Source organism: Desulfobacterium sp. N47, assembly GCF_051233685.1.
In the GTDB taxonomy this organism is placed as follows: Bacteria; Desulfobacterota; Desulfobacteria; order Desulfobacterales; family RPRI01; genus RPRI01.
The window spans coordinates 1-45896 of sequence record NZ_JBAMMY010000242.1 but is presented as its reverse complement, the minus strand read 5'-3'; the positions used below and the strand labels follow the sequence as shown (position 1 = coordinate 45896).

General features: G+C 38.5%; 48 protein-coding genes, 2 tRNA genes and 2 pseudogenes. 36 read left to right on the top strand and 16 right to left on the bottom strand.

Annotated elements, in window-relative coordinates; translation table 11 throughout:
- Positions 1–334: 334 nt before the first annotated feature.
- From VXK47_RS15830 to VXK47_RS15820, 3 genes are all read left to right on the top strand, one after another.
- Positions 335–3208: an Eco57I restriction-modification methylase domain-containing protein gene (locus VXK47_RS15830; protein WP_435549753.1), complete on the top strand. Its 2874-nt coding sequence runs from the start codon at positions 335–337 to the stop codon at positions 3206–3208.
- 554 nt (positions 3209–3762) lie between these two features.
- Positions 3763–4377 carry a hypothetical protein gene (locus VXK47_RS15825; protein ID WP_435549752.1) on the top strand — a complete coding sequence of 205 codons (615 nt, stop codon included), beginning with the start codon at positions 3763–3765 and terminating at the stop codon, positions 4375–4377.
- Positions 4378–4459: 82 nt separating this feature from the next.
- Positions 4460–5560 carry a hypothetical protein gene (locus tag VXK47_RS15820; RefSeq protein ID WP_435549751.1) on the top strand — a complete coding sequence of 367 codons (1101 nt, stop codon included), beginning with the start codon at positions 4460–4462 and terminating at the stop codon, positions 5558–5560.
- 206 nt (positions 5561–5766) lie between these two features.
- Here the strand turns inward: VXK47_RS15820 and VXK47_RS15815 are convergent, their stop codons facing one another.
- From VXK47_RS15815 to VXK47_RS15805, 3 genes are read right to left on the bottom strand one after another with little or no spacing between them, the layout of a single operon-like run.
- Positions 5767–6177: a LexA family protein gene (locus tag VXK47_RS15815; protein WP_435549750.1), complete on the bottom strand. Its 411-nt coding sequence runs from the start codon at positions 6175–6177 to the stop codon at positions 5767–5769.
- Between the two features lie 44 nt (positions 6178–6221).
- Positions 6222–6293, bottom strand: a complete 72-nt coding sequence (locus VXK47_RS15810; RefSeq protein WP_435549755.1) for a hypothetical protein — start codon at positions 6291–6293, stop codon at positions 6222–6224.
- 49 nt (positions 6294–6342) lie between these two features.
- A complete protein-coding gene (locus VXK47_RS15805) occupies positions 6343–6507 on the bottom strand; it encodes an HU family DNA-binding protein (RefSeq protein WP_435549749.1) in 165 nt (54 codons plus the stop codon).
- A gap of 486 nt (positions 6508–6993) precedes the next feature.
- Between VXK47_RS15805 and VXK47_RS15800 the strand changes: the two genes are divergently transcribed.
- On the top strand, positions 6994–7509 hold the full coding sequence (locus tag VXK47_RS15800) for a hypothetical protein (protein ID WP_435549748.1): 516 nt from the start codon (positions 6994–6996) through the stop codon (positions 7507–7509).
- A gap of 228 nt (positions 7510–7737) precedes the next feature.
- Here the strand turns inward: VXK47_RS15800 and VXK47_RS15795 are convergent, their stop codons facing one another.
- Entirely contained in the window at positions 7738–7977 is a 240-nt protein-coding gene (locus tag VXK47_RS15795) for a phospholipase D-like domain-containing protein (protein WP_435549747.1), read from the bottom strand.
- Entirely contained in the window at positions 7943–8290 is a 348-nt protein-coding gene (locus VXK47_RS15790) for a phospholipase D-like domain-containing protein (protein ID WP_435549746.1), read from the bottom strand. The genes VXK47_RS15795 and VXK47_RS15790 overlap by 35 nt, the downstream gene beginning before the upstream one ends.
- Before the next feature lie 123 nt (positions 8291–8413).
- Between VXK47_RS15790 and VXK47_RS15785 the strand changes: the two genes are divergently transcribed.
- From VXK47_RS15785 to VXK47_RS15695, 19 genes are all read left to right on the top strand, one after another.
- Positions 8414–8566 carry a hypothetical protein gene (locus VXK47_RS15785; RefSeq protein WP_435549745.1) on the top strand — a complete coding sequence of 51 codons (153 nt, stop codon included), beginning with the start codon at positions 8414–8416 and terminating at the stop codon, positions 8564–8566.
- A 358-nt stretch (positions 8567–8924) separates the two neighbouring features.
- Positions 8925–9146 (top strand): hypothetical protein, encoded by a 222-nt coding sequence (locus VXK47_RS15780; protein WP_435549744.1) that lies wholly within the window; start codon positions 8925–8927, stop codon positions 9144–9146.
- An 81-nt stretch (positions 9147–9227) separates the two neighbouring features.
- Positions 9228–9788, top strand: a complete 561-nt coding sequence (locus tag VXK47_RS15775; RefSeq protein WP_435549743.1) for a JAB domain-containing protein — start codon at positions 9228–9230, stop codon at positions 9786–9788.
- A gap of 78 nt (positions 9789–9866) precedes the next feature.
- Complete coding sequence (locus VXK47_RS15770; RefSeq protein WP_435549742.1) at positions 9867–10094, top strand: hypothetical protein; 228 nt, start codon at positions 9867–9869, stop codon at positions 10092–10094.
- A gap of 209 nt (positions 10095–10303) precedes the next feature.
- The gene (locus VXK47_RS15765; RefSeq protein WP_435549741.1) at positions 10304–11116 is read left to right on the top strand and encodes a hypothetical protein; all 813 of its coding nucleotides are present in this window, start codon (positions 10304–10306) and stop codon (positions 11114–11116) included.
- A gap of 76 nt (positions 11117–11192) precedes the next feature.
- A complete protein-coding gene (locus VXK47_RS15760) occupies positions 11193–11357 on the top strand; it encodes a hypothetical protein (protein ID WP_435549740.1) in 165 nt (54 codons plus the stop codon).
- Positions 11354–12157 (top strand): ArdC-like ssDNA-binding domain-containing protein, encoded by an 804-nt coding sequence (locus tag VXK47_RS15755; protein ID WP_435549739.1) that lies wholly within the window; start codon positions 11354–11356, stop codon positions 12155–12157. Before VXK47_RS15760 ends, VXK47_RS15755 begins: the two co-directional genes overlap by 4 nt.
- Positions 12158–12238: 81 nt before the next feature.
- Complete coding sequence (locus tag VXK47_RS15750; protein ID WP_435549738.1) at positions 12239–12430, top strand: hypothetical protein; 192 nt, start codon at positions 12239–12241, stop codon at positions 12428–12430.
- Positions 12431–12450: 20 nt separating this feature from the next.
- Positions 12451–12705, top strand: a complete 255-nt coding sequence (locus VXK47_RS15745; RefSeq protein WP_435549737.1) for a hypothetical protein — start codon at positions 12451–12453, stop codon at positions 12703–12705.
- 228 nt (positions 12706–12933) lie between these two features.
- A complete protein-coding gene (locus VXK47_RS15740) occupies positions 12934–13194 on the top strand; it encodes a MerR family transcriptional regulator (protein WP_435549736.1) in 261 nt (86 codons plus the stop codon).
- 147 nt (positions 13195–13341) lie between these two features.
- A complete protein-coding gene (locus VXK47_RS15735) occupies positions 13342–14190 on the top strand; it encodes a hypothetical protein (RefSeq protein ID WP_435549735.1) in 849 nt (282 codons plus the stop codon).
- A gap of 1006 nt (positions 14191–15196) precedes the next feature.
- Positions 15197–15856 (top strand): hypothetical protein, encoded by a 660-nt coding sequence (locus tag VXK47_RS15730; RefSeq protein ID WP_435549734.1) that lies wholly within the window; start codon positions 15197–15199, stop codon positions 15854–15856.
- Positions 15857–15921: 65 nt separating this feature from the next.
- The gene (locus VXK47_RS15725) at positions 15922–16128 is read left to right on the top strand and encodes a DNA-binding protein (RefSeq protein WP_435549733.1); all 207 of its coding nucleotides are present in this window, start codon (positions 15922–15924) and stop codon (positions 16126–16128) included.
- Positions 16129–16241: 113 nt separating this feature from the next.
- Positions 16242–18002 (top strand): hypothetical protein, encoded by a 1761-nt coding sequence (locus tag VXK47_RS15720; protein ID WP_435549732.1) that lies wholly within the window; start codon positions 16242–16244, stop codon positions 18000–18002.
- A complete protein-coding gene (locus tag VXK47_RS15715; RefSeq protein ID WP_435549731.1) occupies positions 17999–19330 on the top strand; it encodes a DNA methyltransferase in 1332 nt (443 codons plus the stop codon). The genes VXK47_RS15720 and VXK47_RS15715 overlap by 4 nt, the downstream gene beginning before the upstream one ends.
- 182 nt (positions 19331–19512) lie before the next feature.
- Positions 19513–20004, top strand: coding sequence for a hypothetical protein (locus tag VXK47_RS15710; RefSeq protein ID WP_435549730.1), 492 nt, complete (start codon positions 19513–19515; stop codon positions 20002–20004).
- Positions 20005–20457: 453 nt separating this feature from the next.
- Positions 20458–20808, top strand: a complete 351-nt coding sequence (locus tag VXK47_RS15705) for a hypothetical protein (protein WP_435549729.1) — start codon at positions 20458–20460, stop codon at positions 20806–20808.
- Positions 20809–20989: 181 nt separating this feature from the next.
- Positions 20990–21166, top strand: a complete 177-nt coding sequence (locus VXK47_RS15700; protein WP_435549728.1) for a hypothetical protein — start codon at positions 20990–20992, stop codon at positions 21164–21166.
- Entirely contained in the window at positions 21163–22749 is a 1587-nt protein-coding gene (locus VXK47_RS15695; RefSeq protein WP_435549754.1) for a recombinase family protein, read from the top strand. Before VXK47_RS15700 ends, VXK47_RS15695 begins: the two co-directional genes overlap by 4 nt.
- On the opposite strand, the gene VXK47_RS15690 is transcribed toward VXK47_RS15695, so the two are convergent.
- The 4 genes from VXK47_RS15690 to VXK47_RS15675 all read right to left on the bottom strand — a co-directional run bounded on the left by VXK47_RS15690 (position 22709) and on the right by VXK47_RS15675 (position 24819).
- Positions 22709–22786: transfer RNA gene (locus tag VXK47_RS15690), tRNA-Glu, on the bottom strand. The genes VXK47_RS15695 and VXK47_RS15690 overlap by 41 nt on opposite strands.
- Positions 22787–22867: 81 nt before the next feature.
- Positions 22868–22943 (bottom strand) — tRNA-Lys (locus tag VXK47_RS15685).
- Positions 22944–23155: 212 nt separating this feature from the next.
- Positions 23156–24100 carry a glycosyltransferase family 2 protein gene (locus tag VXK47_RS15680; protein WP_435549727.1) on the bottom strand — a complete coding sequence of 315 codons (945 nt, stop codon included), beginning with the start codon at positions 24098–24100 and terminating at the stop codon, positions 23156–23158.
- 5 nt (positions 24101–24105) lie between these two features.
- The gene (locus tag VXK47_RS15675) at positions 24106–24819 is read right to left on the bottom strand and encodes a class I SAM-dependent methyltransferase (RefSeq protein ID WP_435549726.1); all 714 of its coding nucleotides are present in this window, start codon (positions 24817–24819) and stop codon (positions 24106–24108) included.
- Between the two features lie 686 nt (positions 24820–25505).
- Between VXK47_RS15675 and VXK47_RS15670 the strand changes: the two genes are divergently transcribed.
- The 7 genes from VXK47_RS15670 to VXK47_RS15640 all read left to right on the top strand — a co-directional run bounded on the left by VXK47_RS15670 (position 25506) and on the right by VXK47_RS15640 (position 32144).
- Entirely contained in the window at positions 25506–26288 is a 783-nt protein-coding gene (locus VXK47_RS15670) for an electron transfer flavoprotein subunit beta/FixA family protein (protein ID WP_435549725.1), read from the top strand.
- An 81-nt stretch (positions 26289–26369) separates the two neighbouring features.
- Complete coding sequence (locus VXK47_RS15665; protein ID WP_435549724.1) at positions 26370–27338, top strand: electron transfer flavoprotein subunit alpha/FixB family protein; 969 nt, start codon at positions 26370–26372, stop codon at positions 27336–27338.
- A gap of 134 nt (positions 27339–27472) precedes the next feature.
- Positions 27473–28801, top strand: coding sequence for a 30S ribosomal protein S12 methylthiotransferase RimO (gene rimO, locus VXK47_RS15660; RefSeq protein WP_435549723.1), 1329 nt, complete (start codon positions 27473–27475; stop codon positions 28799–28801).
- Complete coding sequence (locus VXK47_RS15655; protein WP_435549722.1) at positions 28798–29778, top strand: polyprenyl synthetase family protein; 981 nt, start codon at positions 28798–28800, stop codon at positions 29776–29778. The genes rimO and VXK47_RS15655 overlap by 4 nt, the downstream gene beginning before the upstream one ends.
- A 73-nt stretch (positions 29779–29851) precedes the next feature.
- Positions 29852–30409: a CDP-alcohol phosphatidyltransferase family protein gene (locus tag VXK47_RS15650; RefSeq protein WP_435549721.1), complete on the top strand. Its 558-nt coding sequence runs from the start codon at positions 29852–29854 to the stop codon at positions 30407–30409.
- A 32-nt stretch (positions 30410–30441) separates the two neighbouring features.
- Positions 30442–31395 carry a sensor histidine kinase gene (locus VXK47_RS15645; RefSeq protein ID WP_435549720.1) on the top strand — a complete coding sequence of 318 codons (954 nt, stop codon included), beginning with the start codon at positions 30442–30444 and terminating at the stop codon, positions 31393–31395.
- A gap of 14 nt (positions 31396–31409) precedes the next feature.
- Entirely contained in the window at positions 31410–32144 is a 735-nt protein-coding gene (locus tag VXK47_RS15640) for a response regulator transcription factor (protein WP_435549719.1), read from the top strand.
- Positions 32145–32162: 18 nt separating this feature from the next.
- Here VXK47_RS15640 and VXK47_RS15635 read toward each other — a convergent pair whose 3' ends face one another.
- The 5 genes from VXK47_RS15635 to VXK47_RS15615 all read right to left on the bottom strand — a co-directional run bounded on the left by VXK47_RS15635 (position 32163) and on the right by VXK47_RS15615 (position 39303).
- Positions 32163–35108: a CHASE2 domain-containing protein gene (locus VXK47_RS15635; RefSeq protein ID WP_435549718.1), complete on the bottom strand. Its 2946-nt coding sequence runs from the start codon at positions 35106–35108 to the stop codon at positions 32163–32165.
- Positions 35108–35710 carry an OmpA family protein gene (locus tag VXK47_RS15630; RefSeq protein ID WP_435549717.1) on the bottom strand — a complete coding sequence of 201 codons (603 nt, stop codon included), beginning with the start codon at positions 35708–35710 and terminating at the stop codon, positions 35108–35110. Before VXK47_RS15630 ends, VXK47_RS15635 begins: the two co-directional genes overlap by 1 nt.
- Before the next feature lie 86 nt (positions 35711–35796).
- Positions 35797–36255, bottom strand: coding sequence for a FecR family protein (locus tag VXK47_RS15625; protein ID WP_435549716.1), 459 nt, complete (start codon positions 36253–36255; stop codon positions 35797–35799).
- A gap of 335 nt (positions 36256–36590) precedes the next feature.
- The gene (locus VXK47_RS15620) at positions 36591–37667 is read right to left on the bottom strand and encodes an NAD(P)H-dependent flavin oxidoreductase (RefSeq protein ID WP_435549715.1); all 1077 of its coding nucleotides are present in this window, start codon (positions 37665–37667) and stop codon (positions 36591–36593) included.
- 307 nt (positions 37668–37974) lie between these two features.
- Positions 37975–39303 (bottom strand): radical SAM protein, encoded by a 1329-nt coding sequence (locus VXK47_RS15615; RefSeq protein ID WP_435549714.1) that lies wholly within the window; start codon positions 39301–39303, stop codon positions 37975–37977.
- Between the two features lie 256 nt (positions 39304–39559).
- Here VXK47_RS15615 and VXK47_RS15610 point away from each other — a divergent pair, with 256 nt between their 5' ends.
- The 5 genes from VXK47_RS15610 (at position 39560) to VXK47_RS15590 (ending at position 44190) form a co-directional block, all read left to right on the top strand.
- Positions 39560–39946 (top strand): hypothetical protein, encoded by a 387-nt coding sequence (locus VXK47_RS15610; protein WP_435549713.1) that lies wholly within the window; start codon positions 39560–39562, stop codon positions 39944–39946.
- Positions 39947–40555: 609 nt separating this feature from the next.
- Positions 40556–41638, top strand: coding sequence for a hypothetical protein (locus VXK47_RS15605; protein ID WP_435549712.1), 1083 nt, complete (start codon positions 40556–40558; stop codon positions 41636–41638).
- Between the two features lie 86 nt (positions 41639–41724).
- Complete coding sequence (locus VXK47_RS15600) at positions 41725–42573, top strand: AAA family ATPase (protein WP_435549711.1); 849 nt, start codon at positions 41725–41727, stop codon at positions 42571–42573.
- A gap of 13 nt (positions 42574–42586) precedes the next feature.
- The gene (locus VXK47_RS15595) at positions 42587–43777 is read left to right on the top strand and encodes a vWA domain-containing protein (protein WP_435549710.1); all 1191 of its coding nucleotides are present in this window, start codon (positions 42587–42589) and stop codon (positions 43775–43777) included.
- An 83-nt stretch (positions 43778–43860) separates the two neighbouring features.
- Positions 43861–44190 carry a winged helix-turn-helix domain-containing protein gene (locus VXK47_RS15590; RefSeq protein ID WP_435549709.1) on the top strand — a complete coding sequence of 110 codons (330 nt, stop codon included), beginning with the start codon at positions 43861–43863 and terminating at the stop codon, positions 44188–44190.
- 145 nt (positions 44191–44335) lie between these two features.
- On the opposite strand, the gene VXK47_RS15585 is transcribed toward VXK47_RS15590, so the two are convergent.
- Both VXK47_RS15585 and VXK47_RS15580 read right to left on the bottom strand, forming a co-directional pair.
- Positions 44336–44836, bottom strand: coding sequence for a methylmalonyl-CoA mutase family protein (locus VXK47_RS15585; protein WP_435549708.1), 501 nt, complete (start codon positions 44834–44836; stop codon positions 44336–44338).
- A pseudogene (locus VXK47_RS15580) lies at positions 44820–45277 on the bottom strand (methylmalonyl-CoA mutase family protein); the annotation flags it as partial. The gene VXK47_RS15585 and the pseudogene VXK47_RS15580, both read right to left, overlap by 17 nt.
- A 79-nt stretch (positions 45278–45356) precedes the next feature.
- Here VXK47_RS15580 and VXK47_RS15575 point away from each other — a divergent pair.
- Positions 45357–45896: pseudogene (locus VXK47_RS15575) on the top strand (ISAzo13-like element ISDssp3 family transposase); the annotation flags it as partial.

Sequence of the window (45896 nt, the reverse complement as noted above, 5' to 3'; positions counted from 1 at the left end):
AAAGTTGACGTAAGTGCTTGAAATACTTGGTATATAAATTGCAATGCATTTTACATGCCATCTTTTTATGTTTTGTGAAAAAATATCGCAAAATTTTAAAACCATGTTTGAACGGCTTCAAAAACAGTGAAACTTTAGTTTAGTATATAAACTTGATGAAAAGGAAATGGCAGCAAAACATGAACATAATGCCAAAAACGTGATCCGCCTGCTCACACGATTTTTGTTTGTATGGTTTATAAAAGAAAAAAAACTGATACCAGAAGAACTTTTCGATATTGACTATTTAAAAGACGAACTCCTGAATGATTTAAGCCCGGTGCGTGATGAAGTCTTGTTCAAAGAAGCAAATATCAAAAGTGTGTATTATAAGGCCATCTTGCAAAATCTTTTCTTTGCCTCCTTGAACTGTCCCATTGAACCGTCTGAAAATGGAGATAACCGCAAACGAGGATTTCGCTTAAAAGACAATTATGGTCAGCACAGGGATGCCAATTACTTAATGCGTTACAAAGATCAGTTCAAAAACCCTGAAAAGTTTTTAAATTTGATTAACGAGATTGTTCCTTTTTTAAACGGTGGCCTGTTTGAATGTCTGGATAATAAAACAGATAAAATATATATAGACGGATTTTCTGATAACCTAGCTAAACCACATCAACTGATTGTGCCTGATTTTCTGTTTTTTGGATTTGACAGGGAAGTTGATTTAAGTGGTGTTGTTGGCATCAACACTAATGCCTTCAAAAACGCCAATGTCAAAGGATTGATTCCTATCCTTGAATCATACAAATTTACGATTGCCGAAAATACCCCGATTGAAGAAGACGTAGCCCTTGACCCAGAGCTTTTGGGAAAAGTCTTTGAAAACCTGCTTGCCAGCTACAATCCTGAAACCAAAACAACTGCTCGCAAACAGACCGGCTCTTTTTATACACCCAGAGAAATTGTCAATTACATGGTGGACGAAAGTCTGATCGCCTACCTTAAGAACAGTTTTAACGATTGGGATATTGATGAGGAAAAACTGGATAAGCAGCTTCATGAACTGCTATCTTATGATGACATCAATCCTTGTGCAGAAAATGAAGATATGCAAAAACAAATCATACATGCCTTGGACAATTGTAAAATTCTGGACCCTGCGTGCGGCTCAGGAGCGTTTCCCATGGGGATATTGCAGAAAATGGTTCATATTCTGCAAAAAGTTGATCCTGAAAACGAATACTGGAAGGAACTGCAATTAAACAAGGCGCTGAAAGATACAGAAGGCGCTTTTGCCCTCACGGATAAAAAAGAGCGGGAACAGAAATTAATAGAAATCAACGAGGCCTTTGATGAAAAAATCAATGACCCTGATTATGCCAGGAAACTTTTTTTAGTCGAAGACTGCATTTATGGCGTAGATATTCAGCCCATTGCCACGCAGATTTCAAAGCTGCGTTTTTTTATTTCACTGGTTGTTGATCAGAAGGTGGATAAAGACAAACCTAACTTTGGCATCAGGGCATTACCCAATCTGGAAACCAAATTTGTTGCCGCCAATACCCTGATCGGCATTGATAAACCCAAAGATCAAATTACTCTTTTTGATAATCAGGAAATACAGAAACTGGAAATGGAAATGAAAAATATCAGACACCGACTGTTTTCAGCTAAATCACCGGCCACTAAAAGAAGGCTCAGAGATAAGGATAAAGAGATACGGGAAATAATAGGAAAACTGCTGGTCGAACATGGTTGGGGCAATGAAACTGCCAAACAACTTGCCGGTTGGGACCCGTATGATCAGAATGCGTCTTCGCCGTTTTTCGATCTGGAGTGGATGTTTGATATTAAGACTGGGTTTGATGTGGTTATTGGGAATCCACCTTATAAAATTGTCAAAAGTTCAAACACTGAACCAGTCCTTTTAAAAAAATACTTAAAATTTTACAGTGCTGATTTTAAAGTGAATATATACTCTCTTTTCCTTGAACACTCATTGAACCTTGGAAAGGATAGCACTTCTATACACTCTTATATAATACCAGATACTGCCCTCAATTTACCAGCATTCAAAAATTTGAGAGAACTATTGGCAACTAAAAATAGACTTATTTCAATATCCTACTATGATGAAAGAGTATTTGAAAATGCTGAAGTAGGAAAATCTGTTATACTTATCTATCGAAAGTCTGCACCAATCAGAAAAATTGAGTTTAGGCATTTTAGTAACTCAACCAGTTATGAAAATGTTGATCTGTTATTAGATAAGGTTCAAAAAGACATTTATTTTAGGTTAATTCTCAAGGAGGGAAACGCATCAAGCCAAGGATTTTCGATACTTGAATCAATGAACGATTCTCTTGACACATACTGTGAAGTTTATGATGGAATAAATCCAGGGAGTAAAGAGCTAAAGGAAACTTTTATCAATGCCAGAAAAGGTGAGAATTCTAAGAAGGTAATTGATGGTAAAGACTTTTCAAAATACTCAAAAATTAAGTGGTCTGGTTTTTATGTTCAATATGACCCTGAGTTAGTTGAAATTGAAAGAGAGAAATTAAAAAAACGGGGTATAGATTTTACAGCTAGAATAATTAAGAAAGTAAATTATTTTAAACTTGATAAAATAGTTACTCGACAAACTTCTGATACGATAATAGCGACTATTGACAGAAATGGATTTTACACAAAGAACAGCGTTCACTCAACATTAATAAAGCCAAAATTCAAAACTTTTATTTCTCTGGAGTATATCTGCGCACTATTAAATTCTAATCTGATTGATTGGTATTACCGAACTCAATCCATGGAGTCCGGGCGTTTATTTCCTCAAGTTAAGATTGATCGACTTAAACGGCTACCATGCCCCGATTTAGCTCAAATAGAGAAGTTTATGAGCTCTATAACAATGCTATCAACTCTTCAATTCTCGAATGAGAATTTGAATTTTATTAATGTAATTAACGCTCTTATTTTTGAACTCTACTTCCCGGAACACATGAAAGAGCACAACATTGATATCCTGCAATTTGTAGAAAAAGATATAGAAGAAGTGATGCAAGGCAGAGAATTTGGCCAGTTGACAGATGACCAGAAAGAAAAAGTAATCAACCAGCTTCACGACAAATGGACAGACCCCGAAAGCGAAATCGTCAAGCGCATTAATAGCTTTGCCGAAAAAAGCCCGGATATATTAAAACCGATTTTTGAAAGCAAATAAAACCGTCTTCATTATCCCATGCTTTCGTGTATATAGACGGTGATGAGAACGAGGCACCTAAGCGTTTCATTCCTATAAATTGAAGACATAACAATGGTTTTATATCTCCACTTGAGATATTTTCTGAAAATCACAGCCTTACCCAAACCTGTGATAGGAAGAATATCTTGGAGGTCCTTTCTTGCTTCCTGTAATCAATGAATCGATCATTTCTATAAAGCTAATAGATTTCAAACGGAAATCATGATAATAAAATACAAATGGCTTGCTAATAAATTTAGTTTCATTTTGAATAGCGCCAGTCCATAAATTTTAAAAAATGTATAGACGAACTTATTGATATGGTACATAAGAGCCAAAACCGGGCTTGACCCCATGTTCTTTACACTAGTATCCATATTTGCATATTAGTCCCTGAGTGGGATGTAAATAATTTTAACAAATACGGTAAGTTATTTTGTTGTTGGCTACAAGAAGGCCTTATGGTAGCCATCACAATATCCGTTCAGATAATAACTGGTTATGTGTAGGATAAAGATGGGAAGGCACACAAAATGATAGATATTGACGCAGTGGCAAAGTCAGATGTCATCACTAGATGGGGTATGCCAGAATCATTGCACCTTCCAATTGCCGCTAAGGATAAAGAATCTATAAGCAAGTATATAGGTAATATTGTAGCGGAATTATCAGCGCCGAATACAAATAATGCTTTTCTAGTTGAAGTGCCAGAGCCAACGTCAATCAATATTAAATTAGCTGTATGGAAATTGCCTGAATCAAAGGTGTTACATCAAGCATTACAAGTTTGGGTACATGTAGACTATAAAGGATACAGAAAGGCATATATAAAGGCATTCCCAGACGAGGATATTTCTTCGTTAATTTTAGATCATATTCAGAATAGAAAAATGGTAAAAGTCATGGGCTTTAATTATACTCGAATTATACCAATTACGAGAGGGGCAAATTCGAGTAGTGGTTCTCTCTCTGAACAATGGGGCATCAAGTATCATAGCACCCCGCAAATGCGGAAGATTAATAGTGAGAAAAGAAGTTTCATACAATACGCAGACCTATCGAGCCTCGTTAAAATGCTAAATATAAAAACAGGGGGTGGAGTTATGGATGCTGTAAATGAAGCCCAGAAACTATTACTTGAAGAATGAAAACGCATAACAAGATCAATACAGCCGATTGCTACGCTCCGGTTGATCTCTTCGTTATCTTTAATGTCGGTACCAATAAACAATGAAAAGACATAATGCAGATCAGAAAGGATTTCAATTATTAAAGATGCTGGATGATTTTGCACAGTCAGAAGGCATGTCAATCAATGACGAAATAATTTTTCAAAACTTTATTCAAAGTCTTTCAAAGAAAGTTAAAAGACACCGGGATAATCCAATTCGTATCTATGGTTTTCGTGTTGAGGCAATGTTTGCTCATATTGCGGCGGCGCTTGGTAAGTCGCAGCTTATAACAGAAGAAGACTCAGGTTCTTTTTTCAGTGTTGATGAAAATATCAGACGCCCAGACTTTCGGTTAATTACCAAAAGCGGCGAACAATTATTCATTGAGGTTAAAAACTTCCATCATAAGAATCCAATGGAGCCTTTCGTTGTTAAATCCACATATCTTGGAACCTTGAAAAGGTATGCAGATACATTCTCCCTCCCACTAAAATTTGCAATTTTTTGGTCACGATGGAATCTGTGGACCTTAATAGATGCTTCTAAATTCTCTTCAACTGGATCAGATTATACCATCACATTTTTCGATGCGATGAAACGGAATGAAATGATTCGTATAGGTGATCAAATGATTGGTACTGTGCCACCATTATCGTTAAGACTATATGCAGATACAAACAAGCCACGTTCTGTAGATAAAAATGGTCAGGTCCATTTTACTATCGGGGAAGCCTCTATTTTTGCTGGTGGACATGAGGTTGTAGATGAGTATGAAAAGAAATTGGCCTGGCTTTTTATGCTCCATGGTAGATGGGAAAGAGTAGATCAACCTGCTGAGATAACAAATGGGCTTTTGGAATATACTGATTTTTCAATCTCGCCAGAGAAATACGACAAGAAACAAGGTTTTGCAATGGTAGGGTTTCTCAGTGAATTAATCACATCAAATTACAAGCTTTTAACTTCGCCTGAAGGTGAAATATTACAACTCACACCCAAACAGCAACCAGACCAATTGAAAGTTCTCATTCCAAACGATTTTGCTGGAAACGTATTAAAATTATGGAGATTTATTATCCAGCCCAATTATGATGATTTGGCTACAAAAAAAGATAACAATGCAAATTCAGCCGACGCAAAAAACCACGCGGCTGATTAATGTGTACTTTCTTTCCTTTAGTAATAAACAGTTCCTAAAGAATCCAATAGCGTTTGTTAGTAGGTGCTATACGTAACAAAAAGATGAATGAAAACAGACCTCAGCTGTTTCTCGTTTTGAGATATTTTTTACATATCACAGTTAATCCCAAACCTGTGATAAGAAGAATATTCCAGTATGTTCCCTGCCATAAGAATTCTTTTTGATTAAACCGGATGAATTACTGTTGTAGCAACTCCCAATATTTCAATATTCATATCTTCAGATACCTCTACATGCCTGTATTCAGGGCTCTCAGACATCAGATATATCTTGCCCTTTATTTTACGAAACCTTCTTACCAGCATACCGCCTTCATGTAATGCTATTACAACCTTTTTGTCGCAGGGTTTAAGAGAGCGATCCACCATAAGCAGGTCACCATGGAATATTCCTGCTTTGATCATGGAATCATCTTTAATTTTAACAAAGAAAGTGGCTGCCGGGTGTTTAATGAGATGTTCGTTAAGATCAAGAGATTTTTCCTTGTAATCATCTGCAGGTGAAGGAAATCCAGCTTGTATATAGGACAGGAATAAGGGAATATCAAATTTTAATGCTTGCGATTGATGATACATAGAAGTTAATTCCATTTTTCGGACAAAGAATATATTTTCCGTCCTTATTTCCCATTCACTTTTTCCCTTAAAGTCTGAGAGCACCTGAATGTCACAACCCTTCTTGCATTAAGCATCATATCAGCACCATTCGCCGGATTTCGACCTCTTCGTTCCTTTTTAGAATTAGACACAGAATTTACCGAACCCGCTTATAAGAACATCATCACCTGATTCCAAGGAACCTCTTATTGTTTCAATGAAGGCATCGACTATCTGTAAGGACTTGTTTTTAGAAAACTCTAATTCTGACTGGATATTTTCAACGATATTAGCTTTTGTTAGTGCCATGAGAGACTCCTTTAAGAATAAAAGTATAGGAAAGGACGAAAACACCCTATTGAATAACCATAATATTTGTCAAGAATTAAGGATGCCTCAGAATTCATGATTGATTTGAATATAGTTATTTTTTCTGTGTCAGAAAAAACCGGCATAGATGATAAAAAGTGTTCCAGCCAGAAAAAATGAATAATCATTTATTCTGCTTTTGCCAATAGAGACTTGCTTCCTGAAGTCCGTAACCTGACAGCTGTCTTTGTTCTGCAAGGCTTCATTCAGTAATCAACACAAATGAAATCAACTGGATAAAATCCTGTGTTATATATAATACGTGTTAACAGATAATAAATAGCAATTACGGAATATCTCACTAAAAATTTGACAAAAACTCTATATTCCTTTACAAATTAATAGCTTTTCATACAGATTTTATTTCCGGCATCAAATAAAAACGTATTACGTATATTAATTGTTAGTTGCCAACATGAGGAATTTATGACCAACCATAATTTTGAACAATCTCTGTTGCGAGACGCACTCAGTGACGTGGCACGAAAGGAAAGGCGATCTCTCCTGGGAATATCCTTGTTTGGTATTACGCTATCAATTGGCGGCATGGTGCCTTCAAAAATTCCAAGTCTCGGTATAGAGTTTCAGCTTGCTGATCATCGAATACTGCTGCTTATTGTAGCTTTTATTGTTTTTTATTTCATCGTTGCATTTATAATTTACGCTGCTTCTGATTATCTATCCTGGAAACTTGAGATAAAGAGTTGGGCACTTGAAAAAGCAATTTCTGAAAACGAGGAAGTCTACCGCAATTATTGCCCTCAGCCTGGTACACCTGAAGAAGAGATTGAAAGAGACATGGGGAAATTGCACAAAAAGAATCGCCTCTACTTTAGACTGGTCGCTCCGACATCTATTATTCGTGCACTCTTTGACTTTGGGCTTCCGATTGCTGTCGGCGCATTTGCGCTATTTCTTCTTGTACGAGCTGCAGCTGGGTAATAGCATCTAACCACACAATTGTATCTGACGTGAAGGGTCGGTCGTCCTTTATGTTTGCATAGTTCTGTGTTTCCGTAGCTTTTAATTATGCCTTGTTACCCTTCACGCAGCACATTGTAAACGTTACTCTCTTTCAACCTGCCATTCTCAATTCTCGCAGCCACCCACCTCTGAGCAGTTGTAGGTGTTAGCATAAAATGTGATAACTACTGCATCCAACAATAATTATTAGTATCCTCTTCCTTGATAAACTTCGGAATGCTCTTTGTGCTTATACCAGTTCCCCGTATAAATCTTTGCTAAATCCTTATTTCTGATTATCAATAAATTTTCAGCATTCTTTTCTTCCGCAGCCTTCGTAAAATTAAAACTTCCTGTAATGACCGTCTCTTTATCTATAATCATAATCTTGTTGTGTGCTATGGCGTGTCTGTCATCTATGTAAGTGGGAATACCCGCATTGGCCAAGAAGGTAGCGGAAGTATATTTTGCCGTTCGTTGGCTCTTTATCGAGTATCGCTTCTACCTTTACTCCCCGTTTGTGAGCGTTTAATAAGGCTTTTGCGATAGGAGCTGACGTAAAAGAGTAGCCCTGCACTAGTATTTCAGATTTTGCCTTGTCTATCTGGCTGATGATCGCCTCTGTGCAACCACCTTTAGGGCTGAAATACACTTGTGTTGGAGTGTTGTTCAGGGTGAGGTCGGTAGCCTGTGATGTGGTTGAGAGAGGAGAAAAAAGAAAGAAGGCAATTACAACAATTAATAAAATCTGCTTTTTCATAGTTAGCACCGTAGATTTAGAATATTAAAGTCGAATATAAAGAACTTATCTTCATTTTACATGAAATTTGTTTACTTCAAATTGATTTTTAAAACAATAAATAAAATATAAAGGAGGTGTATCGTGGCAGATTTAATAATAAAGCTGATCGTTGGAATATTTGCGGTAATCTATTGTGCTGGAATTGCGATAATTTTTATTACAGATGTGATTTTTGCTATTTTCTGTGGCATTGTTGGATTTTTTGTATGCATAATTATCTGGTTATGCAGTTAGGCTCAAACAAATCTTAAGAATATGGCTTCCCCCATCTCGTTGTTCCGTTTTTACTTCAAACCCCGGATTAATAGTTCTTTATGCTGCTCATGATGGTCGGACCTTTAAACAGCCAAAAATTTATAGTGCCTACCACTCGTATAATTAAGATAGAAAGTGTCTCGCTTATTGTATTTTATGGCCGCCACCCCGTCTTTCCTCAAGTTCGCCGAACCAATCCATTAACTACAATTCAAAAAACAGCAATAAAGGGCGATTCGTCATTTCGGCAAATCGCCTTTCTGCATTGAAAGATGATCATTTGCCCCGATCCAACGGACTTTGTTAACCAACCATATTCAAGAAAGGAGATTTCCCCATGAGCGCATTGTTGCATGTAACTATCAAAGACATCGATAACTCAGGCTATGTCTGGGATGTTTTCTATTGCCCTGATTGCCTGGAAAAGATGTTGACGTCATCCACCTGGCTCGAAGTAATCCGGCAGGTGAAAGTAACACCGCAGTATCTGTCACATCTTTATCCACAGCTTGTCAATGAGCCTGTGTGCGACAAGTGCCATTCCGTATTTAAAAGATAACCAATCACAATTGAGAATAAAAAGGGCAGTTATCGGTATTTCGCCGGTAGCTGCCCTTTTTGCATCAGAAAGGAGACATTTATGAAAGAAAATAGCTTCAAGAAGTATTCAAAAAGAATGATACAGCAGAACATCTTTGAAGCCCCGGTCAACAGTTTTAATAACTCTAAGTTCATTTCAACCTATCGAGTATCTCTTGTCAAAGATGGAAGTGTTTCTTTTGAGCAGTGCTGTCTGTCCAATTCCGCACAGGCACGGCCAATCGTCCGCAAGCTGATAGAAGATTATGGCCAGTCAGACAGGGAGCAGTTCTGTGTGATTTTGCTAAATGCAAAGAATGGGATTATAGGTTTGAACATCGTTTCCACTGGTACTTTATCATCAGCGACGGTTCATCCCAGGGAAGTTCTTAAACCAGCCATAATAGCAAATTCAGCAGCAATGATACTCTGTCACAATCACCCAAGTAATGATCCCACGCCATCACAAGAAGACCTTGCCATAACCAGGATAATTGTTCAGGCAGCAAAGATCATCGGAATTCATGTGCATGAGCATTTGATTATCAACATGGAGAATGATCGGTATTACAGTTTTGCAGACAATGGACTTATCCAAAAGGCATACGATGAAATAGCCTGAAGCAAATAAACATAATCATTTATCAGGAGCCATTTTGCCCAAAGCCGGCAAATGGTTTTTTTTAAAGGAGGTGAAACTATGGCTTACACGCCGGAATTATCTATGCAGTCATCAACCCTCTTAAGACGAATCTCATGGGCGCTTGGGGTTCCAATGACAAAGGGCATTGAAATGGTGTTCGATTATCTGCCACAAATCCTGGATCGAAAGAAGGTCTGCGATGCCTGCCGAGACAAATCGAAATGTGCCGGGTGCGCTTTTAACAGTCACAGTCAAAATGAAAAGGAAATTACTATCCGGGAATAACCAGTAATCCAAAACCAACAATCCATAAAAGGCGTTGTCTTTTTGACAGCGCCTTTCTCATTTCTAAACCCAAACAAATCAAAAGGAGAACTTACTATGTTACATCAAAATCAAAATGGCAAACGGCGCAACAACACGGAAGTACTATTGCCGCCTGAATTCAACCAGGAAGGCGCAGAAGTGATTCCTATCATCAAGCCTGTTATCCGATGGATATGCCGACAGAGCGCTTCTCCGAGGCTCTCAAGCGACGAGAAGCCAACCGCAATGCTATTTTAAATTGGATCAGATCCAACCTTAAGTTAGGCATCGATTACGGCCAGATTCATGTCTTTGGAAAAGACAAGTGCCGTCTGGCAAAAGATGGGCGCGCTAACGAATGCATTGATCCGAGTCACTGGAGCAAACCATCACTATGGAAGCCCGGAGCTGAAAAAATCTGTGGCATGCTCGGACTTATCCCCAGGTTCCCCAATCTGAAAGAGTATGAAAGCTCCGCCATGCGCGGAGAAGATATCAAAGTAATCATTTTAAAGTGCGAGCTTCACACCGGAAGTGGATTTGTTGCAGGCGAAGGCACTGGAGCAAGGCGGATTGCCCAGGATAATGGAGACATCAACAAAAGCATCAAGATGACGGAGAAATCCGCGCACATTGACGCTACATTGCGAGTGGCAGGTCTTTCAGAACTCTTCACGCAGGACATCGACGACATTCCGCCAGGTAACGGCAGCCAGGCTCCCCCGTTCCAGTCACCGCAATCTCAATCGACTGGAAAGCCATCTTCACAGCAACCATCCAGACAGACCGGAGGCAATAACTATTCCAAAAATGGTCATGGTTCCGGTTACATCCAGATCACCGGTAATCAATATAACTACATCATGGACCTGATTGAGAAAGCAGGAATGAGCGAACAGGAACTGAACGAGCAGTGCGTTAAGACCTATGGTCGCGTGCTGGACTATATCAGCAAAGGCGATGCTTCCAAACTTATCGAATGGCTGTTGAAAATCCAGTAGCCCATCAATCCATTCAAACCTAAAAACCCTGGTTGCCTTATGGCAGCTGGGGTTTTCTATTTTAAGGAGAACTACAATGTCAGTCCAAATTGTTTGCGCATGGTGCAAAAAGCCTATGGGCATAAAGCCCGGTGATTCAGATCTGCCCATATCTCACGGCATATGCCCGGAATGTGCCAACAAGCTGAGATCCGAAACGAATACAAGCCAACACATTAATCGAAAGGAGAATGACAAATGAATACAAAAGTAAAAGAAGTTTTAACATCTGTCCTGGAAAGGTTCAGAGAAGGTAATGTCCCGGAGGCAGTTGCTTATTCGCTGTATCCAACTCCGGATATTCCAAGCGCCAAATGGTCACTTATAAACAGGATGCTGATGTTTTTTGGAGGCACAACCGATGCCAGAGGATACCGTCAATGGCAACAAGTAAATCGCTATGTAAAGAAAGGCAGTAATGCCCTTTATATACTGGTTCCCCTTATCAAAAAAGTGGAGGATAGCGGTGAAGAAAAGCAGACGCTCTATGGATTTGGATGCAAGCCGGTATTTCGTGTTGAAGATACGGACGGTGAGTCTCTGGAATATGAAAATATAGAGCTTCCTGATTTACCTTTGATAGACAGAGCCAGACAATGGGGTATTTCTGTCAGAGCCGTTCCGGGAAGATATCGCTTTAATGGTATTTATTTAACGGACAGAAAAGAGATAGCCTTGGCCACACCGGAAGAGAAAGTATTTTTTCATGAACTAAGCCATGCCGGTCATGAAAAAGTCAAAGGCAGATTGATAGACGGCCAGGATGCTTTGCAGGAAATCGTAGCTGAGTTTTGCGCAGCCGTTTTGTGTAAACTGGTTGGCAAGCAACAAAGTGACACATTGGGTAATTCGTACAGATACATTGAACGTTACGCTGAAAAAATTAAATTAAGCCCTTATAGTGCTTGCTTAAAGGTCATATCTGAAACGGAAAAGGTCTTAAATCTCATCTTAAATGGCAGTGCTGAAGACAAAGAAGATACAAACCAGATAGCTGCCTAAACAAACAATCAAAATTCATTCAACATACAGAGCTCTCAAGATCTACCCTTGAGGGCTCTTCGTATTTTACAGGAGGCTATTATGACAAAAGAACAAAAGAAAGCGTATCAGGAGCCGGAATTGCTCAGAGAAATTTTACAGACAACCCTGAAAGGTTTAAAATTCCGATTAGATTGCGGCCATTACGTATCATTTGGGCACTATCTCGGAAACAATATCACGATTTACAATGGTAAGAAATTTAAAATCATTTGTAGCCAGTGCGGATATTAAACACATAAATGGAGGAAGCTATGGACGATTATATTGATGACAGCTTTGATGATGGAGTTCCTTTTGAAGACAATACTGATGGCGATATAGGAAATGAATTCTTCCTAAATGAACATATGCGCGATGGTTCAAAAGATAGCCATACAATCGGCATCGGATGGGAGGATATTGCCATGTTTGGAACATTGTCCGAACAAATTGCCGAGGATGAAAAAGAGCGTTTAAGCATTGAGAAAGATATGACCATGGATGAAGATCAGGAAGACATATATTGAATTTATCTTATTTATGAAAAATGACCGTCCAGACCGTCCACATCGTCCAACTGCTTGTAATAACAATATAGAAATCTGGACGGTCTAAGATGGTATGGACGGTCTTTTCTGTAAACCGACCTTTTATTTCATAATCACAAGCAGAACATCCCTCCAATAGGAATAAACTAACCTCTGTATTAGCAAGGGGATAACATTCCCCTAATAAAACTGCCAAGGAGGTTAATTATGAACAAACAGACTTATTCAATTGGTGACGCCTCAAAGAAAACCGGTGTCAGCCTGAAGAAATTACGGAGCTGGGAGAGTAGATATATCCCGGAGCCGGAGCGTATTGTATGCGGTGAAAGGTCTTATCGGCGCTATACCCAGGACCAAATTTACCTCATCATCAAGATAAAAGAATATCAGGACATGGGATTTCTTCTACCCGTTGCGGTGAAAAAAGCCAATGAAGATATTTCAAGACAGGAACCAAAAGCAGAATAATATTTTTAGAAAATCCTGCAATCATGATTGAGCAGGAAACAATGTGTGTGGGTTAGGCAAGGGTCATTCCCTTGCTGAAAAGAGTGCCCCTCCACTCCACCCACACACACAAATTTTGAAAGCGAGGGGAGATAAGGAGGGGTTATTATGTTAGATTATGCAGTTAGTATTGAAGAAACTACAAAACAGATACAAGCGATGAAACAAAAAATTGAAAGTCGAAAGCAAGAATATGGCATTAATGAACTGTCAGTAGAACCTGAAACTTGGCCAGGAAATCATAGAAAGGATTGTGAAGAAAATAAAAGGAAAGATGAAGAATTAATAAAGTCTTGTTTGGCTGAGCGTAATGCAGAGATAGAAAAATATATACATAGCGATGAATATAAAGAAATACGCCGAAAAGAATTAGAGATATATGAAGAGAATGAAAGGAGAGCCACAAAGAATGAATTTGGTTTCGGCAAGATTGCCAGAAAACCAAAAATACAAGAGCCTAAAAAAAATAATACTCCGCAAAAGCTTTGTCTTGTTTCCGATAATACAATCCAGCGAAAGAAGCAATCAGGAGATGATTATTTTATGATGACGAAACGGGGTATCATTAGAAATAAAGAATATCGCAAAATTTTTAAAGGCCCTGGTACAGTCTATGCGTGGCTATGGGCAAATCTGGTTCGCAGTGAATGGATTGACACAAAAGGATATCCTATTAAAAAAAGGTATTATGAAAACGGCTATCTTGCTTATAGTTCCAGCTACCGTCAAATTGGAGAGGACTGTTTCTTGCACAAAAATAAAGTCAAAGAACATATAGATGCATTCAAAGAAGCCGGTATTATCAAAGTTGAGCATTTAACTCCGAATGGAAAGAAACGAGGTCAAAGTGTTTTTGTTTTGGGTGAATGGAAAAATATAAACGGAAAGATAGAAGAAACCTTTTACAAAGATGAAATATTTTCTCCGCGAGAGGATGGTCAAAATGTGCCCGTTTAAAATTGGTCAAATATTGCCCAACTTTTCGTTAAGTTGGTCAAATATTGCCCAACATTTTTCAAAGTTGGTCAAATACAGGGACATATAAGTAGATGAGTCTTAAAGAAGATGAGTCTTAAAGAAGATGAGTGAAAAACTCATCTTTTTTATTTTAAAAAAGCGGAAAGCTGGGACAGATATAATGGTATACTGAATGGCAGTAATCAGCTTCTTGTTAATGTAAGTTTTCCGTTCATTAAAATGCTTCCTGTGACAAGTCTATCAGAAAAGATGGCTTTATCAAGATTGATATGCCTGGCAGAATTCCGTAATTACAAGGCCGACTGAATTAGTGGAACCAGTTTATATCTTTTCTTGAAACCCGATCAAAATGCAGATTTCCGGAAAAACTAATGCTGGCACAAATATGATGGCATCCTGACCGGAAGAAATCAGTTTCTTGATAAAGGAGTTCTCCGGTCAAAAAATGCTTTCTGCAACAGCTCTATCAGATAACATGGCTTTATCAAAATTGATTATACCTCGGCAGGATTTCGCAAATACAGAGCTGGTTGATACAGCGCACAAGCAATGGATGTGCTCTCACAATTCATATCGGGTTTTAGACCGGGTCTTGTGTTTATGCGCTCATGAAGTGCTCAGAAGTGGTTTGTGAGAGGAGATGGAGCCTGGTTTCGTCTCCTCTAAGAAACCGGATATAGATGCTCATTTCTGGAAAAAACGGAAAGCTGGTTCAAATTGAACGGCTTACTGTCCGGCATTAAATTGAACTGAAACACTCCTCTATGCTTATAATGCTCTTTATCCTGCCTTTTATGTCAACCCTTCATAATAATAAAAATTCTTTGGCACATATATAATGGATGACCTGGACGATTAGGACGGTGCTTTTTGTAAAAAACATAACGACAAGTATAAATAATATATTTTATCTGAATAATTTAAATGAATCACTTGACATTTTAGTGTAGTGTATTATCTTTAACACAAGAAAAAGGAAACGGAAATGTCAGAAACAAAAAAAGAATTTTTGAAACGCAAAAAAACTGAAAAACATCGACAGGCGGAAAAGCAAGTCCGTGAAGCCTATTCAAGATGTATTGATGTTAAAGATGAAGATGGAGAAACTGTTAAATTGTTGGAAATCGACGGCAAACATATAGAATGGCGCATCCGTATGGAACCGGAGATTGAAGATATATTTTCTACTATTGACGTTTCAAAGGCACTCAATATACCGAGAGAAAGATTGCGGGATTGGATGGTTAGAGATTTCATTAAATCAAGCCTGCCATCAACAAGCAAAGGTACGATAGCCATTTTCACAAGAGATGATGTAAAATTAGTAATGTTATTTTTGAAGCTATTAGAAAGTGGCTTTAAGCGTGATATCGCTTCTAAGCATATCGAAATGCTTTACAACTCAAAAGCAATTAAGGCTGTATCGTATATTATCATCAGGCATACAATAAAAGATAATGAACCTGAGATAGAGATAGCGAGTATTGTAATGGGTGATAAACTTTCGTTGCAGATTAATTCTAAGGAAGAAATCTATTGTAATAAATTTCCTTTAATTAAAAATGGTGAATGGGAAGGAATTTATATCATCAATATGATAAATCTTGATAGAGAACTTGTAAAAGCTTTGTCCAGATTGGATTAATATTTTTTTGTTAATTAAATGTAGTAAATATTATATACATAACATTAAACAAGGAGGTGAATTAAATGATTGAAACTGACCGAGACCAGAACGCGCTTAATAAAAGGCTTCTGTCGATAAAAGAATTGGTCAGTGAAGTAGGTGCCACCGAGTGGTTTTGGCGAAGCCAGATATGGAACGGAAAACTTTCCTATGTTAAGACAGGCCACAAGATATTCGTTGATAGGAAAGATATAGAATTATTTATTACCAATAACAAACACAAGAATTAAGAAATAAAGAAACAGGAAACAGAAAGCACCTTCGGAAGTGCTTTCATATCTTCAAACAACAATTCTAACGAAAGTTAGGGAAGGAGGAAAAGTAATAAGGAGGGTCTAATAGTATGAATGAAGCATGTTTAAAGAAAAGAACCGAAGCAAAAAAGAAACATATTGTTGAAGATGCAATTACTACCAGTAATAAAAAGAATTCAAATATCCCACCAGAACAGAATAACAGTCTGTTTTTGACCACACAAAAACCAACTCAGGCTGACTTCATCATGGAAATGGCAAATAAAAATGCCAAATTTTTCCACACATCTGATTATCAATCATACGCTTTTATCGAGAATTGCGGCCACGAAGAAATATGGCCTCTGAATAGCGATGTCTTTGAGCGGTGGATTTATAGCCTTTTTTATAGAAACACCAAAAAGTCTCCGAGCCGGATAGCTTTCCAGAATGCAATAAAATCACTTGAATCTAAAGCCCTGTTTGACGGACCTGAAGAGAAAGTCTCTCTGAGATTTGGCGAAAAAGATGGCGCGATATATGTTGACCTTGCAAATAAGTCCTCAGACCAAGTTAAAATTACAAAAGACGGATGGGAGATTATATCTCTAAGTAAATCTCCTGTTAAATTCAGACGTATGAAAGGGATGCTCCAATTACCAGAGCCGAAACAGGGAAAATCGCTAGAAATATTGAAAAGCATGTTGAACATCGATAGCGAAGAAGACTTGATAATGATAGCTTCTTGGTTAATCGGCGCTATGCGACCATCTGGGCCATTTCCAATTCTTATTCTGCAAGGAGTTCAAGGTTCTTCCAAAAGCACAACTGCTCAGATGTTAAAGTGCTTAATCGACCCTTCTATGGTTCCAATTCGAACACTGCCAACATCCGACTGGGATTTAGCAATTTCTGCCGATGCTTCATGGCTGCTTAATTACGATAACCTGTCGAAGCTTACTCCAAAAATGTCTGATGCTTTTTGCAGAGTGGCTACTGGAGGAGGTTTTGGAATTCGTTCGCGGTATACTAACAGGTCTGAAGAACTTTTCTACTCAGTTCGCCCGATGATATTGAATGGAATTCCAGATTTAGCCGAAAGACACGACCTTGCCGACCGTTCTTTGTTTATTAACCTGCCAGCAATGCCAGCAGAAAAAAGAAAGCCGGAATCTGAACTTTGGCGAGAATTTTATGATGAACAGCCATATCTACTAGGAGCTCTTTTTAATGCTGTCTCAGTGGCGCTTAAAAATTATGACAATGTAAAGGTATCTAGTCTTCCAAGGATGGCCGACTTTGCCAAATGGGTAATTGCAGCCGAACCTGCCTTATCCTGGGGAGAAGGTAGTTTTATGAAGGCATATGATGAAAACCGAAAAAGAGCTATTGAAGCTGCTATTGAGTCAGACCATGTTGCAAGCGCGGTTATACGGCTAGTTAATGAAACAAAAAAGTGGAGCGGTACACCTACTGAACTTAAAACTGTGCTTGATATGTATGCACCGGAGCAAAACGGTTGGAAGGTAGACTGGCCAAAAGCTTCAAACGTTCTTTCAAACCGCTTGATGAGAGCCCAGAGCTTTCTTGAAACAAAAGGAATTAAGGTAGAACGAGGAAAATCAGGAAATCGAAATATAACAATTTCAATGTCAGAGCAATCGACCAGCCAGACTGGCCAGGAGAAAAAGAAAGCTAAATATGCAGCCAGACTGAAGGACAATCATGATGACATGGCCAGCTCTGGCAAGCGCTTACGCTATGAGATAGCTGCTGAAGCTGAAATTGCCTCGAAACAATTAGGGCTCGAAGATGAATGTGCAGACAATACTACCGCAACTAAGATTGAATATGAGGAGGTGGAAATATGATGAATGCAGTTAATTTTATGGAAGAATTGAAATCTAAAGATATTAATCTTTGCCTCAATGGCGAAAAACTAAATTGTAAAGGCCCGAAAGGAACGATTACTGCTGAAATCATAAATGAAATTCAACGTATGAAGCCGGAAATAGTGGATCTGTTGAAAAATATGACAACAGATGCCGGAGCTTTCGAACTCGACCTAAATACACTAAGCCTAGGGGATTGTCTTGAAGTGCTTAAGCAGATGTCTGACAACTCCGTTGATGTTATGATCACCGATCCGCCATATGGTATTAAATTCATGGGTAAGAATTGGGATAAGGCAATTCCATCGGTAGAAATTTGGAAGGAATGTCAGAGGGTACTTAAACCTGGTGCGTTCGCTTTCATTATGTGCGCCCCTCGGCAAGATTTGTTGTGCCGGATGACTGATAATCTTGAAAAGGCTGGATTGAAGACAGGTTTCACTCCGATTTACTGGACATATGCAAGTGGATTTCCAAAAGCGCATAATATTGGCAAGGCAATCTTTAAAAAGGCAGGAGCACAACAAGAAGTTGTCGAAACTTCAAAACGTTTAAATGGTTCTTATGGGGGATTCCAGCCTAAACCGGCTGTTGAAGTCATACTTGTTGTGATGAAGCCACTGGACCAGAAGTGCTATACGAAACAGGCGCTTTTAAATGGCAAAGGTATAACCTGGCTGAATGACTGCCGGGTACCCTATAATTGTGAGAAAGATAAGCCGTCAGCAGGAAACCGGACCTGTAATTTTGGTGAACAAGAGCCCAAATATAGAAGCAAGTCTAATCCAGAATGGAAAGCAGATGAGACCGGCAGATTTCCAGCAAACCTCTTGGTCAGCGATAATATTCTTGACGGTTCTTCACAGTATTATTCCCTGGACAAATGGTCAAATTTCCACTTGGAAGATTTACCTCAATCAGTTCAGGATACTTTCCCCTTTCTGGCCGTTTCTAAGCCCTCCAAAAAAGAAAAAGAAGCTGGCCTTGAAAGCCATGAAGATAAACAAATATGCGGAAGGGATATAGGACAGGATATGCGTAATAATCCATACAAGCTGCGGCCTGCACTCAGAAAAAACATTCATCCAACCGTAAAACCTTTAGCGCTAATGACTTATCTAATAAAAATGGGAAGCCGTAAAGGAGATGTTGTTCTGGACCCATTTATGGGTTCCGGGACTACCTGTATTGCTGCTTTATTAACGAACCGGCGAAGCATTGGTATAGAGAAAGAGGAAGAATATTTTTCTATCGCAAAAGAAAGGTGCAAAAGTGCTCTTATGTCAAATTACTGTTCACAAAATTAAGGTGGATTTGCGGAGTAAAGTAATTATGATGGAGTAGAAAGAAATAATTAGTAGAGGATGGATTTGTAATGAACAACGTTAGATTAGTTAAAACGAAGCCGGAAAAAGCTTTATATGGAGATAACCAGACCTGCTTCGGCAGGTCTATTGGACCCAGTAACTATAATTATTAGGAGGAAAAAATGGGATATACATTCAAGATTGGAAACGCAGTTCCAAAGATTTACGAAGAAAATGACTATATGTTTTTAAGATTTGAAGTTGAGCCAGTTGTTAGTGAAGATGCGCCAGCGTTCAAGGGTGATGAGGCTACAGGAAAAACTAACATTCGCAGACCAAGCTATATAAATTGGCATGAGTTCTGTAAAGAAACCGGAATATTAGATGTATTCTTTGACGACAGAGGGAATTTACGCTTTGGGAAGTATGGTTGTGTAATGCTACGGAAGTCAGATCACATAAAGGTTAAAGAAGCACTCGAACTGTGGCAGAAGACCGCAACCATTCCGCCGGGATTTGATGATAGCTTGACGTTCAACGAAGAAACACAACAATGGTATGAAGAGGGCGAACAGAAATACGACTACCAGCTCGCCCGTCTGATATGGTTGGAGTGGTGGATGGGCTGGGCACTCAAGAACTGCGAGACGCCTGCCATAGAATACATAGTATAAAGACAGCATAAGTTAACATAATAGAAAAATGAAGAATTAAACATAAAACCACGCAACGCCCATGATGTGTTCTGCTGCACAATTTAACAAGACGGGCGGAAAGGAGAGAAAAGCAGTTCTCAAGGAGGAATATGAGACAAGAAAAAGTAAAGAAGGAAATCACGCCGAGAATGTTGTCAGTTGATGAAACTGCCCGACATGGAAGGATATCGCTTTTCTTGGAGTGATATCAGAAGAGATTACTGAAGAACAAAGAAAAATAGATATGCTTCGAACACAATTCGAGGACGAAGACGATATACCATGAACATCAATATATTCCTTTCATACGCAACAAGAGTTGATATAACTATGTTTATAGAAAATAACTTTTTAATATTGACAAACACAAGTTAATGCTTATATTTATAGTGTTGAGAATATTTCGCAATCAAATCGAAAGGATTATGAAAAATGAAAAAGAACAAAGACACAAGCAATAAACCATTTCAGGTAATTATGGATGAACGAGCGCATCAAAACCTGAAAGAAAGAGCAAAACAATTAAATATGAGCAAGGGAGATTTCGTTCAGAATTTATATGCTTCATTAGAATATCGACTAGCGAGATACAGAGATAAAATAGGGTTCACAGCATCTGCCAGAAGTGATGAATTGGATGTTAAGTTGATAAAATTTATATTGTACAAAGATAAAATGGGATTAACACCGGAAGAAATTGAAATTAAATTAGATAAAATTAAAGGGGATTTTGAATATCTTAAGAATAGACCAGATATTACTATCGAAAACAATGAGTTCTAAAATTTTATAGTTTCATAGTTGCTTCTTTTGTATGTTGACATCATTTATATAGTCCGCCACAGGAGCTGTCGGAATAAGGCATAATAAGCCAGAGATTGTGACAACATAGAAGCAGAAAGGAAACACCGAGCGCAATCTCGTTAAACTACGCCCAGCGGAACTCGCTATTTCGACTGGGCAAATGAAAACAAAACACTACGATATAAAAATTATATCAGATTATGGTTCTCACGAGCAGGGAGATACCCTGGGTGAACTGTATTTTGACGACCTGCCCCAATCTATTCAAGAAAATATCATTGATTTGATTGCGTCAATAATAGAAAACAAGAACAATTCAAAAAAGGAGGTATCATGATTAAATCAGCAATATATGTTCGTTCCAGTAAGGACTTGCATAACGTATCCTGCGAAGCTCAGGAAAAAAAATTAAGAAAAACAGTCAGAGATAACGGCGAGGAAGTATATAATATATTTGTGGATAAGGCGTTATCATCAACTAGGGATGTCAGACCTCAGTTTGATGAAATGATAAGACTTGCCATGGGCAAAAACCCACCATTTACAAAAATTTACGCCTTAGATACTTCCAGATTTGGTAGAGACCACCATGAAATGCAAATGATTTTATATCAGTTAAGACGAAAACACGGGATTGATGTAATTTTTGACAACATGCCAAACACTGGAACCTATTTAGACCCTGCTTTCGAGGCAATTTTTCAAGCATTTGATTATATTCATTCACAACAGAGCAAAGCTAAAGGAGTTACCGGCATGAAACAAAATGTTATTAACGGGTATCGTGCCGGTGGGAGAGCGCCTTACGGATATAAATTAGAACATATAGAAATGGGAAAAAATAAGAATGGAGATATGATTAATAAAACAAAACTGGCTATTGACGATGAAACAGCACCTATTATTCAGGAATATCTTAAAAGACGCGTAAAATATGAGGACAGAAGGTCAATCCTCGAAGATTTTTATACTAGAGGAATAGCTTCCCCGACGGGAAATAGGATGTGGGCTATTGCCACCGCAAAGTCAATTGAGGATAATATCGATGTTTATCTTGGGCATACGGTCTTTAATAGACACAACGAACGGATTAAGGAACAGGGAAAGCCTAACGGATATTTGCACGGTGTGAAATTTAAGTCAAAAGACGAATGGATTATTACAAAAAATACTCATGAACCGATAATTACGGAAGAAATTGCTGATGCTATCTGTGATATGAAAAATAAAAGGGTCAGAGAAAGCAATGGAAGGGCAAAGCGTGTTTATCCGCTCTCTGGTGTAATTAAATGTTCAGAGTGTGGCACAAATTATGTTGGCGACGGAGGCGTTTATCGCTGTAATTCAAGGTCAAAACCTGGGATGAAATGCGACAACAATGATATTTCATCAAAAGCCGTAGAGGACGTTATATTTTCTTTTGCAAGTGAACAGATATTGAAATTTAAAAATGTAAAAGCTGTTATCGAGCAGGTCAAAAAACGTTTTCAGAATGGCAAATCGGATTTACGACCATTAGAAGAGGCTCTTACCAGAATTGAGAAGGAGCAACAGAGATTAACTGATTTATACAGAAAGGGGCTTGTTGAAGTTGAAGATATTGAAAAAGACATGATTTCAATCAAGGAACAAAAGAAGTCAATAATTGAAAAAATTCAAGAAGAGAAAGCCTCTCAAGGTGTATTTGATGTTTCTGACGATGAAATAAAAATAGTGATTGATAATCTTGGTCAAGAAATTAATAACGCCGACGCAAAAGTACAAAAAAAAGCATTTCAAGCACTATTCGAAGAGATTAGGATACATCAAAAAGAAGGGGAACCCTGGTCAAGAAAATTAGAACTAAAGACGGTTCATTTACCCATAACACGGGTAAACGTGGCGTCCCCAAGGGGATTTGAACCCCTGTCGCCGGCGTGAAAGGCCGGTGTCCTGGACCGGGCTAGACGATGGGGACATGATTAAATCAATTTATTGCTAACATTTACTCTAAACTTTTTATTTCAATAATTCAATCTAAATTTATGTTTAGTAGTAATGGTGGGCCGTGCGCGACTCGAACGCGCGACTCTCTGCTTAAAAGGCAGATACTCTACCGACTGAGTTAACGGCCCTTACAAAGAATCTTTCTCTATCATAAAATGTATGCTTGTCAATAAAAAAAACTGTATCTTCAAAACATCCTGATTAAAAATAAATAACTGAAAAATAATCTGTCATCTGCCAATGGCGGATAAGCCATGGACGGTAGCGAAGTCAGAACCATTGAACCTAAACAGTAAGCATATCACATTACTTTGCATCTGATACATTATGAACTTTTTTATTATATTTCTGCCTTTGGTGCAACAGGCAGGCCTAAAGATTCAGGCATTTGCCAATTTGGGCAGGTTTCTTTTCTTATCATAAAAGCTGAAAATAATTCTTTATACAGTCTTAAATCGGCAGGATTATATTTTATAGCTTTTTTATAAATTGATATTGAGGCTTTTCGCATATTTTCTTTTAAATAATATTTTGCAACTTTTCTGCAAGCATTGCTAAGCTTTTTATAAGCTATTTTTTTTGGTACAACATTTTTTCCGCCAAGAATATTATAGAATCTTTCCAGAACTAAAATTCGTGTTGGCTTAACTCCTACTTTAACGGAAAGATTATCATAATGCTCGCGTCTGATACCTCTGACATCAGGAACAAATATGAATTTTATTTTCAACGCCAGTCTCAAAAAGAAATCCGCATCTTCGTACGACTGTCTTAATTGTTCATCATATCTGCAATCGGAAAGAGCGGATCTTCTCATTACAGAAGATGATGTATGAACAAATCCTTCTTTAAAACAATCTATTACCAGATATCCTGATTTTTGAAAACCACCAGCGAAATCGCGTTTTTTCCTCCCGTCAGGAAGGATTATATCAAGTTCGCCATAAGCAAGACCGTATTCAGGGTTATTCTCTAAAGCAGCAGTCATCTTCTCAATAAAATCTTTGGGATATAGATCATCGTGATCAAGAAAAGCAATAAATTCACCATTTGCGCGCTCCAAACCGTAGTTCCTAGCTGCCGGAGTCCCGCCATTGTCTTTATAGAAGTATTTTATCCGCGAATCGCCGATTCGTTTGACGGCATTTGCCGTTTCATCGGTAGAGCCGTCATCTACAACTATTATTTCAAGATCTTTTTCTGTTTGATTTAATACGCTTTGAATGGTCTCACAAAGCATGTTGCATAAATTATATGTGGGAATTATGATAGAAACTTTAGCCATTAATGTTAACTTTTCAATTCTGCTTCAATAATAAACTGATAAACCGAACCCATAGGGCGGAGCTTCATTAAAAATTTTATCACAAGAGGTAAAGATTTCCACCCGTCTTTAAATTCGCTTTTCTTTAACTTAACTTTTTTGTAGCAGATATCTTTTATAGTTAAACCTGAATTTACAACGAGTTCTTTAGCTGATTCATATGTAAAGAAACGGATATGTGAATCATCCAATAAGCCTGTTTCGCGATAATGGAAACGATTCATCCAAAGATCTGCTAAAATTCCATTATAGCCTGCATTTGGTATGGATATAATGATCCTCCCGCCCGGATTAAGAAAAACGGCAGCTTTTTTTAAAACCTGCGATGGATACTTCAAATGCTCAAGGACATCCGCAAATAAAATATAATCAAATTTCTTCCCGTTATATTCTATTTCCCACTCATAATTTTCGATATCACCAAAAAGAGCGTTAACCGAGTATTGAGAGGCTAATTTTCCTGCTTTCGCATCTATCTCTACAATTGAAACCTCACATTTTAATTCTTCCGCCATAAATCGTGTCATATATCCTGTGGAGGCTCCGAATTCCAAAACTGACGAACCGGGAGATATTTTGTTTAAAAGCAGAGAAATTGTGGTTTTGTCTTTATTAAGAATTCGCTTCTTTGATTTCTCATAGGTGCGGTCGTATTTAAAATTAAGATTTTGCTCAGCCATAAAACCGCTTCCTAAGGTTTAAATTATTATAATAGTCCTAACACAACGGCCTTCTTCCGATCTGTCAGGATTTTAATCTTATATTGTATTTATATTGTGATTTTATTACATATGTAAACGAAAGATATATAGGAAGATTGTATAAGTGTGTCAATTAAATATTGATGAATTCAGAAAGTTTCATCATCAGACCAAGAGTTTTTAATCACCGGTCTTGGGTGGTGCCGGACAACTTGAACGCAAACTAAGAAGATGAACTTTATATGAAGCCGTCAAAATTTATTTGACAAGAATTGGATAGTAATATACTCAACTTATAATATTGTTGTTTCTTTTTTACCGCAACATCAGGCACATTCCCCGTGATTGCCGCGAGTTTAGCGGTCGGATAATGAAATGATGCGAATTTTCTTGTGCCATACGCATAACATCTTATGATTACAGAAAATACATCATATTAAATGCTTAAGCCTATTTGTGCGCTATGAAAACTTTTAATAACCCTTATTCGCCGTGCCTTTAAATTGTTTTTTTACGGTGGGAGGTGGGAGCTTTTCATACTGATAATGAAGGTGTCGGTTATCAAATTTTGGTCAGGCGATACCATGCTTAGGCATATGCTTGCTTTTGAAGAAGTCTTCAAGGCTTTTGTTTAACATAAAATTAAAGAAGGGAGGAATAAAAAATTGGAATTAATAGTATTATTAAAACAAGTGCCATCAACTGAATCCTTTGTGGGAATATCCGAAGACGGTAAATCGGTTAAGCTTGGTGATGCAAAACTGGTAGTAAACCCTTATGATGAATTTGCAGTGGAAGAAGCACTTAAATTAAAAGAGGCAAACGGCGGTACGGTGACAATAGTTTCGGTAGGATCGGATAAAGCGGTAGAAGCTATAAGAACAGGTCTTGCCATGGGCGCTGATAAAGGAATATTGGTTAATGATCCTGCTGCTGATAATTGTGACGGATTACAAACGGCCAGAATCCTTGCTGCTGTGATAAAGAGTATACCTCACGACCTTATTATTGCAGGCCAGAGGGCTGTTGATGATGATAATTATGTTGTAGGTTCAGCTGTTGCGGAGTTTTTAAATATACCGTCTATTACTATGGTTATAAAAGAAACTATAGCCGATGGGAAAATTGCTTGCGTAAAAACAGTAGAGGGCGGCACAGTTACAGTTGAAAGTTCGCTTCCCGCACTTATAACAACACAGCGCGGATTAAACGAACCCAGGTATGCATCTTTGCCGGGCATCATGAAGGCTAAGAAAAAACCTCTTGAAACCAAGAAACTTCAGGATATCGGACTCGATGCAGCCGGAATGGGAAGCCAAAAGACAAAAGTCATTTCTTATAAGTTGCCACCTGAAAGAAAAGGCGGAAAGATCATTGCCGGAGAAACCGATGCTGATAAAGTCAAAGCTCTGGTTAAGGCTTTGCAGGAAGAAGCAAAAGTAATCTGATCCGGTTAAAATATTCGCCGAAGAGGTTATAAACGTAAAACTATTTGAAATTATAGATATTTTTTTATTAAGGAGATGGATATGTCTTGTGGTGTACTTGCAATAACAGAACAGGTTGATGGTGTTTTCAGGAAAGTTACATACGAAGCACTGAGTGAGGGAAGGCGCATTGCTGATGGGTTGGGTTGCCCTCTTTCAGTAGCGGTTCTCGGTTCAGGGATAAAAAGCAATGCAGAAATGCTTGGGAAATATGGGGCTGAGAAAATATTTGTGGCTGATGATCCTGAACTTAAAGAATATATGGCTGATGCTTATACAAATGTCATTGCCGGAATTGCTGCTAAGGAAAAACCCTGCATGATTATATTGGGCGCATCTTTTCGGGGCAAAGAACTTGCTGCCAGGCTTGCTGCCAGGCTCGATGCTCCTATAGCTATGGATTGTATAGCTGTAAAGATCGAAGGAGGAAAGGTCATTGCAACTCGTCCTATTTATGGCGGGAAAATTCTTGCTGATGTTGCGCTTGAAGGAGAACCGCAGGTAGTGGCGATACGGCCGAATTTTATGCCGATTGCGGAATCTCAAAAGACAGGAACTGTTGAAGATGTTGCAATTGATAAAGGTAAAATATATCTTAAGTTTGTAGAAAAGAAACTTGAAACCGGAAAAGTAGAGTTAACCGAAGCTGATGTCATTGTTTCCGGAGGCAGGGGTATGGGTGGTTCTGACTTTTCAGTAGTAGAAAAGCTTGCTGATATACTTGGCGGGGCTGTCGGTGCTTCACGTTCTGCAGTTGATGAAGGATGGAGGCCTCATTCAGATCAGGTAGGTCAAACCGGAAAAGTCGTTTCGCCAAACCTTTACATAGCCTGTGGTATATCAGGTGCAATTCAGCATCTTGCCGGAATGTCAGCATCAAAGGTTATAGTAGCGGTCAATAAAGATCCTGAAGCTCCTATTTTTGCGAAAGCGGATTATGGTGTTGTGGGAAATTTGTTTGATATTGTGCCTTTGATTACGGAAGAAATTAAAAAGGCCAAGGGATTATAAAATTATCAAAAAATAATTTATATAATTATCCGGTTGTTTATGTATAAAAAGTCTTGCAAAAATGTGTTTTGCAGGACTTTTTATATAATGATTTATAAGTTTAATTATTAAGCGCTCAACGTATCGGTTTGCATATGCAAAGACATATAAAAAATATATATCTTGAAAGTCTTGGTTGTGCAAGAAACCTTGTTGACAGCGAACTGATGCTGGGCAGGCTTGCCGATGCAGGATTCAATATCGTTTCTGATCCTGCCAAAGCCAGGACAATTTTAATAAACACATGCAGTTTCATAGAAGCTGCGATAAGCGAATCGGTTGATACAATTCTTGAACTTGCTAAATATAAGCGTAACGGCAAATGCCGTAGAATAATAGTAACAGGATGTCTTCCCGAACGCTTCAGGGAAAAAATAATTAAAACTCTTCCCGAAGTCGACTTTTTCCTTGGAACCGGAGCTTACAGTAAAATCCTGCAGGCTGTTGAGGGAATCCCGATTGCATCCGGAATTCTTTTGCCTGATCCGGGGTTGACCACTTTGAGCTATAATGCTGAAACCAGAATCAGAACGGATCCTAATATTGCTTATTTGAAAATTTCTGAAGGATGCAGCAGACGTTGCACATATTGCATAATTCCTAAACTTCGCGGCAAACAACGCAGTCGTGAAATTGAAGATGTTGTTCTGGAAGCAAAATCGCTTATAGAATCCGGAGTAAAGGAGCTGATTCTTGTTGCTCAGGATACATCATATTATGGTAAGGATATGGGCAGTTCAGTTAGCCTTGCAAAGCTTATTGAAAGGATTTCCGGTCTGTCTGATGATATCTGGATAAGAATTCTATACGGCCATCCTGAAAGCATTGAAACCGATGCGATTAAAGCTATTGCCTGTACTCATAATGTATGTCCCTATTTTGATATCCCTATTCAGCATGTAAACAGTAAAATATTAAAAAGAATGGGGCGAAATTACAATCAGACAAAGCTGCTCAAACTATTTGATAAAATACGATCTTATGATTCAGATGCTGTTTTGCGCACAACCGTCATTACCGGTTTTCCCGGTGAAACGGATAAGGATTTTGCCGAGCTTTTATCTTTTATAGAAACGGTAAAGTTTGATCATCTTGGTACTTTTATATATTCCGATTCAAAAGATATCGCTTCTCATAACCTGTCAGAAAAAGTTCGTAAAAATGTTGCCAAAAAAAGGTATGACAGAATCATGTCCAGCCAGATGGAAATATCCTATCACAAGAACAGGCGTCATATTGGTAAAGTGTTTGATGTATTGGTGGAAGGCTTTCCCGAAGAAAAGCTGTATATAGGGCGTACGAAATATCAGGCCCCCGATGTAGATGGCATCACTTACATAAGCGGGGAATTGAAAACAGGCTCATTAGTCAGAACAAAAATTACGGATGCCCTTGAATATGATCTTATTGGAGAACCTGCATGAAAGATTTAAAGCAAGAACTTCTTTCAATTGTCGGAAAAGATCTTGCCGAGATTGAAGTCGCGCTTACGGATAATTTGACCCCTTATCTGGACATAGTTTCTGATGTTGCCAAACATATTCTTTTTGCCGGCGGGAAAAGGCTAAGGCCGCTTCTTATGGTTCTTTCAGCAAGAATCTGTAATTATAAAGGTGGCTATGACAAGGTTTTTTCAACAATTTTCGAATATCTTCATGCCGCTACATTGCTGCATGACGATGTTATTGACGGAGCTGAATTAAGAAGAGGAAAACCCGTTGCTAATTCAATATGGAAGAACTCCACGGTTGTTTTAACCGGTGATTTTCTGCTGGCACGCGGCCTTTCCATTGCCGCTGCCACGGAAAAGCCCAGTGTCATAAAAATAGTTGCCGAAATCACCGAGAATATGTCCCAGGGGGAAATAGAGCAGCTTTTAAGAAAGGGTGATATTAATCTTACGGAGGAAGAATACAGAAAGATAATATGGCGCAAGACAGCTGTATTATTTCAGGGCGCATGCAGAATCAGCGCCCGTTTGGCAAATGCATCAAAGCGTGAAGAAAAGGCTGTATCCAATTATGGTTATAATCTCGGAATGGCTTTTCAGATGGCTGATGATCTTCTCGATTATACACTTGATACTAAAGTTATCGGAAAAGGAGTCGGAGCTGATTTAAAAGAGGGAAAAGTAACTCTTCCTGTTATTCATGCTCTAAAAGAAGCGGATTCAAAAGATCGCTTAAAGATGGAAAGAATAATAAAAAATAATAAATTTTCTGTACGTAATTTTAATTCATTGATAAAGTTGCTTGAAAAATATGAGGGGATTTCATACACAGAAAAATGTGCAAAGGATCATATTAAGGAGGCAAAAGAATCGCTTTTAGTTTTCGAACCTTCAGAAACAAGAAATATACTGGAATATATCGCTGATTATACACTTTTAAGAAAATCCTGAATACTTTTTCTTTGCTTCCCGGAAATCAAAGTTTTTATGTTTAAAACCGCAATGACTTGCCGATCATAAGCGTATGCAAATAAATATTCCGAATATTATAACAATTATAAGGATCTTGCTGGTCCCCCTTTTTATTATTTTTCTGATCAGAGATTATTATGTTTCAGCGCTCGTTGTTTTTGCTTTGGCGGGGTTGAGCGACGGGCTGGATGGATTTATTGCACGATATTTCAATCAGCGTACAGTGCTTGGGGCGTATCTCGACCCTATTGCAGATAAACTACTTATAATATCTGCATACGTGAGTCTTGCTGTTATTAAGATAATTCCGCCCTGGATTGCAGTTATTGTGACAACCCGTGATGTTATTATATTGCTTGGGATAGCAGTTTTTTCAATAACTGGCATATCCATTGAGATTAAGCCCAGTCTTGTGAGCAAATGCACAACGGTTGCGCAACTTGGAACCGTTGTGTTTATTCTGTTTAATCCGACAGTATCAGATGCTTCATTAATCAAATATTGTATATACTGGCTTACGGCAGGGTTATCAATTGTTTCAGGCTTTCACTATATTTATAAAGGTATGAATATTCTCCAGAACATTTCGCCAAACAATCAGAAGATATAAAAACGTTAATAATAAAAAATTTTTGTTATCTTATGGATCAATCAAAATGGTTTTATCCGATTATTGTTTTTATGCTTTCAGTTATGGCGCTGGCCACTTCGCTTTTTTTATACATATACTGGTATATCAGAGTCAGCTCCGGTCTTAAGACGATAGTAACAAAGTTTAACATTGAACCATCGGTTGTTCTGGAATCGTATACCTGGGTTGTTATTTTAGTCTTATCCGTTCTCGTAGGAATTATACTGCTCGGGATATTTACGATTTTTATGTATAATCTGAAAACATACCAGCTGTATAGAATTCAGCAAAATTTTGTAAACAATTTTACGCATGAGCTTAAAACGCCGGTAACTTCCTTAAAACTTTTTCTTGAAACTCTTTCTAAACATCAGCTTTCCAGATCCGAACAAGTAAAGTGTATTAATTATATGATACAGGATGTTGTGAGACTTTCCGATAATATAGGGCGCATACTTGATCTGGCAGGAATTGAGAGTAATAGTTACCGGGGAGATTTTATCGAAACGGATCTGGTTGAAGCTGTTAAGTCTTTTTGTAAAACAAATTACCATCTTTTCCCGGAATGCATAATAACTGTTCATAATATATCAGGTAAACCATACGTTTATCCGGTTAATACTTATCTTTTTGAAATGTTTCTAATGAATCTGTTAACAAATGCGGTTAAATACAATGATTCAAAAGTGCCGACAATAGATATTTCTTTCGATTTGCAAAATTATAATTTACATATAAGAGTTGAGGATAACGGAATCGGAATTGAAAAAAGCCAGACAAAGAAAATATTCGGGAAATTCTATCAGGTAGGACAATATAAAGATATGACAGCCAAGGGCAGCGGCCTTGGTCTGTATCTTGTCCGGAACATAGCCCGCATACATAATGGAAAAGTAGTTGCCGAAAGCAAAGGCATAGGAAAAGGCTCTGTTTTCACACTTAAATTACCGTATAAAACCGGATAAATTTTATTTAAATTATGATGTATAAAAAAAATAAACGAATCCTTATAGTTGAGGATGACACTCATATAGCGGAAGGTCTTAAACTTAATCTTTGTCTGCAAGGCTATGATGTGGCGATAGCCAAAGACGGAGTATCCGGTCTGCATATATGGAAAGAGTGGAGACCAAATCTTGTAGTTCTTGATATAATGCTTCCCGGAATTGACGGATTGTCGGTTCTTCAAAACATTCGCCTTGAGGATGAGCGGGTACCTATATTGATTGTGTCGGCAAAATCGGAAGCCAATGATAAGATTAAGGGGCTTTCCTGCGGCGTTGACGATTATCTGTCAAAACCCTTCAATCTTGAAGAGTTTCTTTTAAGAGTTGAACGCTTGCTTGTAAGAGCTTCATGGATATCAAGCGAAGAAAAAACAATAAAGGCAACAGGCGGTTTGCAGTCTGCTATATATAAAATCGGTGACAATACAATCGACTTTGAGAAATCCATGGCTATATGCAGAATCGGAAAAGTATCATTAACAGAACAGGAAATTAAACTGTTGAAACTTTTTATTACAAACAGAGGAAAGGCTCTTTCGCGCAGAAAGATACTTGAAATCGGATGGGGATATACAGGCAGTATTACTACAAGAACTGTGGATAACTTTGTGGCAAGATTCAGGAAGTATTTTGAAGACGATTCAAGAAAGCCTAAATATTTCAAAAGTATCAGGCTTGTAGGTTACGTTTTTGAAAATGATATATAGCAGCTTTTTCAGAAATTTTCATCTGCTGTCCAACTCTTTTCTCACTGCAACACCGATCTTTTCAAGTGTGTAAGGTTTCTGGATATAGCTTCCTGCGCCAAGTTCCTGGAGTGCTCTAACCCTGTCGGATTCGGAAAAACCGCTCGTAATTATAGCTTTCTGACCCGGATGAATTTCTATTATGCGTTTATAGGTTTCCATGCCATCCATTCCCCCCGGCATGATCATATCAAGTACTATAAGATCGGCTTTGTTTGTTTTCATATATTCAACCGCTTCCTCCCCACTTTTGACCGTATTCACATTATATCCCAGTTTAGCAAGCATATTTGAAGCAATATGAAGTTGTTCCGGCATATCATCAACTATAAGCACACGATCTGTTCCAAGATATTCTTCAAGGCCGATTCTGCGCGAATCTGTTTCCCTGCTTTCACGAGTAGCAGGCAGATACATAACGATTTTTGTTCCCACTCCCTCCGTGCTCTGTACATCTATATATCCATCATAGTCCTTGATGGTAGCCCATATTACCGTCATTCCCAGCCCTGATCCGCTACGTCTCATCGTTTTCTTGCTGTAAAAAGGCTCAAAAATTTTTTCAAGGTCCTCACCGGCTATTCCTACTCCTTCATCGGCAACGCTAACGCAAACATATTCTCCGGCGGGAATTTTTTCATAGAGGTCCAAAGAAGTATCAAGATAACGATTGTATGAAGACAGACGTAAATATCCGCCAGCCGGCATCGCTTCAGCGGCGTTGTTAAGCATGTTCATGATGGCTTTGGAAAGGTGTATTCTTGAACCCTTTATATTCATCAGGTCCGGAGCAAGATCGGTTTCTAAAATAACATCGGGATGAAATTGTTTGGCAGCACTGTATTCAGGAGAAGTAATATACTCAAAAATAACATCGTTTATGCTGATCAGTTCGCTGACTTTAACTCCCCGGCGTGCGAGCGTCAGAAGATCCTGCACTATTGCCGCAGCCCTTTGTCCGGATTTCTGTATAATTGCGATTTTATGACGCATTGGACTATCTTCAGGAAGTTCCAGTAAAAGCAGATCGGGATAAGTTACCAGTCCTGCCAATATATTATTCAGATCATGGGCTACTCCTGCAGCCAGATTACCTATGGTTTCCATCTTTTTTGCATGGAGCAACCTTTCTTCAAGCTTTTTCTGCTCGGTAATGTCCCTTATGATCCCCTGAGTCCCAATGAATTCGGCTGCGCAAGGAGTCGCATTCTGATAGATCCCCTCGGCTGAAACGCTGAAATATCCTATCACTTCATTGTTCATACCCTCTTTATGAGGTAACAGAAGGCGGATTTCCAATCCGTAAGTAGCTCTTTTGCCTGTGCGTTTCTCGTTGAGTCTATATTTTCCTTTATTCAGGTCATTTGGTGCGACAAGATTAAATATGGGTTGTCCGATCAATTTTTCAGGTGAATTTACATATCTTGAGATAGACGGACTTAAGAACGTTATTTTGCCTTCGGAATCAAGCCGGAAAATTATATCCGGAACGGCTTTGATTATGGAGTTTAATTCTTTTTCACTGGATTTGAGCAAGTAAAGTGCGTTTTCAGTCATCTTCCTGGCAAACTGCTGCTTTTTCCATTCCTTGATGATTGTAAGAATTGCATAGTTTAATATGACCAGAACTGCAGGCAATAAGGGAGAAAACAGACAGCCATATTCACGGAAGATCAGACCGGTTCCGATCCAGACCCCGGCAATAGCTGCGCAGGCAGCTGCTGCGCTAGTTAAAATTCCCATCCTGACAATAGTCAGGCATATCAAAACCGCCAGAATAAGCCCCAAAAATGCTTCCCACAACAAAAATTCCCTGGGACGAACAACCGATTGCCTTGCTATAATATTCTCCAGGATTTGTGCATGCAGGTCCATATGTGAGTATACAGGGCTGCCATGTGTCTGATATGTTTGATCCAGACCTGAAGCCGAAGATCCGACAAGAACTATTTTATCCTTGAATTTTTCAGGCAAGACAGTTCCGGACAGAATATCTCCGGCTGAAACCCGCGGGAGAGATCCGGTTCCACTGAAAATTACAATCATATTTGCCTGCCTGTCTACAGGAATGGATATTCCTCCGACAATGATATTCAGGAAGCCGCCTTTATTCTGAATGATATTTATCCGGTCTGAGTTCTTCCATTGCATCAGACTTGCCAGTGCAAGAGAAGGAAAAAGCCGGTTTTCGAACCGGATTAATAAAGGAACTCTTCTTAAGATTCCATCAGAATCGGGTGTGGCATTAAGAAATCCTGAATATTTAACAGCATTGGAAAAGAGTCCAAGATTGCAGGCAACTCCATTTGCGTTGAAAAAGCCGGTCAGAGGCTTTTCCCCCTCTTTCCCGTCCGGACTATTCATTCTGACGATTTTAAGAGGATGCAGCCCGCACTCAGTACCAGTTGTATTAGCACTGTTTTTAAAAAGAAACTCGTAGCCGAGAACATACGGTCCCTTGGAAAGGGTATCTGCAAGGATCCGGTCATAGTTAAAAATCCCGGCCGGAATCTTTGATGTGTTAATCTGATATCCAAGTTCACTACCGGTGGATGATTGCCAGTTAATAGGTGAAGTTCCATCCGGTTCAGCCAGGATCATGTCCAAAGCTATGCTCAAAGCCCCCGTTTCAGCTATTTTTTGCAAAAGCTGTGAAAGCCGGTACCGGGGCCATGGCCATTGACCGTATTTTTTCAGGCTTTTTTCGTCAATATCTACAATTAATAGTGCATCGGATGCAGATGCTTTTTTCGAAAAAGCCATGATGGTATCTGTTGATCTGTTGTTGATGAATCTTATAAAGCGGGGTTGAATCAGGTAGGCTGCAATAAAAAACAAACTTAAGACAAGGCCTGTAATAAGAATCGTTCTGCTAAGCCCAATTGACCGGTTATTTGAATCATATCCCTTAATATTGTAAGCCACTACCTTACTATAACCTCTACCCTGCGGTTTCCGGGTTCGCTTACATTGTCTTCGGTTTTTATCAACGGGTTTTCTTTTCCGTGAGAAGTTGTGTTAATATTGTTTGCTTCCACGCCCTGATCGATAAGCAGATCTTTTACGGAATCGGCCCTTTTTCTTGAAAGGGCCATATTGTAATCCTTGCTTCCGAGGGTATCGGTATGTCCCACCACTGTGATATCTGTTGAGTTACGTTCCTGTATGCTTTTGATTATATCAGGGATGAGTTTGTTTGAATCCGGTGTAAGAAGAGTATCTTTTTTAAAATATAAAATAAAGTGAAAAGGTTGTTTCGGTTGAATGGAGAGGGCTTCTGAAAACAGCGTATCAATGGTTTTTTGTTCCAGTTTTATGGGAGGAGCAGGGATTTTGTTTGAATCAGTGATGGTTGTTGCATGGTTGGGAGAGTCGATTGAAACACTTCCTGCCTGATTTGAGACGGTAACGATTCCGGTCTTTCCATCGGTATCAGGGACCAGAACAACCATATCCATCTTTTTAACACAACCGCTTAGATGAAAAACCAGGGCCAAAAGAAGCGCAATACATAACCGATAATACATATTCCTCGTCCTCCTTGAAGAAATCATTGCATTAGTCGTTCGTAATCGTTTAAAAGAACGGCAGCGAAGCAGAAGTTGCTACCCCCCTAATCCGTATTATCTACCCTGACCAGAAAATGTGTTCCTCTTATTCCGACAGTAGCATGGGGCATCTCGAAATGAACCATATCGGGCGCGAGTTTGGCAATCTGCCCGGACAAAAAAGATGCAGTTCCTTGAAAAAATCTGGCTATAAAAGAGAGCTTTTTTTCACTGGGCTGAAAAATAAAGTTCTCAATTACAATCCTGCTGTTTGATCCCATAGATATGATAGTGTCATCATCAAAAATAAGACCGACTTTACCATCTTTTCCAGTCGAAACGAGATCGCCGTTTTTAAGCTTCATGTTCGGTTCTGCCTTAATGGTTTTGTCAGTCCTGACAATAACAACATCACCGGCAAGTGTTTTCACTATACCAATTTGGCCGGAACTTGCAGCCTCACATACCGGACTGAATGCAGAAACAAAAGATGAGAACAAAACGATCAAAAAAAGTGCTTTCATACGCTGTTCCTTTTGATTTCCGGTAAAATATTTTATAGTACCTTCAAGCACAGGGCAATGATTGCTTTAATGTTAACGCTTTGTTATTTAATAGAGAAAGTATAAACAGAACAAACTTGTGTGTCAAGGAAATTTCGGCTGTGAAATATTCGTGGGAACAATACCTGCAACTTTATTCAGATGGAAGCCAGATACAAAAATTCTTTTATCGAAGCCGAATTAATTTACTGGAAATAACAACTTAATATCCATTGATAATATTAAACAGACTGTTTCGGCTTCATTGATTAAAATAATAAGTTTTTTAAGGCATAAAATCACTTTTAATGCGATCATCAACTTTGAGTTTGTTCAAACTCCAGCTGTAGGGACCGTATTAAATCTTTTACAGAAACTATTTCATTTATTCTGTATGCATTGGCGCCGGCAAAGGCAAAGCCGCTTTTAAATTTCCCCTTTTTGGCTCCTGCAAGTGCCAATGCAATACAATAAGGGCTGTTTTCAATATCGCATGTTTTGATACAATGGTAGGGGCATCTGAAAGGTTTTTTAATGCCGTTTTCTACATCATCTAAAAATTTGTTATGAAGGGCACGGCCTGGAAGTCCAACAGGACTGTTGATTATTATCAGATCTTCTTCTTTTGCGTCCAGGTATGCTTTTTTAAATTCAAAGGCAGCATCGCACTCAAATGTTGCTACAAACCGGGTTCCCATTTGGACACCGGCAGCACCCAGATTTAGCATTTTACGGATATCCTCACCAGTATAAATGCCGCCTGCTGCTATCACCGGAATAATTGTATCATGTTTAACTGCTATATCACTAACAGTGTCAATTACTTCTTTGACCAATTTTTCGAGTGTAAATTCAGGATCATTTATCTGTTCTTTTTTAAATCCCAGATGGCCTCCGGCTTTAGGTCCTTCCACAACAAAGGCATCGGGAAGACGATTGTATTTTGATAGCCATTTCTGGCATAAAATCTTGGCAGCGCGTGCAGAAGAAACAATCGGCACAAGTTTTGTTTTTGCACCTTCAACGAGGTATCCGGGAAGATCCAGGGGAAGGCCTGCGCCTGAAATAATTATATCAACTGCTTCTTCCACGGATGCTTTAACAAGTTCGGCATAGTGGGTTAATGCCACCATAATATTAACGCCGATTATCCCTTTGGTCATTGTTCTTGCTTTTCTTATCTCCCGTTTAAGCGCTCTGATGTTGGCTGCTACCGGGTTAGCAGAAACGTCCGGCTCATCAATACCTATCATGGCAGTAGCAATTATTCCGATTCCTCCTTCATTAGCCACAGCAGAAGCAAGACCGGACATGGAAATACCAACTCCCATGCCCCCTTGTATTATCGGAACACTGCTTACAAGATCACCAATTTTCAGTGAAGTAAAACTCATATTAAATAAAAACTCCTTAGCGATTTATTATTATAGACACTTATATAAAGCCACTTTTGCATGATAGGTGCTAAAGTTTAACAACATTCTTGTATCAGACTTAAATTCATCCAAAATTTCACGTCCCATATATTAAGCTCTAAACTGTGCGCTTTTTTGGGAATGCTTTAAATGTTTGGACAAACTGGCATTATCCTAAATTTAACCATATTTATATAGGGAAATAAAGGTTGAGTTGCAAAACATTTCAACTATTTTACAATAGTTTTACAATTGAGAAATTTATAAAAATTGTATCAAGACAGATTTATTTAAATGCCTCCTTTGGGGGATTGAAATAACCGTGTTTCAAAAGCGGGAAGTCTTTTTTTATCTGAGAAAGCATTTTCCTCATTCCAACCGGAGCGTTTATAGAGATAAATTCAGACATAATTTTCCAGTACTTTAACGGATCAAAATTTAAATTTCTCCATTGTATGAAATTAACCGGGTGCTTTTTTAAAAAATCATAAAGAGCGGCTATCTCTTCCGGTGAATCGGTAAAGCCTGGACAATTAAGATAATTTATTGATACAAACTTATTTTTTTCAAGAGCCATATCTATGCTTTTAATTACATCCGAAAAGGAATATCCATTGGGGCGGAAATATGTATCATAACAGTTTTCTCTGACGCTGTTCATACTTATCCTGACACTATCTAAACCGGCATCAAAAAGATTTGTCAGAATTTTAGGCATGCTTGCGTTTGTATTCATATTTATGGTTCCGTCCTGTGTGCTTTTGCGTATCAGTCTTATTGCCGGTTCAATGACATGAGCTGCAAGCAAAGGGTCGCCTTCACAACCCTGTCCAAAACTTACAACACTTCTCTTAACTTTATTTATGTGTTCTGCAGCAATCTCTGAAATTTCTTCAGGTGTTGGAGTGAAAGAAATTCTATCCTGGCTGTTTTTGATATCACTGTTATTCTGAAGCGACAAGCAGCCAATGCAACGTGCGTTGCAACTAGTTGAACTTGGAAGGGGGGCTTCAAATCTTCTTAAAAAAAAGTTTTTAGCAGCAGGACATCCATATGTTAATGCGCAATTTTCAAGATGCATCCTTAACCTGTTATGCGGCATTTTAGATTTCATGCGCAAAATACCTGCTAATATTTTTTCATGCGGCATCAACCGTAAATCCTGCCTTCTTTCATTGTCAACCAGGATTACTGCCGTTCTGAAGCGGCCGTTGTGCCAACCAACTGCTCCATATGAAAATAAAGGCAGAGGTTTTGCACCTTTATTTTCCTTGTAGGCGCTTACATGTGAAATAACATAGCCAGGGGAATTAAAAACTGCCACAGGGAATATAGGTTCTCCGGGAGCGTATGGATTTTGTTTTACAGTTTCAAATTTTACTGTTTTAATGTTGAACAAGACAGGGTATCTGTCCGGCAAAAACATAATTTCACCGCCATAAGGCAGGTCGACAGTATTTTCTTTTGACAGTAAAGTGAAAGATGATGCAGACATCCCGACAGCGGCATATCCTTCAATTTCGAATATTTCACCCTTTTTGTCGGCAACAACAGCTGTTAAATAATTATTTTTTTTCTTTAGTATATTGATGCTCATGCCGAATACTATACACAAATAGTTTTCTGCCTGTAAAGAACAAGATTTGTTAAATGCATTATAAAAAAATATTAAATAGGTTTTACCGGTATTTATTATATAAAAGTTTATGCCGTGATGCTTTGCCGGTAATATTTCACAAAGTAACGAGTTGACATTTTTTATATATACATATAATAATAACAAGTAAATTTAATTATAATCTTTGTTTTAAACAGCAGGAAACATCAAGTTCTCATTCTAATTATAATGTTTTAATCATACAGGTGAGCTTATGAGAATTAAACTTCTTATTGCAGTTTCTTTTATTGTAGTTCTTGCTTTTGGTATAAATGCTTTTGGAGGCAGTGGAACCCGAAAGGATACTTTTACTTTTTCCGCTCCTGTGTATGAAGTGGAAGATCTTATTGCTGAATTGCAAAATGGCGGCAATATAGTACTTGTCTCCGGAAAGATAAGAAATTTAAGTCATCATTCTGTAAGAGGATATGTAATAATATATTTAAAAAATGATAAAGACAAAGTAGTTCGCTCAATAGAAGCCGATGTTAATGATAAAGCGTATATTAATCATGGAAAAACAGGAGGATTTGAAACTTCTGTTAACATTGGCAATATTCCTGATATCCAGAATGTTGTGGTAGAATTTATAGGCAAGTGAGAATAGTTAAACTGCCTGTATAAATAATCAGTGCATGTAAGAACTATACATGATGGCTGAAAGTGATATTTCGGCCAAATCTGATAAAAATAATTTCAAGATTTGTTTGGCAAAAGCATGAGAAACCCGTTTTGCTTAGCTTGCCAATCTAAAATTCCTCCAATCGGTTTGCCAAAGTTATATAACCGGGTATTTTTTTATAAGTTTCTTTAGAGATTTTTCTCCCTTTAATCCATACGAATAAACATTCGGTATGTATCTTTTTTCCTGTCATGTTTCGGATTCACACTTTGAGTATTCATTGGCAAGGATTTCAAGAAAACCGCTTATTCCACTTCCGTATAACAAGCTGCCGGTGTTGTATCTGCTAAATTCAGCCTGGCCTATAACTTTTAGCTATTTTAGAATAAAGGTTTTTATTGTAAGGTTATACAGTGCATGTTAATTAGAATGTGTTAGAGACAAAATGACCGATTCATGAATTGTTGATTATAATATATTTTCAAGCTTATATACCACTAAATAACTTTTATTAAGTTTTCTTAATACTACTTCCATTTTTATTGGAGTTTTTAATTGAAATCTAAAATGATTAAGGAGTTAAATTCTATGAAGTACAATTTCAGGCCTTGCGGCATGCCGCTATTGATCGGAAGTCTTCCTGTTGATGACCACCGTACGGCCATTAATATTGTTCTTGAACATACACCGGAAATACCTTTGTGGGTTCAGCTTCCTTGTCATAAGAATGAGGGAATGATATCCCAGTTTTTACCCGGGCTACCGGGTTTAACCGAAGAAGACGATAAAATTTTCATTAATACATCGGGAAGACATTTTGATGATAACCTGGTTGAATTCTATGAGGAATATATTTCTGTTATTGAAGGTAAAAAAGAGTTTGATGATTCAAGATTTGCTTTAAGTCCTGATGTTGCTAAAGGGTTTTTTGTTTTTATAGAGAAAATCATGGGACTTTCTGTAAAACCTGTAGCTGTAAAAGGCCAGATAACAGGTCCGTTAACACTGGCAACAAGTGTTAAAGATCAGGATGGCAAGGCTGTTTACTACAATGAGGATATGAGAGATGCAGTGGTAAAATTGGTTGCAATGAAAGCAAGATGGCAGGTTCGTCAGCTTGCAAAACTTGGTGTTCCCGTAATTATCTTCTTTGATGAACCTTCCTTTGCCGGGTTGGGATCATCGGCATTTATAGGTATTTCAATGCAGGAGATTGAAGGATTCTTAGAAGAAGTAATTGATGCTGTTCATCAGGAAGGTGCTTTGGCCGGAATACATGTATGTTCAAATGCCGACTGGTCTGTTCTGTTTGAATCTTCCGTCGACATAATAAGCTTTGATGCTTATTCATATTTTGATAAATTCATTCTTTATTCAGACCTTCTGAAAGATTATATTAATTCGGGGCGCCTGATAGCATGGGGCATAGTGCCGACATCGCAGGCCGAAGATATTGAAAAAGCAAGTGCTGAGTCGCTGGCTGAAAACTGGAAAAACAAAGTCGGTAAGCTTGAATCTTTGGGGTTTAAATTATCGGATATTCTGGCTCAATCTTTTATTACTCCAAGTTGCGGTACCGGTTCTTTAAGTCTTGACAATACAGCAAAAGTGCTTAATTTAGCAAAGCATGTTTCACAAATATTAAGAAAAGAAATATCTATAAAATTGTAAAAAGCATAAACCTTATGTGTGGTTTTTAAAACCCTTGAATTTTATCTTTTTACAAGGCTGTTATAATTTATTGAAAAGGATAAAAAATGATTAGTGATAAAAAAACTTTTTCAGGTGCGAAAAGCTATGTTTTAGATGAGGAGCTTGCCAAGATAGTTAATATATCTATGGCGCTTGAAATGCCTCTGCTTTTAAAAGGTGAACCTGGTACAGGTAAAACTATGCTTGCCCATGCTATCGCAGATACTCTCGGCATGCCTCTTATTACACTTAATGTGAAGTCCAGTATGAAGCTGATTGATGCCCTGTACCAATATGATACTCTTACACGCTTAAATGACAGCCGCTTTGGTGATTCAAAAAAAGATGTAAGCAATATTGAAGAATATATTAAAATGGGAAAAATCGGTCAGGCGTTTACAGCTGATCAGAGAACAATTTTGCTGATAGATGAGATAGATAAGGCGGACACTGATTTTCAGGACGATATGCTTGATGTTCTCGACCAGATGGAATTTGATATTATTGAAATCGATAAGACTATAAGCACTAAACACCGTCCCGTTATTATTATAACCTCAAATGCCAAGAAAGATCTTTCGGATCCGTTCCTTGGGCGGTGTAACTTCCACCATATAGCTTTTCCTGATCCCAAAATGATGAGAAAAATTATTAAAGTGCATTTTACTGATATTGACTCTGATCTTATGGAAAATACTGTAAATGTTTTTTACAGGCTTCGTGAATTGGAAAGTATTGAAAAACGACCAGCCACGAGAGAGCTAATAAATTGGATAAGGGCTTTAAAGTCTGATCCTGATTTTAAGCCAAAAGATCTTGTGAAAGGCGATATTCCATATCTTGGCATCCTGTTTAAAAAAAGCCCGGATTATGCAAGAGCAATCAATACGGTAAGCCGCAGAAGAATTATTTAAACAGGAATTTATCATGTTCATTGAATTTTTCTATAAATTGAAAGAGGTTGGTATTCCTGTAAGTCCGACATCCTTTCTAACGCTTCATAAGGCGTTAAGCAGGGGACTTGTGACTTCTTTGGATGATTTCTATACGACTTCCCGTGCAACTCTTGTGAAAAGTGAAAGATATTTCGACCTTTTTGATCAGGTTTTTGCCTATCATTTCGAAGGGGCTGAATTGCCTGATCTTACAGGGGTTGAGCTTGATGAGCTGGCAAGATCAATGCTCGAAGAATGGCTCAAGAATCCCAAGACTCTTGCTTCGGCTCTGGGTATTGATGAATCGGAGATATCGAAACTGACACCTGAGCAGCTGATCGAATATTTCAAGGAACGCCTTAAGGAACAGACTGAACGTCATGAAGGAGGAAGTAAGTGGATTGGAACAGGCGGAACTTCTCCTGTAGGGCATTCAGGACATCATCCGGGTGGTATGCGTGTAGGAGGAGTTTCCAGAAACAAGTCGGCTGTTAAGGTTGCCATGGAAAGAAGATATAAGGATTATTCTTTAAGTGGTCCGCTTTCTCAGGCAATGATTGGAGAGGCGCTTAAACGCTTAAGGCATATGATTCCTTCAGGGCCTAAAGACAGAGTGAATGTAGATAAAACAATTTATCAGACTATGAAAAATGCCGGCGAGATTGAGATTGTTTTCGACAGGATTCTGAAAGATAGGTTAAAAATCATTATAGCCATAGATAACGGCGGCTGGTCTATGGAGCCTTATGTGAATATAGTGCAGACTCTGTTTGATTATGCAAGGGCACAGTTTAAGGATATAAAAACATATTTTTTTCATAATACTATTTATGATACGATCTGGCTGGATACATCAAGATACAAAAGGCCTAAAAAAATTGATGAATTTGCAAAACTTGATTCTGAGACAAGATTGATTATTGTAGGGGATGCCAGTATGGCTCCATATGAGCTGATGGCCCGAAACGGCTCAATCCATATCGAAGAAAGAAGCGGGAAAGCAAGCATTGAGTGCCTTAAATTTCTTGCAAAAAATTTTCGTCATTCCATATGGCTCAATCCTATCCCGGCACACATGTGGGACTATACACAAACAATTTATGCTATAGGCAGTATTATTCCTATGTTTGAACTTTCCATTGACGGCTTGGAGAAAGCCGTAGCACATCTTATGGCAAAGTAGAAATATTGTTCGCATAGCCAAGGCCATCGGCTTTATCCTGACCTTTATATTAAACCGGTGAGTATTATTTTGGAGATATATTTATGGATATCAGACAGAAGATATGGCTGGAAAAAGACGGCCATGTTGTATTCGGCAAGGGGCGGGAAGAGTTGCTCCGGGCTATTGATGAATGCAAAAGCCTGAGTGCGGCAGTAAAAAAGGTAGGTATCTCATACCGGGGCGCCTGGGGACGGTTGAAAGCTTCGGAAGAACGCTTAAATATCAAACTTGTTGAGCCCTATGGTAAAGGGATGTGTCTCACAGCCAAAGGAAAAGCGCTTCTTGAAGAATATGATCAGATGGTAAAGGATATGGATTCAGTTCTTAACAAGTCAATTGCACGATTCAGGCAGATCGCGGAAAGTAAATAGAATACTTTTTTTGTAGTATAACAAACACAATCTATGGTAGTAATATGGATGGATTTAATGAACGGCTTCGTTATAAGTCTAACTGCTTATAACGAAGCCGTTCTGTTTTTAAAAAATGTAACAAACTTAATTGTAGAATTTAGCTTTAGTTTTTAAAAGGCGATTCTATCATTTCAAACGGGTCATAATGATGGCCGCGGCCCACTCTCAATGAACCCCATATTTCACCAATTGTTGCGTATTCCTTGCAGGCTTCCGTCATGGTTGGAACAAGATTGACGTTACCTTGCTTGTCTTCTGCAACAAGTTTCTGCAATAATTCTTTAACTGCATTGTTATTTCTCTTCTTTTTAATATCTCTTACTCTTTGCACCTGTTCTGCGGTGGAAGCTTTTGATACCTGATGAATGGGAACCTTAAATTCTTTTTCCGGAGGAAGCACCATATCGTTGATGCCTATTAATGTCATGTCTCCGCTTTCTATATCTTTCTGGCGTTTTAAAGCAACTTCGTCTATCATCGCTCTTATCCATCCGTCTTTGACGCCTTCTTCCAGGCCTCCCTTGTCAAGTATCTTCTGTAGAAGTTCCCATGATCTCTTTTCCACTTCGTTTGTCAGCCAATCAACATTAGTAAGACCCGGCAAGAGGATCAACTACATTGGGAATACCTGTTTCATAAGCAAGGATGTTTTGTGTGCACATCCCAAGCCATGTTGATTCTTCGGTAGGCAAACACAAAGGTTCGTCGTACAGAACCGGATCAATGGCGTTACATCCGCCGAGAGCTGCCGACATAAGCTGGTAAGCAACACGGGATATGTTGTTAAGAGGCTGCTGGGCTATAGCAGTAAGTCCAGATACACGGGCTGCAATGTAAAATTCTTGGAATGATATCTCTCCCTTGCAATTCTTGTCCAGATTCTTCTGGATGCCCTGAATTTGGCGATCTCTTCAAAAAAATCCATCCAGATAGTAAAAGTAAAAGGGACTCTGTTTGCAAATTCGTCAAAATTCAATCCGCGTTCAACAAGCTTGTCGGCAAAAGCAATAGTGGAAGCAAATCCCAAAGCTATTTCCATAACCCCGGGTGTTCCTTCTTCTGAGACATTATGTGCGCTTGTATGAAATGTTGCATAATTTTCAAATTTGCTCCATGATTAGCTCATGGAAAAAGATAGAATATCAAAACGATTTAAAATCCTTGAGCCAATACTCAATGAACGGTTACGCAGGCATTTTGCGGCAGCCGAAGCAATGTCAATTGGCCGCGGTGGGATAACACTCGTTGCCGAAGCCACAGGTGTCTCACGCAGAGCAATAACAGAGGGCTGCAAAGAGATAAAAAATATTGGCAAAGAAGCTTTTGAGTCAAAAATTATCCGTAAAAAAGGAGCCGGAAGAAAGAGAGCCGTTGAAAATCAGCCGTTGCTGCTAAAGGAACTTGAAAAGCTAATTGAGCCATATACGCGCGGGGATCCGGAATCACCTTTACGATGGACCTGTAAAAGTGTTCGAAAACTCTCGAAGGAATTAATAAAAAGGGGATTTGAGGCCAGTCACAATTTGGTAGCAGTACTTCTAAAGGACGCGGGCTACAGTCTTCAATCCAATCAAAAAAGTTTGGAGGGCAGTAGCCATCCGGACAGGAATCGTCAGTTCGAGCATATTAACACTAAGGTCATAGAATTTCAGAAGGATGGACAC

What these genes read in the sequence shown, in the direction of transcription:
- VXK47_RS15825 (WP_435549752.1), top strand. Translation starts at nt 3,763, where the DNA reads ATGATAGATATTGACGCAGTGGCAAAGTCAGATGTCATCACTAGATGG.
- VXK47_RS15820 (WP_435549751.1), top strand. Translation starts at nt 4,460, where the DNA reads ATGAAAAGACATAATGCAGATCAGAAAGGATTTCAATTATTAAAGATG.
- VXK47_RS15815 (WP_435549750.1), bottom strand. Translation starts at nt 6,177, where the DNA reads ATGTATCATCAATCGCAAGCATTAAAATTTGATATTCCCTTATTCCTG.
- VXK47_RS15805 (WP_435549749.1), bottom strand. Translation starts at nt 6,507, where the DNA reads ATGGCACTAACAAAAGCTAATATCGTTGAAAATATCCAGTCAGAATTA.
- VXK47_RS15800 (WP_435549748.1), top strand. Translation starts at nt 6,994, where the DNA reads ATGACCAACCATAATTTTGAACAATCTCTGTTGCGAGACGCACTCAGT.
- VXK47_RS15790 (WP_435549746.1), bottom strand. Translation starts at nt 8,290, where the DNA reads ATGAAAAAGCAGATTTTATTAATTGTTGTAATTGCCTTCTTTCTTTTT.
- VXK47_RS15780 (WP_435549744.1), top strand. Translation starts at nt 8,925, where the DNA reads ATGAGCGCATTGTTGCATGTAACTATCAAAGACATCGATAACTCAGGC.
- VXK47_RS15775 (WP_435549743.1), top strand. Translation starts at nt 9,228, where the DNA reads ATGAAAGAAAATAGCTTCAAGAAGTATTCAAAAAGAATGATACAGCAG.
- VXK47_RS15770 (WP_435549742.1), top strand. Translation starts at nt 9,867, where the DNA reads ATGGCTTACACGCCGGAATTATCTATGCAGTCATCAACCCTCTTAAGA.
- VXK47_RS15765 (WP_435549741.1), top strand. Translation starts at nt 10,304, where the DNA reads ATGGATATGCCGACAGAGCGCTTCTCCGAGGCTCTCAAGCGACGAGAA.
- VXK47_RS15760 (WP_435549740.1), top strand. Translation starts at nt 11,193, where the DNA reads ATGTCAGTCCAAATTGTTTGCGCATGGTGCAAAAAGCCTATGGGCATA.
- VXK47_RS15755 (WP_435549739.1), top strand. Translation starts at nt 11,354, where the DNA reads ATGAATACAAAAGTAAAAGAAGTTTTAACATCTGTCCTGGAAAGGTTC.
- VXK47_RS15750 (WP_435549738.1), top strand. Translation starts at nt 12,239, where the DNA reads ATGACAAAAGAACAAAAGAAAGCGTATCAGGAGCCGGAATTGCTCAGA.
- VXK47_RS15745 (WP_435549737.1), top strand. Translation starts at nt 12,451, where the DNA reads ATGGACGATTATATTGATGACAGCTTTGATGATGGAGTTCCTTTTGAA.
- VXK47_RS15740 (WP_435549736.1), top strand. Translation starts at nt 12,934, where the DNA reads ATGAACAAACAGACTTATTCAATTGGTGACGCCTCAAAGAAAACCGGT.
- VXK47_RS15735 (WP_435549735.1), top strand. Translation starts at nt 13,342, where the DNA reads ATGTTAGATTATGCAGTTAGTATTGAAGAAACTACAAAACAGATACAA.
- VXK47_RS15730 (WP_435549734.1), top strand. Translation starts at nt 15,197, where the DNA reads ATGTCAGAAACAAAAAAAGAATTTTTGAAACGCAAAAAAACTGAAAAA.
- VXK47_RS15725 (WP_435549733.1), top strand. Translation starts at nt 15,922, where the DNA reads ATGATTGAAACTGACCGAGACCAGAACGCGCTTAATAAAAGGCTTCTG.
- VXK47_RS15720 (WP_435549732.1), top strand. Translation starts at nt 16,242, where the DNA reads ATGAATGAAGCATGTTTAAAGAAAAGAACCGAAGCAAAAAAGAAACAT.
- VXK47_RS15715 (WP_435549731.1), top strand. Translation starts at nt 17,999, where the DNA reads ATGATGAATGCAGTTAATTTTATGGAAGAATTGAAATCTAAAGATATT.
- VXK47_RS15710 (WP_435549730.1), top strand. Translation starts at nt 19,513, where the DNA reads ATGGGATATACATTCAAGATTGGAAACGCAGTTCCAAAGATTTACGAA.
- VXK47_RS15705 (WP_435549729.1), top strand. Translation starts at nt 20,458, where the DNA reads ATGAAAAAGAACAAAGACACAAGCAATAAACCATTTCAGGTAATTATG.
- VXK47_RS15700 (WP_435549728.1), top strand. Translation starts at nt 20,990, where the DNA reads ATGAAAACAAAACACTACGATATAAAAATTATATCAGATTATGGTTCT.
- VXK47_RS15695 (WP_435549754.1), top strand. Translation starts at nt 21,163, where the DNA reads ATGATTAAATCAGCAATATATGTTCGTTCCAGTAAGGACTTGCATAAC.
- VXK47_RS15680 (WP_435549727.1), bottom strand. Translation starts at nt 24,100, where the DNA reads ATGGCTAAAGTTTCTATCATAATTCCCACATATAATTTATGCAACATG.
- VXK47_RS15675 (WP_435549726.1), bottom strand. Translation starts at nt 24,819, where the DNA reads ATGGCTGAGCAAAATCTTAATTTTAAATACGACCGCACCTATGAGAAA.
- VXK47_RS15665 (WP_435549724.1), top strand. Translation starts at nt 26,370, where the DNA reads ATGTCTTGTGGTGTACTTGCAATAACAGAACAGGTTGATGGTGTTTTC.
- rimO (WP_435549723.1), top strand. Translation starts at nt 27,473, where the DNA reads ATGCAAAGACATATAAAAAATATATATCTTGAAAGTCTTGGTTGTGCA.
- VXK47_RS15655 (WP_435549722.1), top strand. Translation starts at nt 28,798, where the DNA reads ATGAAAGATTTAAAGCAAGAACTTCTTTCAATTGTCGGAAAAGATCTT.
- VXK47_RS15650 (WP_435549721.1), top strand. Translation starts at nt 29,852, where the DNA reads ATGCAAATAAATATTCCGAATATTATAACAATTATAAGGATCTTGCTG.
- VXK47_RS15645 (WP_435549720.1), top strand. Translation starts at nt 30,442, where the DNA reads ATGGATCAATCAAAATGGTTTTATCCGATTATTGTTTTTATGCTTTCA.
- VXK47_RS15640 (WP_435549719.1), top strand. Translation starts at nt 31,410, where the DNA reads ATGATGTATAAAAAAAATAAACGAATCCTTATAGTTGAGGATGACACT.
- VXK47_RS15630 (WP_435549717.1), bottom strand. Translation starts at nt 35,710, where the DNA reads ATGTATTATCGGTTATGTATTGCGCTTCTTTTGGCCCTGGTTTTTCAT.
- VXK47_RS15625 (WP_435549716.1), bottom strand. Translation starts at nt 36,255, where the DNA reads ATGAAAGCACTTTTTTTGATCGTTTTGTTCTCATCTTTTGTTTCTGCA.
- VXK47_RS15620 (WP_435549715.1), bottom strand. Translation starts at nt 37,667, where the DNA reads ATGAGTTTTACTTCACTGAAAATTGGTGATCTTGTAAGCAGTGTTCCG.
- VXK47_RS15610 (WP_435549713.1), top strand. Translation starts at nt 39,560, where the DNA reads ATGAGAATTAAACTTCTTATTGCAGTTTCTTTTATTGTAGTTCTTGCT.
- VXK47_RS15605 (WP_435549712.1), top strand. Translation starts at nt 40,556, where the DNA reads ATGAAGTACAATTTCAGGCCTTGCGGCATGCCGCTATTGATCGGAAGT.
- VXK47_RS15600 (WP_435549711.1), top strand. Translation starts at nt 41,725, where the DNA reads ATGATTAGTGATAAAAAAACTTTTTCAGGTGCGAAAAGCTATGTTTTA.
- VXK47_RS15595 (WP_435549710.1), top strand. Translation starts at nt 42,587, where the DNA reads ATGTTCATTGAATTTTTCTATAAATTGAAAGAGGTTGGTATTCCTGTA.
- VXK47_RS15590 (WP_435549709.1), top strand. Translation starts at nt 43,861, where the DNA reads ATGGATATCAGACAGAAGATATGGCTGGAAAAAGACGGCCATGTTGTA.